Annotated in this window: 43 protein-coding genes and 1 riboswitch; of the genes, 16 read left to right on the top strand and 27 right to left on the bottom strand. The window is 71.7% G+C overall.

Annotation, left to right across the window (positions count from 1 at the left end; all coding sequences use genetic code 11):
• Positions 1-483: 483 nt before the first annotated feature.
• Positions 484-1,008 (bottom strand): hypothetical protein, encoded by a 525-nt coding sequence (locus tag AB0H83_RS43450; RefSeq protein ID WP_360106855.1) that lies wholly within the window; start codon positions 1,006-1,008, stop codon positions 484-486.
• 142 nt (positions 1,009-1,150) lie between these two features.
• Here AB0H83_RS43450 and AB0H83_RS43445 point away from each other — a divergent pair, with 142 nt between their 5' ends.
• From AB0H83_RS43445 to AB0H83_RS43435, 3 genes are read left to right on the top strand one after another with little or no spacing between them, the layout of a single operon-like run.
• Positions 1,151-2,533: a ferredoxin reductase family protein gene (locus tag AB0H83_RS43445; protein WP_360106852.1), complete on the top strand. Its 1,383-nt coding sequence runs from the start codon at positions 1,151-1,153 to the stop codon at positions 2,531-2,533.
• A gap of 57 nt (positions 2,534-2,590) precedes the next feature.
• A complete protein-coding gene (locus AB0H83_RS43440) occupies positions 2,591-3,160 on the top strand; it encodes an FMN-binding protein (protein WP_360106849.1) in 570 nt (189 codons plus the stop codon).
• Between the two features lie 27 nt (positions 3,161-3,187).
• Positions 3,188-3,916 (top strand): FAD:protein FMN transferase, encoded by a 729-nt coding sequence (locus AB0H83_RS43435; protein ID WP_360106864.1) that lies wholly within the window; start codon positions 3,188-3,190, stop codon positions 3,914-3,916.
• Positions 3,917-3,919: 3 nt separating this feature from the next.
• Here AB0H83_RS43435 and AB0H83_RS43430 read toward each other — a convergent pair whose 3' ends face one another.
• From AB0H83_RS43430 to AB0H83_RS43420, 3 genes are all read right to left on the bottom strand, one after another.
• The gene (locus AB0H83_RS43430) at positions 3,920-4,279 is read right to left on the bottom strand and encodes a DUF1801 domain-containing protein (protein ID WP_360106846.1); all 360 of its coding nucleotides are present in this window, start codon (positions 4,277-4,279) and stop codon (positions 3,920-3,922) included.
• Positions 4,280-4,323: 44 nt separating this feature from the next.
• Complete coding sequence (locus AB0H83_RS43425) at positions 4,324-5,904, bottom strand: serine/threonine-protein kinase (RefSeq protein WP_360106843.1); 1,581 nt, start codon at positions 5,902-5,904, stop codon at positions 4,324-4,326.
• Between the two features lie 90 nt (positions 5,905-5,994).
• Positions 5,995-6,507, bottom strand: a complete 513-nt coding sequence (locus tag AB0H83_RS43420) for a GNAT family N-acetyltransferase (RefSeq protein WP_360106840.1) — start codon at positions 6,505-6,507, stop codon at positions 5,995-5,997.
• 39 nt (positions 6,508-6,546) lie between these two features.
• On the opposite strand from AB0H83_RS43420, the gene AB0H83_RS43415 reads away from it, so the two are divergent.
• On the top strand, positions 6,547-7,266 hold the full coding sequence (locus AB0H83_RS43415; RefSeq protein WP_360106837.1) for a M50 family metallopeptidase: 720 nt from the start codon (positions 6,547-6,549) through the stop codon (positions 7,264-7,266).
• 210 nt (positions 7,267-7,476) lie between these two features.
• Here the strand turns inward: AB0H83_RS43415 and AB0H83_RS43410 are convergent, their stop codons facing one another.
• Entirely contained in the window at positions 7,477-8,550 is a 1,074-nt protein-coding gene (locus AB0H83_RS43410; RefSeq protein ID WP_360106834.1) for an LLM class flavin-dependent oxidoreductase, read from the bottom strand.
• Between the two features lie 150 nt (positions 8,551-8,700).
• Between AB0H83_RS43410 and AB0H83_RS43405 the strand changes: the two genes are divergently transcribed.
• On the top strand, positions 8,701-9,348 hold the full coding sequence (locus AB0H83_RS43405) for a hypothetical protein (RefSeq protein ID WP_360106831.1): 648 nt from the start codon (positions 8,701-8,703) through the stop codon (positions 9,346-9,348).
• Between the two features lie 1,105 nt (positions 9,349-10,453).
• Here the strand turns inward: AB0H83_RS43405 and AB0H83_RS43400 are convergent.
• Entirely contained in the window at positions 10,454-13,093 is a 2,640-nt protein-coding gene (locus AB0H83_RS43400) for an EAL domain-containing protein (protein ID WP_360106828.1), read from the bottom strand.
• 488 nt (positions 13,094-13,581) lie between these two features.
• On the opposite strand from AB0H83_RS43400, the gene AB0H83_RS43395 reads away from it, so the two are divergent.
• Both AB0H83_RS43395 and AB0H83_RS43390 read left to right on the top strand, forming a co-directional pair.
• Positions 13,582-14,007, top strand: coding sequence for a hypothetical protein (locus AB0H83_RS43395; protein ID WP_360106825.1), 426 nt, complete (start codon positions 13,582-13,584; stop codon positions 14,005-14,007).
• Positions 14,008-14,097: 90 nt separating this feature from the next.
• Positions 14,098-14,934, top strand: coding sequence for a DUF5753 domain-containing protein (locus AB0H83_RS43390; protein ID WP_360106822.1), 837 nt, complete (start codon positions 14,098-14,100; stop codon positions 14,932-14,934).
• On the opposite strand, the gene AB0H83_RS43385 is transcribed toward AB0H83_RS43390, so the two are convergent.
• From AB0H83_RS43385 to AB0H83_RS43355, 7 genes are all read right to left on the bottom strand, one after another.
• Positions 14,935-18,651 (bottom strand): PQQ-dependent sugar dehydrogenase, encoded by a 3,717-nt coding sequence (locus AB0H83_RS43385; RefSeq protein WP_360106819.1) that lies wholly within the window; start codon positions 18,649-18,651, stop codon positions 14,935-14,937.
• A 227-nt stretch (positions 18,652-18,878) separates the two neighbouring features.
• Complete coding sequence (locus AB0H83_RS43380) at positions 18,879-20,177, bottom strand: ABC transporter substrate-binding protein (RefSeq protein WP_360106816.1); 1,299 nt, start codon at positions 20,175-20,177, stop codon at positions 18,879-18,881.
• Positions 20,178-20,199: 22 nt separating this feature from the next.
• The gene (locus AB0H83_RS43375; protein ID WP_360106813.1) at positions 20,200-21,300 is read right to left on the bottom strand and encodes a branched-chain amino acid ABC transporter permease; all 1,101 of its coding nucleotides are present in this window, start codon (positions 21,298-21,300) and stop codon (positions 20,200-20,202) included.
• Positions 21,297-22,184: a branched-chain amino acid ABC transporter permease gene (locus tag AB0H83_RS43370; RefSeq protein WP_360106810.1), complete on the bottom strand. Its 888-nt coding sequence runs from the start codon at positions 22,182-22,184 to the stop codon at positions 21,297-21,299. Before AB0H83_RS43370 ends, AB0H83_RS43375 begins: the two co-directional genes overlap by 4 nt.
• Positions 22,181-23,980, bottom strand: coding sequence for a long-chain fatty acid--CoA ligase (locus tag AB0H83_RS43365; protein WP_360106807.1), 1,800 nt, complete (start codon positions 23,978-23,980; stop codon positions 22,181-22,183). Before AB0H83_RS43365 ends, AB0H83_RS43370 begins: the two co-directional genes overlap by 4 nt.
• Entirely contained in the window at positions 23,977-24,741 is a 765-nt protein-coding gene (locus AB0H83_RS43360) for an ABC transporter ATP-binding protein (protein WP_360106804.1), read from the bottom strand. The genes AB0H83_RS43365 and AB0H83_RS43360 overlap by 4 nt, the downstream gene beginning before the upstream one ends.
• 28 nt (positions 24,742-24,769) lie before the next feature.
• On the bottom strand, positions 24,770-25,501 hold the full coding sequence (locus AB0H83_RS43355) for an ABC transporter ATP-binding protein (RefSeq protein ID WP_360106861.1): 732 nt from the start codon (positions 25,499-25,501) through the stop codon (positions 24,770-24,772).
• 333 nt (positions 25,502-25,834) lie between these two features.
• Positions 25,835-25,979, top strand: a riboswitch (cyclic di-AMP (ydaO/yuaA leader).
• An 8-nt stretch (positions 25,980-25,987) separates the two neighbouring features.
• On the opposite strand from AB0H83_RS43355, the gene AB0H83_RS43350 reads away from it, so the two are divergent.
• Together AB0H83_RS43350 and AB0H83_RS43345 are read left to right on the top strand one after the other, a co-directional pair.
• On the top strand, positions 25,988-26,992 hold the full coding sequence (locus tag AB0H83_RS43350; protein WP_360106801.1) for an NlpC/P60 family protein: 1,005 nt from the start codon (positions 25,988-25,990) through the stop codon (positions 26,990-26,992).
• A 33-nt stretch (positions 26,993-27,025) separates the two neighbouring features.
• The gene (locus AB0H83_RS43345; RefSeq protein ID WP_360106798.1) at positions 27,026-27,787 is read left to right on the top strand and encodes a methyltransferase domain-containing protein; all 762 of its coding nucleotides are present in this window, start codon (positions 27,026-27,028) and stop codon (positions 27,785-27,787) included.
• 101 nt (positions 27,788-27,888) lie between these two features.
• On the opposite strand, the gene AB0H83_RS43340 is transcribed toward AB0H83_RS43345, so the two are convergent.
• From AB0H83_RS43340 to AB0H83_RS43330, 3 genes are all read right to left on the bottom strand, one after another.
• Entirely contained in the window at positions 27,889-28,812 is a 924-nt protein-coding gene (locus AB0H83_RS43340) for a sigma-70 family RNA polymerase sigma factor (RefSeq protein WP_360106858.1), read from the bottom strand.
• A 416-nt stretch (positions 28,813-29,228) separates the two neighbouring features.
• The gene (locus AB0H83_RS43335) at positions 29,229-30,200 is read right to left on the bottom strand and encodes an NAD-dependent epimerase/dehydratase family protein (RefSeq protein ID WP_360106795.1); all 972 of its coding nucleotides are present in this window, start codon (positions 30,198-30,200) and stop codon (positions 29,229-29,231) included.
• A gap of 199 nt (positions 30,201-30,399) precedes the next feature.
• Positions 30,400-31,326: a family 16 glycosylhydrolase gene (locus tag AB0H83_RS43330; protein WP_360106792.1), complete on the bottom strand. Its 927-nt coding sequence runs from the start codon at positions 31,324-31,326 to the stop codon at positions 30,400-30,402.
• Between the two features lie 234 nt (positions 31,327-31,560).
• Between AB0H83_RS43330 and AB0H83_RS43325 the strand changes: the two genes are divergently transcribed.
• The 3 genes from AB0H83_RS43325 to AB0H83_RS43315 all read left to right on the top strand — a co-directional run bounded on the left by AB0H83_RS43325 (position 31,561) and on the right by AB0H83_RS43315 (position 36,442).
• On the top strand, positions 31,561-33,408 hold the full coding sequence (locus AB0H83_RS43325; RefSeq protein ID WP_360106789.1) for a 5'-nucleotidase C-terminal domain-containing protein: 1,848 nt from the start codon (positions 31,561-31,563) through the stop codon (positions 33,406-33,408).
• A 113-nt stretch (positions 33,409-33,521) separates the two neighbouring features.
• Positions 33,522-34,316: an SAM-dependent methyltransferase gene (locus AB0H83_RS43320; RefSeq protein WP_360106786.1), complete on the top strand. Its 795-nt coding sequence runs from the start codon at positions 33,522-33,524 to the stop codon at positions 34,314-34,316.
• 14 nt (positions 34,317-34,330) lie between these two features.
• Positions 34,331-36,442, top strand: coding sequence for an EAL domain-containing protein (locus AB0H83_RS43315; RefSeq protein WP_360106783.1), 2,112 nt, complete (start codon positions 34,331-34,333; stop codon positions 36,440-36,442).
• On the opposite strand, the gene AB0H83_RS43310 is transcribed toward AB0H83_RS43315, so the two are convergent.
• The 4 genes from AB0H83_RS43310 to AB0H83_RS43295 form a co-directional block, all read right to left on the bottom strand.
• Positions 36,439-36,831: a hypothetical protein gene (locus tag AB0H83_RS43310; RefSeq protein ID WP_360106780.1), complete on the bottom strand. Its 393-nt coding sequence runs from the start codon at positions 36,829-36,831 to the stop codon at positions 36,439-36,441. The two genes, AB0H83_RS43315 and AB0H83_RS43310, sit on opposite strands and share 4 nt — an antisense overlap.
• Positions 36,832-36,937: 106 nt before the next feature.
• Positions 36,938-38,218: an Os1348 family NHLP clan protein gene (locus tag AB0H83_RS43305; protein ID WP_360106777.1), complete on the bottom strand. Its 1,281-nt coding sequence runs from the start codon at positions 38,216-38,218 to the stop codon at positions 36,938-36,940.
• Between the two features lie 29 nt (positions 38,219-38,247).
• The gene (locus AB0H83_RS43300; protein ID WP_033358663.1) at positions 38,248-38,463 is read right to left on the bottom strand and encodes a hypothetical protein; all 216 of its coding nucleotides are present in this window, start codon (positions 38,461-38,463) and stop codon (positions 38,248-38,250) included.
• 11 nt (positions 38,464-38,474) lie between these two features.
• On the bottom strand, positions 38,475-41,828 hold the full coding sequence (locus tag AB0H83_RS43295) for a cyclic nucleotide-binding protein (RefSeq protein ID WP_360106774.1): 3,354 nt from the start codon (positions 41,826-41,828) through the stop codon (positions 38,475-38,477).
• Between the two features lie 107 nt (positions 41,829-41,935).
• On the opposite strand from AB0H83_RS43295, the gene glpK reads away from it, so the two are divergent.
• The gene (glpK, locus tag AB0H83_RS43290; RefSeq protein WP_360106771.1) at positions 41,936-43,408 is read left to right on the top strand and encodes a glycerol kinase GlpK; all 1,473 of its coding nucleotides are present in this window, start codon (positions 41,936-41,938) and stop codon (positions 43,406-43,408) included.
• A gap of 82 nt (positions 43,409-43,490) precedes the next feature.
• Here glpK and AB0H83_RS43285 read toward each other — a convergent pair whose 3' ends face one another.
• The 7 genes from AB0H83_RS43285 to AB0H83_RS43255 form a co-directional block, all read right to left on the bottom strand.
• Positions 43,491-44,996, bottom strand: coding sequence for a trypsin-like peptidase domain-containing protein (locus AB0H83_RS43285; RefSeq protein ID WP_360106768.1), 1,506 nt, complete (start codon positions 44,994-44,996; stop codon positions 43,491-43,493).
• Positions 44,993-46,462, bottom strand: coding sequence for a HAMP domain-containing sensor histidine kinase (locus AB0H83_RS43280; protein ID WP_360106765.1), 1,470 nt, complete (start codon positions 46,460-46,462; stop codon positions 44,993-44,995). The genes AB0H83_RS43285 and AB0H83_RS43280 overlap by 4 nt, the downstream gene beginning before the upstream one ends.
• A gap of 9 nt (positions 46,463-46,471) precedes the next feature.
• On the bottom strand, positions 46,472-47,212 hold the full coding sequence (locus tag AB0H83_RS43275; protein ID WP_052386465.1) for a response regulator transcription factor: 741 nt from the start codon (positions 47,210-47,212) through the stop codon (positions 46,472-46,474).
• An 84-nt stretch (positions 47,213-47,296) separates the two neighbouring features.
• Complete coding sequence (locus AB0H83_RS43270; RefSeq protein WP_360106762.1) at positions 47,297-47,923, bottom strand: PadR family transcriptional regulator; 627 nt, start codon at positions 47,921-47,923, stop codon at positions 47,297-47,299.
• Entirely contained in the window at positions 47,920-48,738 is an 819-nt protein-coding gene (locus tag AB0H83_RS43265; protein WP_360106759.1) for a DUF4097 family beta strand repeat-containing protein, read from the bottom strand. The genes AB0H83_RS43270 and AB0H83_RS43265 overlap by 4 nt, the downstream gene beginning before the upstream one ends.
• Positions 48,739-48,794: 56 nt before the next feature.
• Positions 48,795-49,589, bottom strand: coding sequence for a lysophospholipid acyltransferase family protein (locus AB0H83_RS43260; RefSeq protein ID WP_360106756.1), 795 nt, complete (start codon positions 49,587-49,589; stop codon positions 48,795-48,797).
• A gap of 3 nt (positions 49,590-49,592) precedes the next feature.
• Complete coding sequence (locus AB0H83_RS43255) at positions 49,593-50,360, bottom strand: GNAT family N-acyltransferase (protein WP_360106753.1); 768 nt, start codon at positions 50,358-50,360, stop codon at positions 49,593-49,595.
• 92 nt (positions 50,361-50,452) lie between these two features.
• On the opposite strand from AB0H83_RS43255, the gene AB0H83_RS43250 reads away from it, so the two are divergent.
• The 3 genes from AB0H83_RS43250 (at position 50,453) to AB0H83_RS43240 (ending at position 52,950) form a co-directional block, all read left to right on the top strand.
• Positions 50,453-50,872: a DUF3052 domain-containing protein gene (locus tag AB0H83_RS43250; protein ID WP_360106750.1), complete on the top strand. Its 420-nt coding sequence runs from the start codon at positions 50,453-50,455 to the stop codon at positions 50,870-50,872.
• Between the two features lie 154 nt (positions 50,873-51,026).
• Positions 51,027-51,938 carry an ABC transporter ATP-binding protein gene (locus AB0H83_RS43245; protein ID WP_360106747.1) on the top strand — a complete coding sequence of 304 codons (912 nt, stop codon included), beginning with the start codon at positions 51,027-51,029 and terminating at the stop codon, positions 51,936-51,938.
• Positions 51,939-52,023: 85 nt separating this feature from the next.
• Positions 52,024-52,950 carry an ABC transporter permease gene (locus AB0H83_RS43240; protein ID WP_360106744.1) on the top strand — a complete coding sequence of 309 codons (927 nt, stop codon included), beginning with the start codon at positions 52,024-52,026 and terminating at the stop codon, positions 52,948-52,950.
• Positions 52,951-53,065 lie beyond the last annotated feature (115 nt).

The following is a 53,065-nucleotide window of genomic DNA, read 5'->3' as shown; positions in this document are numbered from 1 at the left end:
GTGGTGGCGATGACCGCCCTGCTCTCCTGCGCGCTGAACGTGCGCAGACAGATCCGGTACCAGGCCGCCAGGCCGCCAGGCCGCCAGGCCGCCAGGCCGCCGGGCCGCCGGGCCGCCGGGCCGCCACGCCGCCACGCCGCCACGCCGCCGGGCCATTGGACCACCGGGCCACCGGGCCACTGGCCCGCCGGGCCGCCACCGCGGATGCAAGGAGCCGCACGACTGCACCACACGGCACGCTCTCGCGGCGGCCGGTCACGGCACCCGCGTCGCCAAGCGCGCCCCGGGTCTGCAACACAGCCGGACCGTCCGGGAGACGGCGTCCTTCCGCCCGGCCGGGTTGCCGCCCGGCCGGGGTGCGAACGTCCCCGCGACCCGTCGACCCATGATCAAAGTCGCGCCCCGGTCATCCCCACGACCGCGGAGCGCCTTCGATCACGGCCTGGACTCGCGGAGCCTCCCGACCCTCAGGCCGGCGAGCCGTCAGGTGTTCAGCTTGGCCGCGAGCGACCTGGCGACCTCGACCAGCCCTGTGTCCGCCGACGCGGGCAGTTCGCCGCCGTCGAGGTTGGCCACCGACAGGACCACGATCAGGTTGCTGACCCGCATCGTGATGATCTGCGGCTGGCCGATCGCCTGGACCCGCTGCCGGATCGCCTGGTCGCCGACGCCGTCGAGGCGCTCGGAGCCGGAGCCGCCGACCACGTCGAGATAGCGGGACGCGAGCTCGGGGCCGCCGACCGTGCCCTGCTTCGACACGACGGTGAAGCCGACGTTGAGCTGTGTCTTGCCGTCGCCGGCGGTGCAGTTGTCGCCGTCGGCTTCGACGGTCGCTGCCGGTACCACCGCAGCCGTCAACGACGCGTCGAGCACTGCGCAGCCGGGGGCGGCCTGGAACCGCCCCGCTTCGGCGAAGACGCCGAGCGTGTACGCCACGCCGAGCCCGGTCGCTCCGGACGCGGCGAGCACCGCGAGGACGATCAGGGCAATTCGCCAGAGCCGCTGCATCGAGTCATTCTAGGCGGGCGCCCTCCAGGTGCACGTGCGAGCATCTTGTGCGCAGGTTGAAGTCCGGCTTAAGCCCATGGCCCTTGGCCAGCGGGTTCTGATACGACCAACAGCAGTGGAACCGCATGAGACAAGATCAACCATGACTGTCCCCCGGCAACAACGTCAGGCTGGCAGCCTCGCCGCCCCGGCGGCACGACCCGTCGAGCACAACGGCGCCGGACGGTTCCTGCTGCGCACCCTGTTCTGGGGTGGCCTCGCGCTCGCCCTGCTGCCGTGGTGGCTGGGCACGAAGCCCGGCTCGATCGACACGACCGCCGAGATCTTCCAGTCGGCCGGGCGGGTCACGGGCCTGATCGCCGGCTATCTGCTGCTGGTGCAGATCATCCTGATGAGCCGGCTGGCCGTCCTCGAGCGCTGGATCGGCGCCCGCCACCTCGGGCTGTGGCACCGCGAGCTCGGCGGCTCGGTGCTGATCACGATCCTCACCCACGCGGCGCTGATCACGGTCGGCTACGCGTACGCGGACCGGGTCGGCTTCGTCAGCGAGCTCGGCACGATCCTCACCGAGTACGAGGACATGGTCACCGCCTTCCTGGCGGCCGGCATGCTGGTGTGCATCGGCCTGTTGAGCATCCGCGGGCTGCGCCGGGCCCTGCCCTACGAGCTGTGGTACTTCCTGCACCTGACCGCCTACCTGGCGTTGCTGCTCGGCTTCGCGCACCAGTTCTCCAACGGGCAGGAGCTGTTCAAGCCGGGTCTCGGGCGGACGCTGTGGACGGTCTTCTACGCCGTCATGATCTGCGCCGTCGTGTGGGGCCGGATCGTGGCACCGCTGACGCTGAACCTGCGGCACCGCCTGCAGGTGGCGGACGTGGTGGCCGAGGGCCCCGACATGGTGTCGATCTACATCACCGGCAACCGCCTGCACGACCTGGACGCGCAGGCCGGGCAGTTCTTCCGGTGGCGTTTCCTGTCGCGGGGGCTGTGGTGGCAGGCGCACCCCTTCTCGCTGTCCGCCGCGCCGAACGGGCGCTGGCTGCGGCTCACCGTGAAGACGGTCGGCAGCCACACCAACGCGCTGCGTGACCTGCGGCCGGGCGTGCGGATCTTCGTCGAGGGCCCGTGGGGTGACTTCACCGCGAGCCGGCGGGTCAAGTCGCGCACCGTGCTCATCGCGGCCGGCAGCGGCATCGGGCCGATCCGCGCGCTGCTGGAGGAGCTGCCGCCCGGCGCCGTGGTGATCTACCGGGCGTCGGCGGTCCACGACCTGCACCTGCGGGACGAGCTGGAGCACCTCGCAGACCTGCGGCACGCCACGCTGTGGTTCGTCGTCGGCGACCGGCGCGACCCGGGTCCGCGGCGCCTGTTCACCCCGGCCGGCATGCGCGAGCTGGTGCCCGACATCACCGAACGTGACATCTACCTGTGCGGGCCCGACGGACTGGTCACGCAGTCGCTGCAGGTGCTGCGGCGGCTGCGGGTGCCGCGGCGGCAGATCCACCTCGATCCCTTCGAGTTTTAGAGCTGTGCTCCCGTTTCTGAGAGTTGGTCCTTCGTGAGACGCGCGATGATCGCCCTGATGGGCACCGCGGCGGGCACCGTCCTGCTGGTGAGTGCCAAGGCCGGCTTCAGCAGCCCCACCGACCGGCCCCTGAACCCGCAGGCCGCCGGCGCGACCGGTCCCGTCCCGAGCGGCTCGGTGCCGCCGCCGTCCAGCGGTCCCGCCCCCGCGGGGTCGATGCCGCCCGGCAACGGCGGAGCCACCACCATGACGACCACGGCCGCGCCCCCGGCGGGAGGCGGCACGAAGACGACGAGCGCGCCGAAGCCGACCACTGCCGCGCCCAAGCCGCCGCGCACCACCATGAAGGACGGCACCTTCGGCGGCACCAGCGTCTATGTCGAGTACGGCTCTGTCGAGCTGTCGATCGTCGTCTCCGGCGGCAAGATCACCGACATCAAGGTGCTGGACTCGCCGAGCGACCATTCGCGATCCGTACAGATCAACAACAGCGCACTGCCGAAGCTCAAGGCGCAGGCGCTTGCCGCACAGAGCGCCAACATCGACACGGTCTCGGGGGCGACCTACACGAGCTCGGGCTACAAGCTGTCGCTGCAGTCGGCGATCGATCGCGCGCTGCAGGCCTGACCAGTGCTGGTGCGCGTCGAACACGTGATGGGCATGGCGGTGAGCCTCGACCTCGCCGACCCACTGCCGGCCCCGGAGCTGGAACGCCTCGCCGACGAGGTCTTCGACTGGCTGCGAGTGGTCGACGTGACCTTCAGCACCTACAAGGCGGACAGCGAGATCAGCCGGCTGGGCCGCGGCGAGCTGCGGCGGGAGGACTGCTCGCCGATGGTCGGTGAGGTCCTCGACCGGTGCGCGGAGCTGTGGGACGAGACGCGGGGCTACTTCGACATCATGGCCGGTGGCTCGCTCGACCCGTCGGGCTACGTGAAGGGATGGGCGGTGCAGCGCGCCTGCGACCGTCTGCGGCTGCACGGCTCCTCGCACCACTGCCTGAACGCCGGCGGTGACGTCTTCGTCCGCGGCGCGGCGGCCGGACGCTCGGCATGGCGGGTTGGGGTGCGCCACCCCTGGGAGGCGATGTCGCTGGCGTGGGTCCTGGAGGTGACCGACATGGCGGTGGCGACGTCTGGCACGTATGAGCGTGGTCTGCATGTCTTCGATCCCTTCACCGGTGAGCCGGCTGCCGCCCTGCGCTCGGTGACCGTCGTCGGGCCGGAGCTCGGCACGGCGGACGCCTACGCCACGGCGGCCCTGGCGATGGGCGAGGCGGGCATCGACTGGCTGGCCCAGCTGCCCGGCCATGAGTGCGCGGTCGTCACCGAGGACGGCCGTGCGATGCGCTCCGACGGCCTGCCGGTGGCGGCCGACGCCTGACCGCTACGGGATGGCGAGGTCCAGATACTCGATCAGGTGCTCGTGCGTCGGCGCGGAGTCGCCGAGGGTGAAGTGCAGATAGCGCAGCCGCTTGCCGGTGCCGCGCAGCAGCCCGTGCGGGTCGGGCATGTCGGCGCCGCGCTCGAAGCCGACCGAGACCCCGTCGGCGCCAGGGAAGATGGCGGCCACATAGCCGCGCTCGGGATGGTGGAAACCCAGCCCGTGCCAGCCGCTGTAGACCCGCTCGGTCAGGTCGGGCCGCGCCTTGACGATGACGTCGCGCAGGTGGCGGGCGAGTGCGGCGATGTCCTTACAGTGCTCGGCGAGAAGTTGATCGAGGCCCGGGGGCTCGGTGGCTATCATGGCGACACCTCACCACATGGGTACGACAATTTCCGCGGGCTTTCCTACCAGTCGAACTCGGGTCCGCCGGCCTCTCCGCCGGGCAGGATCGCGCGGTTGGTGTAGACCCATTTCTGCAGCACGAGGTACCGGTGACCGCGCGGCGGGGTGACGTCGAACGGGCCGCAGTCGTGGCTCGGGGCGAAGTCGGTGAACATCTGCTGCGGGCACACGTGGGGCCCGTCCACGACGGCTCCCGTGTCCGCGTCGACGAGCGAGATCGAGATGTCGGCCTGGATGGCCGGCAGCGCCTGCGCATGCCCGATCATGCGGACGGCGACCGCGCTGAGCTGATGACACGGCTGGGCCAGCAGCGGGTGGCCCAGGTCCCAGGTGTACTGGTCCGCGCACTGCCAGCCGCCCCACACGATGGCCTCGACGGGCCCGGCGGAGCGCGTAGGGCCGCTCGCGTCCATTCGTGCGCTGCCTTGTGTACGACTGGCGCCCGCCGCCACGGTGGGTTGCGGCTTCGCCGCCTGGTCGTCGGAGCCGGCCCGGGGCGGGTCCGCCCGCTCGATCGCGGTCTGCGTGCTCGGCCGGTGCACGACCCGCCAGGCGGGCACGGAGACGACGGCGATCGCCGCCAGTACCACCGCCAGAATTGTCATACGTGAGCGCGATGATGTCGGCGGTCGGGGCTTCGGCACCGGCGGGTCGAAGGAGGGCAGCTCATGGATCACGGGTTGGGGCGGCAGCGGCGGGTCGGCGGCGGTGCGCTTCGCCACGACGCGCAAAGCATGCGCCAGTTCCTTTGCCGACGGGCGGCGGCCTGGGCGCTTGTCCATGCAGGCCTCCACGACCCGCCAGACCGCCTCAGGCATGCCCTCCACACGCTGCGGCGACTCGTCCACGTGCCGGCGCAGGATCGCCCAGGCCGGGCCGCCGGCGTAGGGCGGCCGCCCGGTGACCAGCTCGAAGAGCACCACGCCAAGGGCGTAGACGTCGGCGGACGGTGCGGGCCGCCCGCCGTAGACGGCCTCGGGGGCGATGTAGTTCGCGGTGCCGACGAGCGCGCCCGGCGTGGTCATGCTGGGCGTGTCGAGCACCCGCGCGATGCCGAAGTCGGTGAGCCGGGTGTGCGGCTCGTTGCCCTCGCGGTCGAGCAGGATGTTGTCGGGCTTCAGGTCGCGGTGCACGATGCCGCGCCGGTGCGCCTCCGACAACGCGTCGGCGACCTGGGCGAGCAGCGTCGCGGCCGAGGCGGGCGCCAGGGTGCCCTGCTCGTGCAGGTGGTCACGGAGGCTGCCGCCGTTGACGAGGTCCATGACGAGGCCGAGCGACGTGCCGACCGTCACCAGGTCACGGACCCGCACGATGTGCGGGTGGCGCAGCATGAGCAGGATCGCGCGCTCCTGCACGAAGCGGTTGACCGCCTTCGGCTCCGCCATGAGGTCCTCACGCAGCAGCTTGACGGCGACCTCGTCGTCGCCCTGCAGGGCGCGGGCCCGCCACACGGTGCCGGTGCCGCCGCCACCGATCGGCTCGACCAGCTGGTAGGCGTCGCCGATGCGGTAACCCGTGAGGTCCTCGCCGAGCGACCGGAGGTGGTCGTCGGTGTCGTCGCGCGCTTCGGGGGGAGTACGCATCGGGGTATTCGTACAGAACGCAAGATGAAGGTCACAACCGTTACCAGGCATTACTCCCCTCATGGGGGACCCGCCGAGCGTCGGGGACCTTTACAGCTGCCGATACATGATATGGAAGTCGACCAACCCGTGTTTCGTGCTGCGGAATCCGTCGGGAACCGTGCCGACGATGATGAAGCCGAGCGAGCGCCACAGCCGCACGGCCACGGTGTTGGTGGAGACGACCGCGTTGAACTGCATCGCGACGTAGCCGAGCTCGCGGGCCCGGGCGAGGCAGTGCTCACCGAGCGCACGGCCCAAGCCGCGGCCCCGCGCGCGGGTCGACACCATGAAGCTGGCGTTGGCCACGTGGTCGCCGAGGCGGCCCTTGTTGGGCCCGACCTTGTACGTGCCGAGCACCTCGCCATCCTCGACCGCCACCCAGACCTCGAAGGGCGGCGGGAGCAGCCAGTGCGTGCGGGCGTCCTGCTCGGTGGACTCGGGGTCGTTGTCATAGCTCTCACCGGCCGACACGACCTCGTGCCACACGTCCCAGACGCCGTGCCCGCCACCGTCGTGCTCGCTGCCGTGCCAGTCGGTGTCGACAAAGCGCCTGATCTCCACGCTGTTCATTCAACACGTCAGGTGGCAGGCTCTGCATTCGTGTTCGATGTGTTGAGCGACGCATTCAGCCGCCTGCCCGCACCTCCACGCGAGGTCGTCATCGCCACGGCCGTGGTCGCGCTGCTGGCGGTGCTGTTACGACCGGCGTGGCGGGTCATGCGCAACTTCATCACCATCGCGCACGAGGGCGGGCACGCCCTGGCCGCGGTGCTGAGCGGGCGGCGGCTCTCCGGGATCCGGCTGCACTCCGACACGTCGGGCCTGACCCTGTCGAAGGGCCGGCCCAACGGGCTGGGCATGGTGGTGACCGGGCTGGCGGGGTACATCACGCCGTCGCTGCTCGGGCTCGGCGCGGCCGCGATCCTCGGCGCAGGCCGCATCACGATCCTGCTCTGGCTGCTGCTGGCCCTGCTCGCCGCGATGCTCGTCATGATCCGCAACGTCTACGGCGTGGTCTCCGTCGTCGTCGCCGGTGCGATCATCTTCGGGGTCTCGTGGTTCGGCTCGCCGCAGGTGCAGGGCGCGTTCGCGTACGCCTTCTCGTGGTTCATGCTGCTCGGCGGGGTCAGGGCCGTGTTCGAGCTGCAGCAGTCCAGGTTCCGCCGCCAGGCGCCGAACTCCGACGCCGACCAGATCGGGCGGCTGACGCGCGTGCCGGCGATCATCTTCGTCGCGTTCTTCGTCGTCGTGTCGCTGGCATCACTGGCGTTCGGCACGCGGCTCATGCTCGGACCTGTGTCGGACCTGATCTCCGGCTGAGCACCATCTCCGGCTGAGCACCGGCGAGCTCGACGCCGACCGTCCGCCGGACCGACGGCTGGGCTGACCGGATGCTGGGCTCACCGGGAGGCTGGGCTCACTGGGAGGCTGGGACGACACGACACCGAGCCGACCGGATGCCAGCCGACCGGACGCTGGCCGACCGGCCCGGGTCAGCACCGCGTGCCGGCCCGGGCGGGGCTGCGTACTTCAGGCCGGGACAGGTGTCAGGCTCTGGTTGAGCACTGCCGCGCCGACGCGGTGGGCCTCCTCGAGGTGTGGCCAGCCGGAGAGGATGAATTCGTCGACGCCCTCGTACTCGGCCAGGCGGGCCCGGATCTCGGCGGGGCTGCCGACCAGTGCGGTCCCGGCGCCCTCGCGGACCAGGCCGACGCCGGCCCACAGGTTCGGGGCGATGACCAGGCCGTCGGCCGTGCCGGCGTTGAGGGCCGTCATCCTGGCCTGGCCGACGGAGTCCATCCGGGCGAACCTCGCCTGCGCCGCGGCGATCCGCGCCGGGTCCATGCCGCGCAGGAGCCGGTCGGCCTCGGCCCACGCCTGGTCGGCGTCGTCGCGGACGATGACGTGGATCCGCAGGCCGAAGCGCAGGGTCCGGCCGTGCTCGGCGGCCTTGGCGCGCATCCGGGCGACCCGCTCCGCGATCGCGGCCGGTGGCTCGCCCCACATCAGGTAGACGTCGGCGTGCCGGGCGGCCACGTCCTCCGCGGCCGGGGACGCGCCACCGAAGTAGATCGGCGGGACGTCGGCGAGTGGGGTACCGAGGCCGCCGCACTCGACGTGGTAGTAGTCGCCGTGGAAGTCGAACCGCTCACCCTTCCACGTCTTGCACAGGACCTGCAGATACTCGGCGGTGCGGGCATAGCGGGCGTCATGTTCGACGAAGTCGCCGTAGGCCCGCTGCTCCTGCTGGTCACCGCCCGTGACGACGTTGAGGGCGAGCCGGCCGCCGGAGATCCACTGGAACGCCTCCGCCTGCTGGGCCAGCAGCGTCGGCAGGGTGAACCCGGCCCGGAACGCGACCAGCATGCGCAGCGTGGTCGTGTGCTGGGCGATCGCAGTACACATGACGAGGGGATCCAGGCAGCCGGCGCCGACGGGGGTCAGCACCGAGGCGAACCCCGCCTCCTCCGCTGCCCGGGCGACCTCGGACAGGTACGCGACGGTGGGGGTCCGCACGTGCGCGGCGGCACCCGCGGCGACAGTCGCCGCACCGACCTGATCGCCGTCGCCGGTGGTCGGCAGGAACCAGTGGAACGTCGTCATGGCGACCACCTTACCTACTTAAGCGGTGTGTTTCACAGACTGTTGCCCGCGACTGGGAAATGTCGCCCCGATCGATTAGAATGTGTGTACGAAAGTCGCTCTTGAGCTGGGGTTCTTGAGCCGGTTTCGTTGGCTGGGAGGAGAGCGCAAGTGACCGTGTCCACCGTCACCCCGGGGTCCGTTCCGTACGCAACCCTGTTGAGTTTCACGCGCTATGTCGGCCGCACCGGTCCGCGCAAGGCGAGCTTCGTGGGCGGCCTGCGCCGTCAGCGTGAGTCGGGCTCCGGCTTCAACCCGCACGGTCAGCTCGTCAAGGCGCTGAAGGCGGACATCCGGTTCCGGACCGGCGGCACCTACCTCAACGCGGTCGTCGACCAGGTGAACCCGCGGTGGCGCCCGCTGTACGAGTCGGTCGTCCCGGGCGCGCTGCGCTACATCGAGTCGCTCGGTGACCTGTCCCAGGTGGAGATCACTCCGACCCGCGACGCCCTCGGCATGCTGGGCAGTCTCCCCGTGAAGATCAACCCGCACTTCGGCCTACGGTATGCGGACGGTCACGGCGAGGCGGTCCGCCTGCACTTCGACGAGGACCCGCCGCAGGACGAGGCCGCCGTCGCCACCCTGCACCTGATGAGCCGCCACATGGACCTCGTCCTGCCCAACGCCACCCCCGTCCTCGTGGACCTGCGCCGCGGCGACGTCCTGCGGCCGGACCCTGCGCTCAAGCAGGGTGAGATCGAGCGCTGGCTGGCCGGCGAGGCGGCCGCGTTCGCCGCGATGTGGGGCATGACCGCCTGACCTGACATCCTCCGACACAGCGCGGCCCACCGGACGCGGACGAGGCACGCCACCCCCCTCTGGAGTGCCTCGTCCGCTCGTGCCAGCCCGCCGGCGCCGGCCCGCCGGGCTCGTGGCGTCCCGGCCTGCGGTCGGCGGTTGGCGGTTGTCCGGATGGCAGGTCGCTGACCGGCGTGCCCGCGGGCCGGTGCGACCGCTGCCGGCGCGATCGCTGGCTGGGTGCGCTCGCCTGCCGGCGGGCCGTCCGACCAGCGGACCGTCCGGTTAGCAGGCTGTCGGCTTAGCGGGCCGTGCGGCAGGGCGCCCCATTGCGGGCTGTCCGGCCGGTGCGCTCGTCTGCCGGCGGCGGCCGACCAGCAGGCCGTCCGACCGGCCGTCCGATTGGCGGGCCGTCCGTCCGGTTCACAGGCCGTCTGGCCGTCCGGTTAGCGGGCCGTCCGTCCGGTTCACAGGCCGTCTGGCCGTCCGGTTAGCGGGCCGTCCGTCCGGTTCACAAGCCGTCGGGCCGTCCGGTTAGCGGGCCAGCCGTCCGGTTCACAAGCCGTCGGGCCGTCCGTTAGCGGTCCAGCCGTCCGATTGGCGGGCCGTCCATCCGGCTCACAGGCCGTCTGGCCGTCCGCCGTCCGGCGAGCGACTCCCCTCCGCGGTGGGGGCGCGGACCTCAGCCAGCCGACGGACCCTTGCTGCCGTCCCTGCCGTGTGCACGATCGCGCCGCCGCCTGATGCGATGGCGGCGCGACGGTGGTCGGGGTCGGGGTACGACCGAAACCCGGCCAGGGTCACTGGCCACACGCGGCCGGCGCCGCGGGCCGGCCCTGGGGTCCCGCCCCGGAGCCCTCGATGCTCGTTGCCGCTGGCACTGCGCGCAGCATCCGGTGGTCGCCGCCCCGCTGGCCGGCCACTGTGATGATCCAAGTCGCGTCCCGGCCATCCGGGCGACCACGACGCGACTTCGATCAACCGGACAAGATCAACAAGGCAAGATCAGCCAGGCAAGATCAGCCAGGCAAGATCAGCCAGGCAAGACCAGCCAGGCAAGACCAAGCGGGCACGATCGCAAGCGAGCCGGTCGCGACCGCGACGGGATCGGAGCGGCCCAGGGGGTTCAGGTCAGGGACGGTTCGGGGACGCACAGTGGGGCGATCTTCGCTGCCGGCAGTGGGCGGGCGAAGTGGAAGCCCTGCGCCAGGTGGTAGCCCAGCTCCAGCAGCCGCGTCGCCTGTTCCGCGGTCTCCACGCCCTCGGCGACCGCCTCCAGGCGCAGGGCCTGGGCGATCTCGCTGATGGAGGTCGCGATCGCCTCCTGTTCGACGGTACCGGTGACGCCGTCGACGAAGGACTTGTCGACCTTGAGCACGTCGACGGGGCAGGTGCGCAGCAGGCCGAGGGAGGAGTGGCCGGTGCCGAAGTCGTCCAGGGCGATCTTCACCCCGAGGGCGTGGAGGGCGCGGACGGTGTCCAGGGCGCGGCCGCCGCCGAAGACGGCGGTCTCGGTGATCTCGATGGTGAGGCGGGCGGGGTCGAGGCCGGTGTCGGAGAGGGTGGCGGCGACGGTGGCGACGAAGGAGGGTTCCAGCAGCTGGCGGGCGGAGGCGTTGACGCTGATCTTCCAGGGGGCCCGGTCGCCGAGGGTGCGGGCCCACTCGGCGCCCTGCAAGCAGGCCTGGTGCAGGACCCAGGCGCCGATGGGGACGATGAGACCGGTGCGTTCGGCGACGGGGATGAAGGCGACGGGTGAGACCAGGCCGCGGGTCGGGTGGCGCCAGCGGACGAGGGCCTCGACGCCGCGGACGTCGCCGGCGGGGAGGCCGACGATGGGCTGGTAGAGCACGAACAGCTCGTCACGGTCGAGGGCCTGGCTGAGCTCGGCGGCGATCTGGGCGTGCTCGACGGCGTGGGCGTCCAGCTCGGGGCCGTACTCGACCCAGCGGCTCTTGCCGAGCTCCTTCGCCGCGTACATGGCCATGTCGGCGCGGCGGAGCAGGTCGCTGGCGTCGCAGTCGACGGTGTGCCGGGCCAGGCCGATGCTCGCCTGGATGAGCAGCTCGTAGCCGGCGGCGCGGACCGGGGCGGCGAGGGCGTCGATGAAGGCCTCGGCGATGCGGGCGCTCTCGGCGGCGGTGGCGTTGGGCAGCAGGACGGCGAACTCGTCGCCGCCGAGGCGGGCCACGGTGTCGCCGGGGCGGACGCTGGCCCGCAGGCGCTCGCTGACCTCGACGAGGAGGGCGTCGCCGACGGCGTGGCCGAGGCGGTCATTGATGGCCTTGAAGTCGTCGAGGTCGACGAGGGCGAGGGCGAGCCCGCAGGAGGAGGTCTGCGCGGCGCGGACGGCCTCGGCGGTGGCGGCGTTGAAGAGGGTCCGGTTGGCCAGGCCCGTGAGGGCGTCGTGCGAGGCCTGGTAGCTCAGCTGGTCCTGGTACCGGCGCGCCTCGGTGATGTCGCGGGCGTTGCTGACGATGCCGCGGACGCTGGGGTCGTGCAGGAGGTTGCTGCGGACGACCTCGAACCAGCGCCAGTCGCCGTCCGCGTGGCGCAGCCGCAGCTGCACGGTGACGGTGCTGGCGGGCGCGGGGCGCCGGCGGCGGAAGTCGGTGAGGTCGTCGGGGTGGATACGGTCGCTGATGGTGTCGCCGAGGACCTGCTCGGCGGCGAGGCCGAGGAAGCGCAGGAGGCTGGGGCTGGCGTACGTGACCCGCCCAGGCGCGCCGGCGATGGAGAAGATGTCGGCGGAATTCTGCACGAGGGAGCGGAAGCGGCGCTCGTGCCGGCGCAGCTCGAGCATGCTGGCGTCGACGCGGGCCAGGAGACTGGTGTTCTCGTACAGGGATACCAGCTGGCGGGCCACGACGAGCAGGGTGAGCACGACGGAGCCGCCGACGAGGATGCGGGTGTCGCGCTGGTCGGGCCCGATCCCGGCCAGGACGAAGCCGTCGGCGACGATGACCGCGACGTACGGCAGCAGGCTGAAGGGCCGGGCGGGGGTGCGCGGGCCGGCCGGCGAGGACGGCGCGGCGTGCCGCTGCAGGAGGGCGGCGAGCACGACGCCGAAGCCGCAGACCGGGACCGACAGGTGGCAGTCGTTGAGGTATGGGCGCGACTCCAGCAGCGGCGTGACCGCGCCGAGGGCGGCGCCGGCGATGACGGTGCCGCCGAGGACCCACAGCGCGGCGGGGTCGATGCCGCCGGTGCCGGCCAGGGCGACCTTGGCCACGGCGAGCAAGCCGGCGAAGGCAAGGACCACCACGCCGAAGATGGCCCACGCGGTGCCGGTGACCCGGGCCAGCTCGACGGAGCCGCGGGCGGCGAAGAACCAGGTCATGAGGCTCACCGCGCAGACCACGACGGCGAGGTCGAGCCCGAAGGTGATCAGCCGCCGGCGGACCGGCAGCCGCACCAGCGCCCAGACGAGGACGAGCACGGCGCCCAGGTACAGCGTCATGGTGACGCCGCCGGAGCGCTGGGTCGGCGCGTCGGGCCCGGTGAGGGAGTCCACCGCGCAGCTGAGGATGCCGCCGAGCAGCATGAGCATGACGATGCTCAAGTGGCGCCAGAAGCGGCCGGCGGCACCGGTACCGGCGGCGCGGCTGGTGCGCAAGCACACGGCGGCGGCGAGGCCGGCGCTGAGCGGTGCCGGGATCCAGCCGATCGCGGGGTGCACGATCACGTGCGGCAACTGGGCGGCCAGCCAGCCGGCGCTGAGGACGGCGAGCGCCAGTGCGCCAACCAGCGCAGGATGCGACCGCACCGCACGCACATCGACCGACATCGACAGGGCCCTCCACCTGCTCGGACGTGCTGGACATTCGGCGGGCCGGCACCAGATCTGAGAGATTCCAGAGAAATGTCCTTTTTGCGCGATCCTCAGATACCGCGAACCGTCTTGATCAGGCGGTAGCCGGGCAGTCACATATCGACGGTTCCCGGTGCTAGGTTGACCGCAGCGTGCTTCCTCATCCTTGCGCTGCGTAGCGGCCTCGCCGACGAGAAGGGAACTCGATGACCGAGGGCCGGCACCACAGGCGTCGCGACGACGACCACATGGAGGACGGGATCTACTTCCCGCCTCCGCGTGAGGTGCCACGCTCCCGGACTGCGCCGCAGATCCGGCCGGTCGCCCCCTCCCCCTGGGCACCGACCGCGCCGGACCGACCGGCACCGCAGCTCCCACCGGCCCCTCCACCGGCAGCGTCGCCGGTCCCGCGTGAGCCGTCATCCCGGAAGCCGGGTGGCGACGTGCATCCTCCGGAGGCACCGGTCTACTACGCGCGCGCGGCCGACTGGACCGTCCGCCCCTCCCCCTGGGCGACCGTCGAGGACGACGATCTCGCGGATGAGGGCACGTATGCACCGGCGGAGGAACAGCCCCCACCTCCGCCGGTGCAGACCCAGCTGCTCGAGGACACCGCGGCGACCCCGGCGGCCGCCGTACCCCAGCGCCGCCGGGCCGCCCGGCAGCCACCGGCGGCCGTACCCAAACCCGCACCCAAACCCGCGGTGAGCAGCGCGACCGCCTGGTGGATCGCCGCCGGCGTGATCGTCGTGGCGCTGGCCGTCGCCGCCGGCATCCTCGTCGGGCTCAGTCTCGCCCAGCGCAGCGGCCCCGCCGGGGCCGCCGGCGCGATGGCCGAGATCTCCCTGGCGGCGCACCCGTCAAGCTGAAATCCCCGGGCGGAAATCATCAGGTGCATTCGCCGCGAATCGGGTAGAGACGCCGCGTTGCCATCTGGACGCGATTTGGGGGAAGAGTCCATGAGTGGACCGATCGTGGGCAAGCGCCGCCTTCGAGCCGAGTTGCGACGGCTCCGGCGGGAACGTGAACTGACCCAGGACCTGGTGGCCGCCGAAATGGAGTGGTCACTGTCAAAGCTGATCCGGATCGAGAACGGCACCGTCGCCATCTCGGTCAGCGACCTGCGCAGCCTCCTGGCCTACTACCGGCTGCATGACACCCAGCTGGTCGACGAGCTGCTGGAGCTGGCCCGGGCCGCGAAACGGCGGATGTGGTGGGACGAGTACCGCGCCGTCCTGCCGGGCCCGCTGCTCAGCTACGTGGGCTTCGAGGCGGAGGCGGTGTTCGTCGGCACCTTCGAGCCGATGCAGTTCCCCGAGCTGATGCAGACCCGGCGGTACGCGAGCGCGACGACCGCCGAGCTCAAGGCCGGCGACCACGAGCAGCGCGTCGAGTTCCGGCTGCGGCGGCAGAGCGAGCTGTTCGAGCGGGAGGCGCCGTCGCGCTTCCAGGCGCTGATCGACGAGTCGGTACTGCGGCGGCTGCCGCTGCACGACGACGAGGCGGTCCTGGTCGACCAGATCGAGCACGCGGTCGAGTTCGCCCAGCGCCCGTACGCCGACGTGCGCATCGTGCCGTTCAACGCCGGCTACCACCTCGGGTGGGAGGGCGCCTTCACGGTGCTCGAGTTCGGCGCCGACGACGGCATGCTGCACAAGGGCGGGCAGCTGCTGGAGGAGCCGGAGACGATCACCGCGCACACCGAGGGGCTGCGTGCGCTGGCCAGGATGGCCCTGCCGCATGAGTCCTCGATCGACCTCATGCGGCAGGTGGCCGCGGAGCTGAAACGGGGCTGATCAGGCCGGCGGGCGGAAGAGCACCCCGTTGCCGCTGACCAGCACCGGCTGGTTGTTGGCGTACTGGTAGGCGACGGTCCCGGCGGCGTTCTCGATCCCGACGGTGGCGTTGCTGCCCTGCTCGAAGGCGTTGTCGAGGTCCTTGTACGCGAACGCGATGTTGCCGTTCTCGTAGAAGACCGCCTCGAACGTGAGGCGCCGCGACGTGTTGCCGTACAGGTGCACGTTGCGCCACTCGATGACGTAGGCCCGGTTCGGCGCCGCACCGGTGGTCGCGGTGCGGACGCTGGACTGGCCGTCCACGACGAGGTCCGACCAGAACGGGTAGACCGCCGCGTTGGGTGCCTGCCTGGTCGGCAGCGTCGTGTGGTCGGCGTCGGTCGCGCCGGGGTTGACGAAGCTCGCCTTGCCGTTGGTGTCGACCCAGACCGAGGTGTACGACGTGCCGTACAGCTTGACCGGGAACGGCGTGGTCAGCTGCACGATCGCGTCGTCACCGGTGAGGGTGAGCGGCGTGTCGGCGTCGATGAACGTGCGCGGCCCGGCGGCGCACGTGTAGCCGAACGCGTCGGTGCCCTGCGTCAGCGCGAGGTTGACGGTGGAGGTGCCCGAGGAGACGGTCACCGGGGCCGAGGCCCCGCCACCGCCGCACCGCCCGCCCGAGCCGATCGCGGCGGTCACCGTGTACGAGCCGGCGGACACGCCGGTGAACGTGTAGGTGCCGTCGGCCGCGGTGGTCTTCGTCGCCCCTTCAGGGGTGAGCGTCACCGTCACCCCGGCGACCGGCGCGCCGCTGCCCTGGTTGGTCACCGTGCCGGTCACCGTGCCGGCCGCGGTGCCGGTCGCGATGCCGGTCGCGGTGCCGGTCACCGTTCTGGTCGTCGTGCCGGGCGCCTTGAACAGCACGCTCATGCCGTTCTGCAGCGCCGAGGTGTTGTTGGAGTACTGGATGCCGACGGTGCCGGCGGCGTTCTCGATGCCGACCGTCGACGAGGCGCCGGCCTCGGCGGCGTTGTCGATGCCGGAGTAGTTCGTGACGATGTCGCCGTTCTCGAACAGGATCGCCTCGGCGTTGATCCGCCGGTTGGTGAACCCGTACTGGTAGGCGTTGCGCCACTCGACCACGAACTGCCGGTTCGGCGCGGAGCCGGTGACCGCGGTGCGGACGCTGGCCGAGCCGTCGACGACGAGATCGGTCCAGTAGGCGTAGACCGACGCGTTCGGCGTCGCCGTGGACGGGGTCGCGGCGTGCGCCGTGACCGAGGCGCCCTGGTTGGCGAAGCTCAGCCGGCCGTTGGTGTCGACCCAGGCCGAGCTGTAGGTCGTGCCGTAGAACTTGAAGCCGAACGGCAGCGAGACCTGGCTCATGTTGTCGTCACCGGTGAGCGTCAGCACCGTGCCGTCCGCCGGCACGAACGACCGCGACGAGGCCGAGCAGACGTAGCCGAAGGAGTCCCCGCAGGATGAGGTGTAGCTGGCCGTGTACGTGCGGGCGGTCGCCGGCGCGGTGATCACGTGGGTCTGCGCCCCGCCGTCGGACCAGCTGCTGAAGGCCTGCGGCACGTTGTTGTACAGCTGCGGCGTCGGCGCGCTGACCGTGTTGGTCGAGCCCTGGATGACGGTGCGGGTGAACGGCGCCGCCTGGCTCGTCGCGCCGACCGTCAGGTTGAGCCCGGCCGGGTTGCTGACGAACGTCAGGTCGACCGTCTTCGGCTGCAGGTTGACGGTGGTGGTGCTGGTCAGCCCGCCGGCATCGGTCGCTGTCAGCCGGAGCTCCAGGTATGACGGGTACTCGTGGTCGGGCGCGGTGAGCGTCCCGCCGGCGACGCCGTTGAGCGTCCGCAGCGGGTGCTCGTGGCACACGCCCGGCGACGAGCAGTGGTGCAGCACGATCGTCCAGTTGAGCGCGGATGCGGGCAGGGTGCCCTGCTGCGGGTCGCTCGCGTGGCCGGTGAAGCTGACCGTGTCACCGACGGCCCAGGTGTACGAGGTGGCCGGCGTGTCGATGACCGCGGTCGGCGCGTTGTTGCCGGCCGTGATGGTGATCGTCTTCTCGCTGCTGGCGCCGAGAGTGTCGGTGACGCGCAGCCTCGCCGTGTATGTGCCCGGCCTGATGTACGCGAAGCTCGCGGTCGGACCGGTGGAGTCGATGGTGCCGTTGTTGGCGAAGTCCCACTCGTAGGTGAGCATCCCCTGGTCTGCGGGGTCGGCGTCCGAGGATGTCGTGCCGTCGAAGGCCAACGCCAGCGGTATCCCGCCGGAGGTGCGGTTGACGGTGATCGCCGCGACCGGCGGCTGGTTGCCGCTGTAGTAGCGGATCCGGCGCACGGTGCCGCCGAGGTCGACGTAGTACAGCTCGTTGCCGGGGCCGACGGCCAGGTCGACCGGGTTGGCGGCGCCGGCGGCGAACGTCATGATGTTCGACGTCGACGGCAGGCCCCCGGCGGTGGCGGGCATCATCGCCCAGATGCAGTCGCGGCTGTAGTCGGAGAAGAACATCGCGCCGCGGTAGGCGGCCGGGTAGGGGCCGCTGTCCGGGTAGAACGCCACGCCGGAGGACGAGGAGCTCCCGCTCGGGCAGCCCTCGCCGGCGACGACCTTCGCGCCGTGGCCCCAGGAGTAGTACGGCTGGACGTTCGGCACCGACGGGTTCGCGCCGTACATCGGCTCGCACAGGTTGAGGTTCGCGCCGTCGTAGCCGCTCTGCGGGCCGGGGCCCTCGAGGCACGGCCAGCCGTAGTTGCCGATCGTGCCCGCGAGCGGGTTGGCGACCCGGTTGATCTCCTCGTAGACGTTCCAGCCGACATCGCCGCTCCACACCTCGTTGGTGCCGGGCCTGACGGTGAACCGGAAGGGGTTGCGCATGCCGTAGGCGACGATCCGCCGGGCGTTGGCGTCGGCCGCGGCGAAGTTGGGGTTCGTCGGCAGCGCCGCGCCGGTGACGGGGTCGATCCGGATGACCGTGCCGTTGAGCCCGGTCGGGTCGGCGGTGGTGCGCAGGTCCTGCGAGCGCAGCGCGCCGCCCTCGGCGGTGGGCGGGGTCAGCGCCGTGCCGAACCCCGACGGCGGGTCGCCGCACTGGTTCGCGGGGCTTCCGAACTGGCCGTAGTCGGTGACGCTGAAGCCGGCGCCGTCGCCGGCGGAGGCGTAGAGCGCGCCGTCGGCGCCGAAGCGCAGGTCGCCGACGGAGTGGCTGGGGAACTGCTGGCACCAGTCGGTGATCAGCACCTGCTCGGCGCCGGTCATCTGGTTACCTCTGGCCTGCAGCTTCGACAGCCGGCCGGTGACGACGCAGCTGCCGTCGTTGATGTCCGGGCAGACGTCGTTCCACTTCGGCGCGGTGCCGCCGGGCAGCGCGTCGTAGGAGTACAGGACGTAGACCCACGGGTTGGTGGGGAAGCCGGGCGCGAGCGCGAGGCCCAGCAGGCCGCGGTCCCACTGGTCGTGGACGTTGGTGCGCAGGTCGGCGAAGACGTCGGGGGTCGGGTCCGACAGGCTGTCGTAGACCTTGATCAGGCCGCGCTTCTCGGCGACGAAGATGCGGCCGTCAGGAGAGAACTCGATGTTGGTCGGGTTGGTCAGGCCGCTGAAGACGACCTGCTCCTGGAAACCGGCCGGGAGGGTCGACGCGGCCGCCGGTGAGGATCCGGCGAGGGGCACGACCGTGCCGGCGGCGAGCAGGGCGGCGAGCAGTGCGCGCACGGTACGTCGACGCATCGACATAAACCGTCCTCTCCTGAAGGGGGTTGCAGAGAGACGGGAGTCCCGCGGAAATTGCGACAGCCTACCGACCGCCGCGAAATGAGGAAGTGTCGCGTTGCCCACGTCACCGGCGGCAAGCCGCCGCGAACCTGACCACTTCCGGACAAGTCATACGAGAAAACGACCCGTTCGGCCAATCGGCCGAACGGGTCGTCGTCACCGTTGAGTGGCTGAGGGGGCGGTCACAGATTCTCGTAGCAGGGCTTGTCGAGCTTGTAGTCCTTGGCGACGGGGCCGGTGAAGTAGTCCTTCATCAGCTTGATGTCGTTCGGGCCGCCGGAGCCGACGGTCGGGTTGTAGATGAGCGACTGGCGGAAGATGCCGTCCGCGCCGCCGGCGTAGTTGCCGGCGCCGTCGGGCAGCATGCCCTCGTAGTCGACCTTGGTGAGCGACTTGGCGGCCTTGAGCAGGCCGGCCCGCGTCAGGTCACCGTCGGCCTGGGCCTTCTTCAGCGCGGCGAGCATCGGGTACGACCACACCCAGCCCGACGTGTAGCCGTCGTTCGGCGTGACGGAGGAGCCCAGCGCCTCGCGCATCGCCTTGTGGCCCGGGGTGTCGGAGGCCCACGACTTCCACGGCGAGGACTGCAGGTAGAGCGCCTTCAGCGCGGGCGCGGCGGCGGTCGCGAGCAGGCCCTGGTTCCACGACGGGCTGGTGCCGATGAACTTGCCGGTGAAGCCGCGCTGGGCGGCGCCGCCGACGATGGCGGCCGCGTCCGCCGGCCCGGTGGTGAGGATGACCAGGTCCGGCTTCTGCGTGACGATCGCGGTGACCGCGCCGGCCTGCTTGTCGGTGCCGGAGTCGGTCTTGACGTTGATGAACGTCATCCCGAGCTTCTCCGCGGCGATCTTCGCACCGGCCGCGGCGTCGTCGCCGTAGTCGCCGGCGACGTGCACCGCCATGACGGTCTTGGGCTTGAACGTCTCGTTGGCGTAGTCGACGGCGTTCATCGACTCGATGCAGTAGTTGGCGCCGGACTCCAGGATGTTGTCCTCGAAGGCGTAGGCCGAGGTCCACGCGGCGGGGGCGGCGAGGACGTTGTTGGCCTTCATGTCGGGCAGGATCGCCGCCGTGGTCGGCGAGCCGAGGCTCTGCGCCAGGGCGAGGACCTTGCCCTTCATCTCCTGGTACGCCTCGTTGTGCGTCTGCGGGTTGTACTTGTTGTCCCGGACGTAGGTCTCCGCGTCGATGTCGTAGCCACCGATGCCGCCCTGGGCGTTGACCCGCTTCCAGAACGCCTTCTGCGCGTCGGTGATCGGCACGGCGAGGACGTGGAAGGGCCCGACCGTCAGGTCGGAGATGATGCCGAGGTAGATGCAGCCCCGGTCCTTGTGCTCGGACTTCGGGCAGGGCTCCTTGGTGATCCCGATGTCCGACTTCGGGCCACTCGAGCCCTGCTCCGTGCTGTCCCCGCCGCGACATCCGGCGAGTGAGCCGACGGTGAGCACCGCGGCGAGGGCAAACATGCCCAACCTCTTCATTGAGGAGCTCCTTACGACGAGGTCAGTACGAGAACGGCCAGGCTTTCCAGTAGTTGCGGAGCCGGATCCAGATGCCGAACAGCCCGCGCGGCTCGAAGATCAGGAACACGATGATCAACACGCCGTACAGGACGGTCTCGAGCTGGTAGGCGTTGGGTGACTCCGCGGGCGAGTTGCTGATGAAGGGCAGGAACGACGGGACCTCACGGATCAGCCGTGGCAGGAGCGTGATCAGGAAGGCGCCCAGGACGGCGCCGCTGATCGTGCCCGCACCGCCGATGAGGACCATCGCGATGTACTGCACCGACAGCAGCAGGTTGAAGCTGGTCGGGTCGAAGTAGCCGATCCCGACGTAGAGCAGCGCACCGGCACAGCCGGCGTAGAACGACGACACCCCGAAGGCGATCGTCTTGTATCTGGCCAGGTTCACCCCCATCACGCCGGCCGCGATGTCGCGGTCCCGGATGGCGGTGAAGGCCCGGCCCACTCGCGAGCGCGCCAGGTTGCGCGCCGCGAGAGCCGCGAGGACGAGCAGGACGAACATCAGCAGGTACAGCTTCTGATCCCTGGTGAGGAACGCGTCGCCGGTGTTGAGGTCGTAACCGAGCAGGGTCGGCGCCGGGGGCTGCCGGCCGATGCCGGGCCCGCCGGTGAGCGAGGACCACTCGTTGATGACGTGGCCGCCGATGAAGACCAGCCCGAGCGTGACGATCGCCAGGTACAGGCCACGCAGCCGGGTGGCGAGGGGCGCCACCAGCACCCCGGCGACCGCGGCGACGAGACCGGCGGCGGGCAGCCAGATCAGGATCTCGGTGATCCCGTACCCGGTGGTCCGCGCGTCGGGGTCGCCGGCGATGGCCGCCGCGGTGTAGGCGCCGATCGCGAGGAAGAACGCGTGACCGAGCGACACCTGCCCGGCGTACCCGGTGACGATGTTGAGCCCGATCGCACCGATGGCGGCGACGCAGGCCAGGCCGATCAGCTGCAGCAGCTGGTCCTCGACCAGCCAGGGCAGCGCGACGCCGGCGGCGAGCAGGATGCCGACCGCCACCTTCTTCGAGGTGGTGTCGAGCAGCGCCAGCTCCTGCTTGTAGGAGGTGCGCAGCAGTGGACGGTTTCTCATACCCTTTCGACCTCCCGGGTGCCGAACAGGCCGTAGGGGCGCACGAGCAGGACCAGGAACATCACCACGTACGGCGTGACGACCGAGATGTTGCCGCCGAGCCACGGCAGCGAGCCCTGGTAGGTGGCCGTGAGCTCCTGGACGGTGCCGACGGCCAGGCCGCCGATGACGGCGCCGGGCAGGGAGTCCAGGCCACCCAGGATGATCACCGGCAGGGCCGTCAGCGCGATCAGCCACAGCGACTCGCTGACGCTGCCGCCGACGGCGGCGAACGTGCCGGCGACCGCGGCGAGCGCGCCGGCGAGGGCCCACGACAGCGCGAACACCGCGCCGACGCTGACGCCCTGGGCGAGCGCCGCCTCCTGGTCGTAGGAGGCTGCCCGCATCGCCAGGCCGGTCCGGGTGTACCGGAAGAACAGGAACAGCGCGGCGATGAGCACGGCGGTGGTGACGACCATCGCCACGTGCCGCTGCTCGACCTGGACGCCGCCGGGCAGCTTCCACACCTTCAGGCCCCACGGGTCGCCGACCTGCCGCACGTCCAGGCCGATGGCGGCGTTGACGACGACCCTGACGGCGATGTCGATGCCGAGGGTGATGATCGCGACGGTGAACACCGGCCGGCCGATCATCGGGCGGACCGCGAGCCGTTCGACGCCGAGGGCGACGCCACCGGTGAGCACGGCGGCCGCGGCCAGGCCGAGGAAGAAGCCGAGCGGCCCGACCAGGTAGGTGGTCAGGACCGCACCGGCCAGCATGAACGCCGGCTGGGCGAACGAGATCACCCGGGTCGCCTTGTAGATGATCACGAAGCCGAGGCCCAGCAGCGCGTAGACGCTGCCGGTGCCGACGCCGCGCAGGACGCTCTCAAGGAAGTCCTTCACACCCTGCTCCCGTACATGTCGTCGACGAGCGACTCGAAGGCCGACGCCACGGCGCCGCGGCGGACCTTCTGCGTCGCGGTCAGCTCGCCGTCGGTGTGGTCGAGTTCCTTGGGCAGCATCCGGAACGTCTTGATCTGCTCGACCGGGTTGTGCCCGGCGTTGACCGCGTCGACGACGCCCTGGATCAGGGCCACGACCTCGGGCTTGCCGGACAGGTCGCGGTAGGTGGTGTAGGGGATGCCGCGCCGCTGCGCCCACTCCCCTACGGTGTCGAGCTCGATGCCGATGAGTGCGGTCAGGTACGCGCGCCGGTCGCCGATGACGATCGCCTCCTTGACGAACGGTGAGGCCTTCAACGCGTTCTCGATCTCGCTCGGGGCGACGTTCTTGCCACCGGCCGTGATGATGATGTCCTTCGATCGATCGGTGATCTTCAGGTGGGTACCGTCGAGCAGCACGCCGACGTCGCCGGTGCGCAGCCAGCCGTCCGGCGTCATCGCCTCGGCGGTCGCCGCCGGGTTGCGGAAGTAGCCGGCGAACGTGCCCGGGTGCCGGGTCTGGATCTCCCCGTCGTCGGCGATGCGGATCTCCACCCCGTCGTGCGCCTCGCCGACCGTGCCGAGCCGGACCCGGCCGGGCCGGTTGGCGGTGCTGATCGCGGTGTTCTCGGTCATGCCGTAGACCTCGTACATCGGCACCCCGATGCCCATGAAGAACCGCAGCACGTCGGGCGCGATCGGGGCGGCGCCGCTGGCGGCGTAGCGGACCCGGCGCACCCCGATGCGCTCCTTCAGCGCCCGGTAGCACAGCAGCCAGCCGGCGGCGTAGAGCAGGCGGCTGCCCGCGGTGTGCCGGCCGCCGTTGGCCTCCAGGGTGGCGCCGATTCGGTCGGCGACCCGCAGCCACAGCCGGGCGTTGGACCGCTTGAGCAGCGACGCCCCGGCGAGCCGGACGGTGACCCCGGCCATCATCTTCTCCCAGATGCGGGGCACCCCGAACAGGATCGTCGGCTGCACCTCGCGCAGGTCGGCCTGCACGGTCGCGATCGACTCGCCGAAGTGGACGGTGACGCCCGCCGCGGCGTTGAACCAGACGGTGAAGACCCGCTCCGCGACATGGCACAGCGGCAGGTACGACAGCGTCAGGTCCCGCGGGCCCGGCGCCGGGTCGGCGAAGCCGCCGCCCTCGACCAGCACCCGGATCGCGAAGTCCACGTTGGCCACGGTGAGCATCGCGCCCTTGGGCCGCCCGGTGGTGCCCGACGTGTAGATGAGCGTGGCCACGTCGTCGTCCTGCGACGCCAGCTCGACCGGGCCGTCGTCCTCGTGCGAGGCGAGCAGGTCGCTCCAGGCGACGAGCTTCGGGTGCTGGTACCGGCCGCGGATGCCCCGCGGCTCGAGGTAGACGATCCACTCCAGTTCGGGGCAGTCGTCCAGCACGGCGAGGGCCTTGTCGACCTGCTCCTGGTCCTCGGCGAAGAGGATCCGGGCGCCGGAGTCGGCCAGCACGTGCCGGACCTCGTCGGGCGGGTTCGTCGGGTACAGCCCGACGGTGGCCGCCCGGACCGCGACCGTCGCCACGTCGACGAACAGCCACTCGGACCGGTTCTCCGACTGGATCGCGACCCGGTCGCCGGGCCGGACGCCGAGCGACCTGAGCGCCCGGGCGACCGTCTCCGCGGTGCGCCAGTAGTCGCGCCAGGTGATCTCGCGCCAGATGCCGCGGTGCTTCTCCCGCATCGCGACGGCGTCGGGCGTCCGCTCGGCGTGCTGCCTGACCAGCTCTGCGATGGTCATGCCCGCTCCACCTCCCCCAGGTAGGCGCGCAGGACGTCGGGGTTGTGCTGCACCTCGGCGGGCGTGCCGGTGGCCACCGGCACGCCGAAGTCCACGACCATGACCCGGTCGGCGAGGTCCATCACGAGCCCCATGTCGTGCTCGACGAGGATCATCGGGATGCCCAGCTCCTCCCGGACGTCGAGGATGAAGCGGGCCATGTCCTCGGTCTCCTCCAGGTTCATCCCGGCGACCGGCTCGTCCAGCAGCAGCAGCTTGGGCTCCATCGCCAGGGCGCGGCCGAGCTCGACGCGTTTCTGCACGCCGTACGGCAGCAGCCCGACCGGCAGCCGGCGCCACTGCGCGAGCTCGAGGAAGTCGACGATGTCCTCGACCACGGCGCGGTTGGCGACCTCCTCCCGCCTGGCCCGGCCGAGCCACGCGATGGCGGCGAGGGTGCCGTACCGGATGTGGTGGTGCCGGCCGAGCATGAGGTTCTCCAGCACGGTCAGGTGCTGGAACAGCTCGACGTTCTGGAAGGTGCGGGCCACCCCCAGCTTGGCCACCTTGTCCGGGCGCAGACCGGTGAGGTCGGCGCCGTCAAGGGTCACCCGGCCCTGCTGTGGCCGGTACACACCGGAGATCACATTGAAGATCGACGTCTTCCCGGCCCCGTTGGGCCCGATGACGGCGAAGAGCTCGTCCTTGGCGACGGTGAACGAAACACCGTCGATGGCTTTGACGCCGGCGAAGCTGAGCCGGACGTCTTCGAAACGCAGCACGGCGACTCCCGAAGGGGTTGTTGCGGCTCTATGACAGCCAGCGTTTGCGACGCTTGTAGTGCTTCACGTCGCGGAAGGACCGCTCGGCCCGTCCCAGGTAGAACTCGCGGATGTCGTCGTCGGCGAGCAGTTCGGCGGCGGGTTTGTCGAGCACGACCTTGCCCGTCTCCAGCACGTATCCGTGCTCGGCGATGGACAGCGCCATGGTCGCGTTCTGCTCGACCAGCAGCACGCCGGTGCCGGCCCGGTTGATCTGCACGATCAGGTCGCGGACCTGCTCGACCAGGCGCGGCGCGAGGCCGAGGCTGGGCTCGTCGAGCAGCAGGTACGCCGGGTCGGACATGAGCGCCCGCCCCATCGCCAGCATCTGCTGCTCGCCGCCGGAGAGGTATCCGGCGATGCTGCCGCGGCGCTGGGCGAGGACGGGGAAGAGGGTGTACATGCGGTCCATGGCCTCCGCCCGGCCCTTCGGGCGGGTGTGGGCGCCGAGCCGCAGGTTCTCCTCGACGGTCAGCTCGGCGAACGTTCTTCGTCCCTCCATCACCTGCGACACACCGCGGCGGACCACGGCGGCCGGCCTGAGCCGGTGGATGGGGCGGTCGTCGAGCGTGACCGCACCCTTGGTGACGGCGCCGTCATGGACGCCGAGCAGGCCCGACAGGGCCCGCAGCAGGGTGGTCTTGCCCGCACCGTTCGCGCCGAGCAGCGCGACGATGCGACCGGGTGGCACCTGCAGGCTGACGCCGCGAAGTACCAGCATCACGTCGTCGTAGACGACCTCGAGGTTCTGGACACGCAACACGGGGTGACGCTCCTCCGGGGGTGTTCGGAGTGGGCGAACTATGTGCATCGACGGTGAATAAAGTTACGTGTATTTAACCGGGTCTCAGAGCAGAATCAAGCCCCAAATGTGTGTCCGTCAACACCATCTTCTGTGTTGCATCACCGTCCGATGTGGACCGACGACCCGCCGTGATTCGGACTTTTGGGGTAATAGATATAGAAGAACGCGGGCGGGTTTCGCTTCGCTGGTGATCACGTTAAGTTATGTCCTGGCCTGCACGGCAGTCCGTCGCCCACCCCGGGCGGCGCCGGGCAAGCGCCGCCGAATCGAGCGCCGCTCTGGCGCTGTCGAGCCGGGGACCCAGGGTCCTTGGGGTGAATCCGCGAAGCGCGGTAGGGCGCACTCTTCCCGCCCGAACCCGTCAGCTAACCCGGTAGGCGGTCAGTGAAGAAGGGTCATCCCTTGTCCGCTGGACACCGCGCCAAGCGGTCCTTGCTGCGCTCCCTGGTCATCGGGGCCGTCGCGCTGGCCGTCGTGGCGCCTGCGAGCGTCGCCAAGGCCGATCCCACCCTCGCCGAGATCGAGGCCCAGCTGGAGAAGATGGGCGACGAGTTCGAAGCTACGGTCGAGGCTTACAACAAGGTCAACGAAGATCTCGCCATCGCTCAGGCGGCCAACGTCGATCTGCAGAAGAAGCTGCAGCCGTTCGCCGACAGTGCCGCCGCCGCCGGCGCCAACGTGGACGTCCTGGCGGTGGCCGCGTTCAAGACCTCGGGCAAGCTCGGCACCCTCTCGGTCATCTTCGGCGCGCGGTCCTCCGATTCACTGATGGACCAGATCACCACCCTGCAGCAGATCAACAAGCATCAGCAGGCGGAGATCGGGGCCTTCCAGGAGGCGAAGGTCAAACTCGCCGAGGAGCAGCAGAAGATCAACGACACGCTCGCCGCCGAGAACGCGAAGAAGGCCGAGCTGGAGACCAAGAAGAAGAAGATCGAGGGCGACGTCAAGAAGCTCGAGGATCTCAAGCGCCGGGCCACCGCCGCCGGTAGCACCAAGACCTCGGGTTCGGCGAAGCCGGCTGGTCCGCCGCCAGCGGTGTCGGGCGTGGCCGGCAAGGCGGTCACCTTCGCCTGGAACCAGATCGGCAAGCCCTACAAGTGGGGAGCGTCAGGACCCGGCAGCTATGACTGCTCCGGCCTTACGTGGGCGTCGTGGAAGAACGCCAGCGGCAGAACCCTGCCCAGGACCGCCCAAGGTCAGTACAACGGGCTGCCACATGTTGCACGGGCCGACGCCGCCCCCGGTGACCTGGTCTTCTTCGGCTCCTCAACCAGCAACATCACCCACGTCGGTCTCTACATCGGCAACAACCAGATGATCCACGCTCCGACGACCGGCAGGACCGTGGAGATCCAGTCCCTCGCCTCGCGCACGAACATCCGGGGCTTCGGCCGGGTCAGCTGACCCTCCAGGAGGCCATGCCCGGCAAGATGGGGCATGGCCTCCTGGGATCCCGAGCAGTACGCCCGCTTCGCCGACGAGCGGTCCCGCCCCTTCCACGAGCTCGTCGCGCGCATCCCGACCACCACCCCGGTCGCCGTCGTCGACCTCGGCTGCGGGCCCGGCACGCTGACCGCGACCCTCGCCGCCCGGTACCCGGACGCGGCCGTGCTCGGCATCGACGCCTCGCCGCAGATGCTCGCCGCGGCGGCACCCCTGGCCACGCCGCAGCTGTCGTTCCAGCTCGGTGACATCGCCGGGTGGCGGCCGCAGCGCGGCTCGGTCGACGTCATCGTCGCCAACGCCTCGCTGCAGTGGGTGCCCGACCACGCCGCGCTGCTGCCGGTCCTCGCCGCGGCCCTCGACGACGGCGGCACCCTCGCCTTCCAGGTGCCGACCGGCGGCCCGGTCCTCGACGCCACGGTGCTCGACCGGGCGGGGCTCGACCCGGCCCTGCCCGGCCCGCGCGGCGCGTCGCCCGTGCGGGAGCCGGCCTGGTACGTGCGCACCCTCGCCGGGCTCGGCCTGGCCGTGGACGCGTGGGAGACGACGTACCTCCACGTCCTGCCGGGCGACGACCCGGTACTGGAGTGGTTCAGCGGCACCGGGCTGCGGCCGTACTTCGACGCGCTGTCCGGCGCCGAGCTCGACGACTTCCGCGCCCGGGTCGCGGCGCACCTGCGCGAGCACTACCCCCGCGAGCCGTTCGGCACGATCCTGCCGTTCCCGCGGCTGTTCGTGGTGGCGCACCGGCCCTGATCATGGGCGGTTCCTGATCATGGGCGGTCCGCACCGCCCCGACTGACACGACAGCCCCCGACCCGGGAGGGTCAGGGGCTGTGGGTCGTCGGTCGAGGTGGTTATGCGGCCTGCAGGCCCTCGGCGCGGGCCAGCTCGCGGAGCCGGCCGAGGGCCTGGATCTCCAGCTGGCGGATGCGCTCGCGGGACAGAGAGAACCGGCTCGCGACCTCGGTCAGCGAGTGCTCGCGACCGTCCTCCAGACCGTACCGGGCGCGCATGATGCCCGCCGACCGGTCGTCGAGGTGGTTGAGCAGGCCCTCGATGCGCTGGCGCTCCAGGGCGGCGAGGACCACGTCCTCCGGCGACGGCGCGTCGGAGTCGGAGACCAGGTCGCCGAGGCTGGTGTCACCGTCGTCGCCGACAGGGGTGTCGAGCGAGACCGTGTCCTGGGACCAGCGCTTGAGCTCGTGGACGCGCTCGACGGGGACGCCGAGGGCGGTGGCGAGCTGCTCGGGCTCGGGATCGTTGCCGAGCTCACGGGTGAGCTGACGCGCGACGTTGCGCATCCGGTTGACGTCTTCGACGAGGTGGACCGGCAGCCGGACGGTGCGCTCCTGCTGCGCGATCGCCCGGCTGATCGCCTGGCGGATCCACCATGTCGCATATGTCGAGAATTTGTAGCCGCGCACGTAGTCGAACTTCTCGACGGCACGGACCAGGCCGGTGTTGCCCTCCTGGATCAGGTCGAGCATCGGCATGCCGGACCGCACGTAGCGTCGCGCGATCGAGACGACGAGGCGCAGGTTGGCCCGGATGAACCGGTCCTTCGCGCGCTCACCATCGTCGACGAGGCGCTGCAGCTCGGCGGCGCTCACGCCGTCGGGCAGCTCGCCCTCGTCCAGCAGGTGCTCCGCATAGAGACCGGCCTCGACCGCCTTGGAAAGCTCGACCTCAGAAGCGGCGTCGAGCAGCGGCGTGCGGGAGATCTCATGCAGGTAGACACCAACCAGGTCGCGCTCTTCGGCACCTGTATCGGGTCGCATCTCCACTTTCACGTTCTCCACCTTCGGGCCCCTCCCCGTCCATCCTTCGCCTTCCCCGTTTCACCCTGCTAAAACGGGTGCCCCCCGGGTATGCCCCCTACACAACGGCCACGTGCCCTGCCGAATTCCACCCTCGCGGGCGATTCCGGTGACGACCCGTGAGAGTTGCACCACTTACCTAGACGACTCGGGAGCAGCTCCGGTTCGCTTCGGTTCCAACAAGTGATACGTGGTATTCCTGCCCGTCAGACGCCTAAACTCGCTGTGAGTTCCCTGGGAACGGCACTGACTGGGACCGGGGTCACGGATGTTCATCGGCAAGCGTCGGCCGGATGACAGGCAAATGCGCAGGTATCCGTAGAAATCGACGCGTGCCGCCGTCTGTCGAAATGCTGACGTGCTCGTCACACTCCCGCCTACCGTGCGTGCCATTCCCGCAACAGGGCGACTTCTTCCTCTTCGGTGAGACCAGTCATGTGGCGTATGTCACTGAATGCGGCGAGGGTGTCAGCCGCCGTTTCCGGCAGGGGCCGGGGGCGAAGTCCGGCGGACAGGGCCGCAGTGGTGTCCCGGGTGAGGAACCCGGCGTATTCGGGCAGCGGCAGCCACAACGGCAGTGACCGGGGACCGGACCAGGGCCGCACGTCGTGGGCGACGAGGAAGTCCTGCGGCACCCAGGTGAGGGTGCCGTCGCCGCCGAACCCGGCGTGGAACTCCCGGCGGGTCATCGGGGCGCAGATGCCGTCGAAGACCCCGGTCAGGCCCTCCTCGGCGGCGCGCACCGTCCAGTCGGCCAGGTCGCGGACGTCCACGTACTGCACCCGGTCACCGGGGTCACCCGGAGTGAGGATCTCGCCGCCGCGGGCGTGCCGGGCGACCCAGTAGTCGAACCGGCCGGTGGGGTCCTCGGGCCCGACGATGAGCCCGGCCCGGTTGACGAAGACGTCGGGGAACGCCTCCTGGACGAGCTGCTCGCACGTGACCTTGCAGCGGCCGTACTCCTCGGCGCCGGCGGCCGGGTCGTCGAATTCCGGCGGGGCGGGCGGGAGCAGCGGTGCGGTGGCGGCGGTCTGGCCGGGGGTCGCGGCGTCGGCGTACACGGAGCAGCTGGACACGAACGTGCAGTGCCCGACCCGGCCGGCGAGCTCGGCGACCATGTGCCGGACGTGGCTCGGCGTGCGGGCGACGTCCACGACCGCGTCGAACGTGCCCTCGACGTTGCCCAGGCCGCCGGGCTGCGACCGGTCGACGGTCACGAACCGGGCGCCGTCGACGGGGTCGCCGGACGTGCCGCGGGCCGCGCAGGTGACGTCGTGGCCGGCGGCGAGGGCCTGCCGGGCGATGGCCCGGCCGAGGAACACCGTGCCGCCGAGTACAAGGATTCTCATCCGGCGATCCTTCGCCCCCGGTGCGCCCGCCGGCTGCCCTGTTCGCTCTGAGCGCGACACCCGGGCCACCGGCCGGGGCGGCGGCGCCGGCGGGTCTGGCGCCCCGCGAAGGCGCGGACCCGGCGGGTCTGGTGCCCCGCGAAGGCGTGCACGCGGCGGGTCTTGTGCCCCGCCGAAGGCGCGGACGCGGCGCGGCGGGTCAGGCGCGGTGCGACGGCGGCGGGCGGTGCGGGCGGGTCTTGTGCATCACGAGGGCGAAGAGCGCGACCGCCGCCATCACCGTCGCCACGACGGCGAGCCACAGCGACCACCGGTGCCCGCTCGGCGAGCCCGGCACCGCGTTGTGCACCGTGGACGGCTGGGCGGCCACGGCCGGCATGGACGAGTCCGGGGCGTAGGCATACACGCGCAGGTAGTCGACCTGGAACTCGGCGGGCAGCGCCGTCGACGAGCCCGGGGTGCCCGACCCGCCGACGGTGACCGCGAAGCCGAACCAGCGCTGCTCGGTGGACACGCCCGGGTCGGCGGAGCGCTCCTTGCCGTCGACGAGGACGCGGAACCCCGTGGGCGCCCACTCGATGGTGTACGCGTGCCAGTCGCTGAACGGGCCCGGCAGCGTGCGCACGGAGGTCCCGGTGCCGGTGCCGTTGCGCATCAGCGCCTTCTCCTCGCCGGGCTGGGCCGTGATCTCCAGCTGCGAGGCGTTCTGCCCGGACGGCTCCTCCACCGGGCGCAGCATGGCGATCGAGGAGATCCCGGCGCCGACGGGCACCCGGGCGCGGAACTCGTAGCGCCCGAACTGCTGGGCGGCGCCGAGGCAGCGCAGCTCGCCGGTGACGAACGGCCTGCCCCCGTAGTTGCGGCGGTGCAGGGCCAGGTGCAGCCGGCCGCCGGAGACGGTGACCGCCTCGGGCCGGAAGTAGCTCGCCCCGGCGCCCGAGGCACCGGAGGCGCCGTCCGCCGCGCCGTCGTAGGCGGCGCAGCCCTGCGGCAGGGTGCCGGGGTCGTCGAAGGACTCGGAGAACACCGGCGTCCAGTCGCCCGGATCGACGGCCAGGACCTGCGCGGGCGACACCCAGACCGCGGATGCGGCAGTGACCAGGACGGTCGCGACTCGCCTCAGCATGGTGTCAGCCCCCCTTTTCGAAAAACCTACCGGATACCTTGCGTCCGCACAGCATCGCTCAGCGTCGACGATCGTGCGCAGCCGGCGACCCGGTCGGTCATCTGTCCGCCATCGATGCCCGCAGGACCCTCGCATTCACCCGCATGCCATCTGTCGGCCTCCGGCAGACGCTCGTGCCGGATCGACCGCTACGGAAAGATGACCGCCGACGCATGTCTTCCTGAAGGAGAGACCATGGCCCAGCCCCGCGCCCGCGCCCGGCGGATCGCCCAGCACCTCGCGGTGCCGGCGCTCGCCGTCGCGGTTGTCGCCTTGCTGCCCTTAGCCAAGTCCGGCGCTCCTGAGCAGTCCGACCGTTGGACACCGCTAACGCCGGCGAACGTGTCGTTCACCCAGAAGACCGGGCCGACGACCTCCGCGCAGCTGCTCGGGTTCAACGACTTCCACGGCAACATCGACCCGCCGCTGGGCAGCGGCGGCCTCATCAACGGCACCCCGGCAGGCGGCGCCGAGTACCTCAGCACCTGGCTGACCAAGCTGCGCCAGGCGGCGAAGGCCGACGGCGTGCGCAACAGCGACACGGTCGTGGCCGGCGACAACATCGGCGCGACGCCGCTGGTCAGCGCCGCGTTCCACGACGAGCCGGCGATCGAGGTCCTCAACGCGATGGGCGTCGACCTCGCGTCGGTCGGCAACCACGAGTTCGACGAGGGCGTCGACGAGCTCAAGCGCATCCAGTTCGGCGGCTGCCACCCGGTGGACGGCTGCCAGGACGGCGACGGCTTCGCCGGCGCGAAGTTCCCGTACCTCGCGGCCAACGTGACCAGCAAGTCCACCAAGCTGCCGGTCCTGCTGCCGTTCACGATCAAGTTGTACGACGGCGTCCCGGTGGCGTACGTCGGCATGACCCTCGAGGGCACGCCGGGCATCGTCAACCCGGCCGGCATCAAGAACGTCGACTTCCGCGACGAGGTGCAGACGGCGAACCAGTACGCGACCGTCCTGGGCTGGCTCGGCATCAAGTCGATGGTGCTCGTCATCCACGAGGGTGGCCTGCAGAGCAGCCCGCCCGCGCCGCTGGACCCGTCCGGCTGCGCCAACTTCGCCGGCCCGATCACCGACATCGTCAAGGGCCTCAACCCCGCCTATGGCGTCGTCGTCTCCGGCCACACGCACCGCTTCTACACCTGCGAGCTGCCGAACTCCTCCGGCGCCAACTCGCTCGTGACGAGCGCCGGCACCGCCGGCACCCTGGTCACCGACATCCGGGTGACGCTGGACCGCAAGTCGCGCAAGTTCGTCGACGCGTCCGCGACGAACATCATCGTGGAGAACGGCGTGAAGAACGCCGACGGCACCTGGCAGCGGGACGCGGCGGGCAACTTCGTGCGCAACGCCGCGCTCGTCGACCCGAAGATCAAGGTCATCGCCGACAAGTACCGCGTGGCCGGCGCGCCGCTGGCGAACAAGGTCATCGGCAGCATCAGCGCCGACATCACCAACATCGCGCAGCCCAACGGCGAGTCGGCGCTCGGTGACGTGATCGCCGACGCGCAGCTCAAGTACACCGCGTCGGCCGGCGCGCAGATCGCGCTCATGAACCCGGGCGGCATCCGGCAGTCGCTGATCTACGCGAACTCCCCCGGCGGCGAGGCGCCCGGCCTGGTCACCTACGGCGAGGCCTTCACGGTCCAGCCGTTCAACAACCTGGTCGTGACGCAGTCGTTCACCGGCGCGCAGATCAAGGACGTGCTGGAGCAGCAGTTCGTCGGCTTCGGCGGGCAGACCACCCAGCGGATCCTGCAGCCGTCGGCGAGCCTGACCTACACGTACAGCGCGTCGGCCCCGGCCGGCTCGAAGGTCAGCAACATCGCGGTCAACGGCACGCCGATCGACCCCGCGGCCAGCTACCTGGTCACCACGAACGACTTCCTGGCCAACGGTGGCGACGGGTTCACCAACCTGTCGCTGGGCACCGGCCGGGTGTACGCGCCGGGCTTCGACGTCGACGCCCTCACCGCGTACCTGACGCCCGGTCCGGTCGCCCCGGGCCCGGCGAACCGGATCACCAGAATCGCCTGATCAATGTCGATGTGGGCGGGCAGTGGGTTTTCCTCCTGCCCGCCCACACGTATGCTCGCAGGCGCCCGAACACGAGCACAGTCAGCACGACCGAGGTCGAAAGGTGTTGATCGGTGGAGCGACCGAGCTGGGCACCCGCGGACGTGGATCTCGACCAGCCGAGCGTGGCCCGCGTCTATGACTACTACCTGGGCGGCTCGCACAACTTCGCCGCCGACCGGGCGTTCGCGGAGCAGATCCTCAAGGTCATGCCCGTCGTGGCGGCGCTGGCCCGCAGCAACCGCGCGTTCCTGCGCCGGGCCGTGACGACGCTCGCCGATCAGGGCGTGCGCCAGTTCCTGGACCTCGGCTCAGGCATCCCGACGGTGGGCAACGTGCACGAGCTCGTGCCCGACGGCAAGGTCGTCTACGTCGACCACGACCCGGTGGCGGTCGCGCACAGCCGCGCGATCCTCGCCGACGTGCCCGGCACCGCCGTGGTCGCCGCCGACCTGCGCTCCCCGGCCGAGGTGCTCGCCGCGCCGCAGGTGCGCGGGCTGCTGGACTTCACCCAGCCGATCGCGTTCCTGCTCGTCGCGGTGCTGCACTTCGTGCCCGACGAGCAGGACCCGGCCGGCATCGTGCGCGGCTACGCCGACGCCGGCGTGCCCGGCAGCCACGTCGTGCTGTCCCACGCCGGGCTCGACCGGCCGCTCACCCCCGCCGAGGACGCCGCCTGGGAGATGTACCGCCGCTCGCCCACCCCGCTGATCCTGCGCACCCGCGCGGAGGTGGCGAAGCTCCTCGGCGACCTGACCGTGCTGGAGCCCGGCGTCGTCGCGACCCACGACTGGCGGCCGGTCCCCGGCGCCGAGACCGCACCCGAAGGCGACGCGTTCGGCTGTGCCGCCGTCGCCCGCAAGGACTAGTGCACCCACTGATCATGACCGCCCTCAGCCCCACGCCGACGTCGTGGGACCGCCCGCACCGAGCCGCCGAGCGGCTCGCCCGCAGCTGGTCGCTGGCCATCGCCGGCACCAGCTACGTGTCGATGAACGGGCTGGAGGTGCAGGACTTCCTCACCGCCCTCGCCTCGCGGCTCATCCACGCGCTCACGGCCGAGACCTTCGACCCCGCCGACGTGCGCGAGGTCGGCTCCACGCTCGTCGCCGCGCACTTCACCGAGCCGACCACGCTGGAGCGCACCGTCGCGGTGCTCAGCGAGCAGTTCGCGAAGGCACCGATCAAGCGGGTCGCGGAGATCCAGGGCGCGCTCGCCGCCGGGTACGCCCAGGCGTTGCGCGACCGGGTCCTCGACGAGCAGGAGGAGATCCGCACCGCGGCGCTGTGGGCCCGCGCCCGCGCCGAGGAGAGCCGCCGGGTCAGCGAGGCGCGCTTCCGGGCCATCTTCGCCGGCGCCGCCATCGGCATGAGCGTCAGCACCGTCGACGGCCAGGTCATCGAGGTCAACCAGGCGCTGTGCGACATGCTCGGCTACTCCGCCGACGAACTGCGGCTGATGGCGTTCGAGGACTTCGTGCACCCGCAGGACCCGCCGGTCGCCGCCGGCATGTACGACGAGCTGCTGTCCGGCGGGCGGGACCAGTTCCGCATCGAGAAGCCGTACGCGCACAAGGACGGCCACCAGGTCTGGACCGACCTGGTCGCCTCGGTCATCCGCGACGAGGACGGCGAGCCGAAGTGGCTGGTCGCCATGTTCGAGGACATCACCGAGCGGTACCTGCTGCAGCTGCGCCTGCGGCACCAGGCGCTGCACGACCCGCTGACCCAGCTGCCGAACCGGACGATGTTCTTCGACCGGCTCGCGGAGCTGCTCACCGGCGCCGACGACGAGCCCGGCTCGCGCGTCGGCGTGTGCTACCTCGACGTCGACGGGTTCAAAGTCATCAACGACACCCTCGGTCACGACGTCGGCGACCAGCTGCTGCAGACCGTCGCCCGGCGGCTGGCCCGCTCGATCTCCGGCGAGGGCCAGCTGGTCGCCCGGATGGGCGGCGACGAGTTCGTGGTGCTCATCGAGCGCTCCGAGGGCACCGGCGATGTGGTCGCGGTCGCCGAGCGGGCGCTGGACACCGTCCGGGCGCCGGTCCACGTCGGCGGGCACGAGATCAGCATCTCGGCGAGCATCGGCGTGGTCGAGCAGCCGCTGCACGGCACCAGCACCGGCGAGCTGATGAAGGCCGCCGACACCACCCTGTACTGGGCGAAGGCCGACGGGCGCAACCGGCTCGCGCTCTTCGACGCCGAGCGGCACGCCCGCGAGGTGACCCGCTACGAGCTGTCGGCCAGCATGCCGGCCGCGCTCGAGCGGCGCGAGTTCTTCGTGGAGTACCAGCCACTGGTCCGCCTCAGCGACGCGGTCACCATCGGCGTGGAGGCCCTGGTGCGGTGGCGCCATCCGCGCTTCGGGGTGCTCGGCCCGGACGCGTTCATCGGCATGGCCGAGGAGACCGGGCTGATCGTGCCGCTGGGCCGGTGGGTGCTGCACGAGGCGTGCAAGCAGGCCGCGCAGTGGCACCGCGACCACGGCGACAAGGCGCCGTTCATGAGCGTCAACCTGGCGGTGCGGCAGATGCGCGACCGCACCATCGTCCGCGACGTCCAGGCGATCCTGGAGCAGACCGGGCTGGCGCCGCGGCGGCTGCAGCTGGAGCTGACCGAGAGCGCCGTCATGGGCAGCGGCGGCGAGCCCACGGAGGCGCTCAACGCCCTGACCGCGCTCGGGCCGCGGATCGCGATCGACGACTTCGGCACCGGGTACAGCAACTTCGCCTACCTGCGGCACCTGCCCGTGCACAGCCTGAAGCTGGCGGGCTCGTTCGTCGCCGGGCTGCGCCCGCCGGAGGGCGCCGACCCGGTCGACCAGAAGATCATCGCGGCCGTGATCGGCCTGGCGCACGCGCTCAACCTGCGGGTCACGGCCGAAGGCGTCGAGACGGCCGAACAGGCCGACCGGCTGCTCGCCCTCGGCTGCGACACCGCGCAGGGCTGGTACTACGCGAGCTCCGGCCCCGCGTCCTCGATCCGGTTCTAGCTCGCCGCGTACGGGTTGACGTCCTCGTTCATGTCGACCATCAGCTGCGACCACAGGTCCGCCTCGTGCCGGTCGGCGCCGATCAGGTCGTAGGACCCGTCGGTGAAGCCCGGATCGAACTGGAACTCGGGCAGGTCGGTCTCGTCGATGTACTGCGACTCGTCGCTGACGTCGCCGAAGCTCGGCTGCTCGTCGTGGAAGTCGCCGTCGACGCCGCTGATGTCGCTGACGTCGCCGTCCAGGGTGGCGGGCCCGCCCTCCTGGCCGCCGGCGTCGAACGTGTCGTGGTGCTCGTCGAACTGCTGGTCGGAGGAGAGCAGGTCAGCGCCACCGTCGTGGTCGACCTGGAGACCGTCCTCCATCTCCCAGTCGATGTCATAGTCGCTCATGGCCCGCTCCCGGCTCGTTGGTTACCAGGAAAACGGTAGGCCGCCGGGCCGTCCGGCTGATCCCCGAAACGTGCCATGACCGATTTCCGGGGCGCTCAGGCCGCGGTCAGCGGGTGCGGCGGTCCAGCCAGCCGTCGCCGTTGAGGTCCTCGTACCGCTGATCCATCACCCCGTCGTGGTTCGTGTCGAGCTCGGAGGAGTTGATCAGGCCGTCACGGTCCGTGTCGTGCCCGATGAACTCGGCCCGGCCGTCACCGTCGGTGTCCACCACGATGTCGACGCCGCCGTCGGCCCGGTTCACGTACGTGTGCTGGTCCCACCGGCCGTCGCCGTCCCAGTCGACCCGGGTGTGGTACCCGTCGGTCGGCGCCTGCCCGGCACCGTTGGGCACGCCGTCGCGCAACGCGCCGGCGAGGCCGCCGGTGACGCCGTGGTGACCGCCCTCAGCGCCGGGCGGCGGCGGGACCGGGGCGCCCCCGCGGGCCGCCTGGAGACCGTCGAGGGCGCCACCGATGCCGTGCCGGCCGCTGCCCGCGCCGCCGCCGGCCGCCCCGGACCCGGCCTCGCCGATGCCGTCGCTGGAGCCGATGCCGGCGCTGCTGGAGCGGTACACGGTGCTCTGGCTGCTGGAGTGGACCTCCGTCACGTGGCCGGCGACACCGTGACCCGCGTGCGGGTCGGCCTCGGCGAGCCCGGAGCTGCCGCCTGCCTGCTGGTCGGGGGCCTCGGCGAGCCCCGCGCTGCCCTGAGGGCCGTACCCGGCGGAGGCGTACACCCGCGGCCCGTCCGATGCCTCGCTGAGCCCGGAGCCCGCCTGCTGGTCCGGAGCCTCGGCGAGCCCGGCGCCGCCGAACCCGCCGGCGGACGCGCCACCGGGCCCGGCGTGCGCCTCGACGCCACCGGCGGAGGCGTGCGCCTCGGCGCCACCGGCCGAGGCGTGCGCACCGTGCTGGACGGCGCTGTGGAGGTGCCCGGCGAGGCCGCCGTGCTGCTCGTCGGGGCCGGCGGCGTGCCGGCCGCCGGACTGCTCCAGCGCGCCCAGCCCCCGGGCCACGCTCTGCCCCGCGCCGCCGCCCTGGGAGCCGGCAGCGGCGTGCCCGCCCGTGCCGTGCCCGGCGCCGGCCAGGCCGCCCTGGCCGTGGCCGTGGACGACGTCGCCGATGCCCGATCCGATCGAGGAGAACAGGCCGAACATGCTGGCCTTGCTCGTGCGCTGCTCAACCCGGGACTGCCCGGTATCCCCGCCGCCGACCTGCGCCTGGAGCAACTCCAGCTCGTCGGCGCTGAGGTGGTACCCGGCGAGCGCGCCCGCCGGGTCGGCGGCCAGGCGGGCTTGGAAGCCGGGGTCGGTCAGCAGTCGCTCGAGTACGTCGTCGAAGTCGCTCATCGGAAACAGTCCCCCCAGGTTGGTGTCGATCAGTCGAGCTCGGGCATCGGCACGGGCTGTGGCCGGGGCCGGCAGGTGCCGCACTGCACCGCGTCCTCCACGACGAGGCCCTCGGCCCGCCCGCGGCTCTGCGAGCGGTGCACCTCCAGCAGGTACGGGCCGAACTTCGCGTGGTCCTCACACAGCCCACGCGCGCAGAACCGGCACGACCCCCGCGCCGCCTTGGCGCAGAACCAACAAAGCACGTTTTCTCCTACTAATTGATGATGTAGCAGCTGTCGACCTTGACGGACGCGGCGTTGACCGTCGCGGTCTTGCCGGTCGCGTCGGTGGCCGTCACCTTGACAGTCAGCGTCCCGCCGTTCGCCGAGCCGCTGCCGTAAGAGACCGGGCCGATAGAGCCAGACCACACGGTGCCATTGGTCTTCAGCGCGGAGGAGCCGCTGCCGAAGCCCGTCCACGAGACGGTGACGCCCTTGACCGGGCCGCTGTCGTCGGTCACGGTCACGGCGATGGTCGCCGTTCTCGCCGCGTCGGTGCAGATGTTGTTGTTGCTGAAGACCTGCGCGAGCGGGCCGGTGGATTGTCGGGTCACCGTGATCCGGGGTGGGTTGTTCGGCGGGGGCGGTGACGTGGTGGGCGGCGCGGTCGTCGTGGTGCCCCGCGTGGGCGTCGGGGTCCTGGTCCGCGTCGGGGTCGGCCCGGCGGTCGCCGACGGCGAGGCGCTGTCCGACGGGGACGGCGAGGCGGACGGGGACTCCGACGGCAGGTCCGAGGGCGACGGCGACATCGTCGGGGTGCCACCGGGCTTCGGCAGCGCGATGCCGTCGCCGCAGGTCAGGTCGGCCGACGGGTCGACCGTGACGGCCGAGCCGCCCTGGGTGACGATGCCCGAGCCGACCTCCGGCGCGGTGCTGCCGGCCGACAGGGCGTACCGGGCCCGGCCGTCGTTGCCGACGGGGTCGCCGGCGCCGGTGACGGTGAGCTTCAGCGGCTCGAACGCCGTGGTGGTGCTCGTCGTGTCGACCAGGGTGCGGCCGGAGCGCAGCGTGAACGCGCCGGTGGGCTGGATCGGCCGGCGGTCGACCGAGCTGACCAGCTCGCCGACATCCAGGCGGGCGCCGTCGCACAGGACCGTGACGCTGCCGCCGCGGAAGGTCATCGTGGCCGTCGAGCGGTTGCCGATGGTGACGGTGTCGCCCTGCTCGACGTACAGCTTGCCGTCGCGGCGCAGCGTGCGGTCCTGGCCGTCGATGGTGACGGTGGCCTGCCCCCGGGTCACGGTGACCAGGGCGCGGTCGGTCGGCATCTCGGCCCACACCGGCGCGGAGAACAGGTTGCTGCCGGTCAGGAACAGCGCGAAGAGCAGCAGCAGCACCAGCAGCCACCACAGTTTGCGTTCGAAGCGCTTGTCGACGGCGTCGTCGGACTTGCCGTACACGCCGGGCGGCGCCGCGAGCGGCGGGTACGCGGCCGGCGGGTGGGCGCCCGAGGACGGCGCGCGGCCGCCGGCGACCGCGCCGGACCGCGCGGGACCGCCGATGAGCAGCGGCAGGCCGGCGACGGCGGGTAGCACCCAGACCCGGGCGGCGGAGCGGGCGGTGGCGACCTGGCCGGGCGCGCCGTCGCCGTACGGGCCGATCATCGCGCCGCGGCCCAGCTGCACGCGCTCGGGCAGCGCCAGCGTGCCGGAGGCGACCACGATCGCGTCGGTGCCGCTGCTCAGGTGCACCGCCTGGCCCGGCATCAGCTGCGCCGGCTGGGCGCGGGTCATGAGCCCGAGCCGGTCCTCCGGGCCGAGCCCGGCCAGCGCCGGCGCCTCCGCCAGCAGCTCCTCCAGCTCGGCCCACTCCACCGGCGGCGGGCCGGGCAGCGGGCCGACGGCGGCGGCGACCGTCGAGGGCGGGATCGCGAGCAGGGTCGTGCCGGCGGTCAGCCAGCCGAGCGCGGCCGGCGCGCCGGTGAGCGCGTTGGCGAGGCCGACGACGCCGCCCTTGCCGACCCGCTCCCGCACGGTGCCGGTCGGGTCGCCGGGGCGGCGCGCCTCCAGGGCGCCGTCGACGACGACGTACACCGACGGCTGCGCGGCGCCGGCGAAGACCAGCTGCTCGCCCGTGCGCGGGTGCACCCAGCGGGCCTGCTCGGCGAGCTTGGCGAGGGCGGCCGGCGGCAGGTCGGCGAGGCTGGAGCCGCGCAGGGCGGCGAGGCGGCGCGGCTCGTCACGGGACAGCTTGCGCTCCCCGAGCCGGTCGCGCAGCCGGCGGCCGCGCCGGCGCAGCCACGAGAACAGCAGGTAGACCAGCGGGGCAAGCAGCCCGGCGACGATGACCGCCAGCAGCGCCCGGGCCAGCCAGCCGGCGTTCCACAGGCCGGTGACGACGCCCGCGACCCGGTCGGTGTAGATGCGGTAGATCAGGTTGACGGCGATGGCGAGCCAGACGACGGCGAGCATCCCGTACAGGGCGACGAGGCGGCCCTCCCGGTCCAGCTCGCCGAAGCGCGGCGGGCGCCGGCGCAGACGGGCGAGCACCCAGGCCAGGCCGCGGGCCCGCAGGTTGGGCACCTCCAGCCAGTCCATGAGCAGGTAGTAGCCGTCCAGCGCCATGAACGGGTTCAGGTTGAACAGCGCGTTGAGGTACCACGCGAACGCCAGCTTGAACGTCCACGGCTGCAGCTCCGGGTAGAACAGCCCGACGAGCTGGCAGGCGCCGGCGAGCACCAGGCCGGTGGCGGGGCCCGCCACGGTGGTGACGATCCGGGCGCGCCGGCCGGCCATCCACACGTCGGTGGTGTCCACGAAGACCGACGGGATCCCGAAGTACACCAGGAAACCGGCGACCGGAACCTTACGGCCGGCGTGTTTGGCGCCCAGCGCGTGGCCGAGCTCATGGCAGGCGAGCGCGACGACGTTGAGGCCGAGCAGCACCAGGGCGCCGGTGAAGTAGGAGTCCTGCGTCAGGAACACCGACTGGTCGGCGCGGAACCAGTTGAAGACGAACACGCCGAGCCCGGCCAGGGCCACCAGCCCCGCGAGCACGGCGACGACCCGGGTGAAGAACAGCCGCCCGCCGGCCTTGTACAGGAACGTGACGACGGGGTCGATGCGGGCGATGACGACCCGGCGGCCCTGCGCGGTGGCGAGCAGCGCCTTACCCAGCCGGATCGGCCACGGCCTCCGGTGCACGCGGTGCAGCCGGTGGAACGCGTCGACGGGCAGCTCGTCGAGCATGCGGTTGCCGGCGAGGTCGGCCACGACCCGGGTGACCTGGTCGGGCGCGAGCCGGCCGGAGATGCGGGCGAAGTCGGCGACGAGCCGGGCGACGGTGCGGCTGCCGTCCATCAGCTGCGCCAGGCTCCACTCGTCGGGCGTGAGCCGCAGATAGCAGGCCTCGCCGCGGTCGGGCGAGCGAACCATGACGTAGTCGATGCCCCGGGCGGAGGTCAGCGTGACGGCCTCGACCTCGGCGCGCAGCACCGGACGGGCCCGGGCGGGGTTGAGCCGGTCGGTGACGGCCTGCCACAGACCTTGGTCAGCGGGGCCCAGCGGGACTCCCGGGGCGCGCCCGGCGAGGGCCTCCCAGACACTGATGTGCGTCTCGATGACGGCCACGATCGCTCCTGATAGGGGCCACTGTTCCGGCAGGCAGCGTACGGCCCAGCCGCTACCGCGGAAAGGTTCCGTCCCGAACGTGACAGCTCTTCGGCGAAGATGGCACCGTGTACATCCTCGCCATCGACCAGGGCACGACCTCCTCCCGTGCGATCGTGTTCGACGCCGACGGCGCCATCGTGGCGCTTGACCAGCGCGAACACCACCAGAGTTTCCCCCGCCCCGGCTGGGTCGAGCACGACCCCGTCGAGATCTGGCACCAGGTCCAGGCCGTGTCGACCCGCGCGCTGGACCAGGCGGGCCTCTCCCGCGCCGACGTCGCCGCGATCGGCATCACCAATCAGCGCGAGACCACGATCCTGTGGGACGCCCAGACCGGCGAGCCGGTGCACCCGGCCATCGTCTGGCAGGACACCCGCACCGACACCCTCATCCGCTCCCTCGCCGGCGACGCCGGCCCCGACCGGTTCCGCGAACGCTGCGGGCTGCCGCTGGCGACCTACTTCGCCGCCCCGAAGGTCGTCTGGCTGCTGGACAACGTGCCGGGCCTGCGCGCCCGCGCCGAGGCCGGCGAGATCCACTTCGGCACCGTCGACACCTGGCTCATCGAGAAGCTCACCGGCCGGCACGTCACCGACGTCACCAACGCCAGCCGCACCATGCTCATGAACCTCGCCACCCTCGACTGGGACGACGAGCTGCTGTCCGCGTTCGGCATCCCCCGGGCCATGCTCCCCGAGATCGGGCCCTCTTCGCACGTGTACGGCGAAGCCACCACCATGCTGCACGGGGTACCGGTGGCCAGCGCCCTCGGCGACCAGCAGGCCGCGCTGTTCGGCCAGGCGTGCTTCGCCCCGGGCGAGGCGAAGTGCACCTACGGCACCGGCTCGTTCCTGCTGCTCAACACCGGGCACCAGCCGGTGCCGAGCACCCGCGGCCTGCTGACGACCGTCGGCTACCGCATCGGTGACGCGCCGCCGGTGTACGCGCTGGAGGGCTCCATCGCGATCACCGGCTCGCTCGTGCAGTGGCTGCGCGACAACCTGGGGCTGATCCGCTCAGCGCCGGAGATCAACGAGCTGGCCGCCACCGTCACCGACAACGGCGGCTGTTACATCGTGCCGGCCTTCTCCGGCCTGTTCGCCCCGCACTGGCGCCCCGACGCGCGCGGCGTCGTGACCGGGCTCACCGGGTACGTCACCAAGGGCCACATCGCCAGGGCCGCCCTGGAGGCCACCGCCTGGCAGGTCAAGGACGTCGTGGACGCCATGATGGCCGAGTCCGCCGTCCCGCTGGAGACCCTGAAGGTCGACGGCGGGATGACGGCGAGTGACCTGCTCATGGCGTTTCAGGCCGATGTACTGGACGTGCCGGTGGTCCGTCCGACCGTGGCGGAGACGACGGCGCTGGGCGCGGCGTACGCGGCCGGGCTCGCCGTCGGCTTCTGGCCGGACACCGAGACGCTGCGGGAGAAGTGGCGCGCCGACCGGCAGTGGTCGCCGTCCATGTCGGCGGAGGCCCGCGACCGCGGGCACGCCTTGTGGCTGAAGGCGGTCGAGCGGTCCTTCGGCTGGGCCTGAACGCCAGAGATCCGGTGGGCGCCCCGCCAGGCGCACCACCGGATCTCTGTTTTCTGGAGGGGAAACCAGTCTCTTCCGGCGGTCAGCTCAGCAGGCGCTGGGCGACGGTCTTGGCGGTGTTGCTGCTGATGGCGAACCCGACGCCGATGTTACCGGCGGTCTGGCCCGAGGTGGCGATGGCGGTGTTGATGCCGACCAGCTGACCGGCGGTGTTGACCAGGGCGCCGCCGGAGTTGCCGGGGTTGATCGCGGCGTCGGTCTGGATCGCGCCGGTGATCTTCGCGGCGGCGGACTGGCCGTCCTCGCCCTCGTCGATCGTGCGGTCGACGGCGCTGACGATGCCGGCGGTGACCGACCCGTCGAGGCCGAGCGGGCTGCCGACGGCGAGCACCGTGTCGCCGACCTTGACCGTGGAGCTGTCGCCGAAGACGAGCGGCGTGTACGTGCCACCGCCCACGATCTTGATCACCGCGAGGTCGCTGGACGGCTCGGTGCCGACGATCTTCGCCTGGACGCGCTGCCCGGTGGAGAACGTGACCTGCACCGAGGTGCCGCGGGCCGTCGCGACCACGTGGTTGTTGGTGAGGATCGCCCCGTCGTCGGTGATGACGACCCCGGAGCCGACGGCGTTGCCGGTGCTGATCGACACGACGCTGGGCAGGACCTGCGCGGCCACGTCGGACAGGGTGGTGCTGGCTCCGGGCCCGGCCGAGTTCGTCGCGCCGACCACCGTGTCGGACGAGCCGGGCCGCAGCTCGAGCGCCGCGAGGCCGCCGCCGAACGCCGACACCGCCGACAGCCCGACCGCCGCGACGATGCCCGCCACGGCGAGCCCGAGCCGGTTGCGCCGGCGGGCCTCGGGCGCCACGAACACCGGACCGGGCTGCGGCTGCTGCGCCCACTGTGCCGGCCGCTGCATGTGCGGTACGTGCGGCGGCGGCTGCGCGGTCGGCAGGTGCGGCTGATACTGCCCGGCGGCGCCCCACGCCTGCGGGGTGCCGTGGGCGGAGGCGTACGGGCCCGGGGACGCCGGGTGCGGACCGGCCGGCGCGGCGTGGGGGGCTGCCTGCGCGGCGGTGGAGGCACCGGCGGCCTGCGCAGCGGCGGGCTGCGATGCGGGCCAGGTCTGGATGGGGCCGCGGGCGGGGTGGCCGGCGGGCGGCGCGGCGGGCCCGGGCGGCGCGGCGGGCCCGGTCGGCGCGACGGGCCCGGCTCCGGTGTTCGGGGAGGCCGGGGTCATCGGGTAAGTCGCGTTGGTCGGCCACGCGTGCGGCGCCTCGGCCCACACGGGCCGGACCGGCGCGGCTGCCGGCGGCATGCCCGGCGGCGTCACCGGCGTCGCGGTGGTGCCCGGCGTGGTGCCCGGCGTGGTGCCCGGCGTGGTGGTGGCCGGCGGAGTCGCGGCGTCGGCGTGCGAGAGGGCCGGTGTGGTGTCAGCCGGCGTCGTGGCCGGCGCGGCCGGGTCGGCGGCCTGCGAGATGGCCGGCGTGGTGGGGTCCGCCGGTGGGGCGGCCGGCTGTCCGGCCGGGCTCGCCGCCCGACCCTGCTGGTCGGCCGGGTCCGGCGCCCATCCCTGCTGTTCGCTCATGACTTGAGCTTGGCGACGGCACCTTGCAAACCACTGGCCACGGCCTGGGAACCGCCTGTGAGCGGAAGTCGCACCTGGAAGGTGGCGCCACCGCCGGGGGTGGTGAAGACGGACACGGTGCCGTTATGCACGGCGACCAGGGCGGCGACGATCGCCAGGCCCAGGCCGCTGCCGCTGTGCGAGCCGCCGGCCTGGCGGCGGGTGCGGGCCTTGTCGACGCGGTAGAAGCGTTCGAAGACGCGGGCGGCCTGCTCGTCGGTGAGGCCGGGGCCGTGGTCGGCGACCTCGATGAGGGCGTCGGTGCCGTCGCGGCGCAGGCGCAGGGAGACGGGGGTGCCGGCGGGTGTGTGGGTGAGCGCGTTGGTCATGAGGTTGCCGACGACCTGGCGCAGGCGGGACTCGTCGCCGTGGACCTCGATCGGCTCGTCGCGCTCGATCTCCAGCTCCACCGTGCGGTCGGGCGCGACGGCCCGGGCGGCGGCGACGGCGTCGCTGGCGATGACGCGCAGGTCCATGTCGGCCAGTGCCAGGGGGCGTTCCTGGTCGAGGCGGGCGAGCATGAGGAGGTCCTCGACGAGCAGGCCCATGCGGGCGGCCTCGTCCTCGATGCGCCGCAGCAGCGCCTCGGTCTCGCCGGGCTGGCGGGCGGCGCCCTGGCGGTACAGCTCGGCGAACCCCCGGATCGTGGTCAGCGGGGTGCGCAGTTCGTGGGAGGCGTCGGCGATGAACTGGCGCATGCGGTCCTCGGACGCCTCGCGCAGCCGGAACGCGCCCTCGATCTGGGCGAGCATGGCATTCAGCGCGGCGGCGAGGTGCCCCATCTCCGTCTCCGGCGGGCTCTCGGGCACGCGCCTGGTGAGGTCGCCGGCGGCGATCGCGGCGGCAGTGCGCTCGATCTCGCGCAGCGGCTGCAGGCTGGCCCGGACGATGGCGACGCCGACCGCGGCGAGCACGACGAGGACGCCGGCGCCGACGAACAGTTCCGCGGCGACGAGCTCGTCGACGGCGCTGTCGACCATCGACAGGCTCTCCGCGACGAGCAGCAGGGTCGCGTCGCGCTTGATGATGAGGATCCGCCAGCGCTCGTGCGTCTTCGCGGTCGTCGCCGTGTACGGCGTGCCGAGCCGCGACGTGAGCACCTCGACGTTGTCGGGGATGGGCGGCGCGTCCTCGGGCTTGCGGGTGCCGACGACGCCCTGCTCGTAGGTGCCGGGACGCAGCTGCGTGACCCAGGCGATGTAGTAGTTGCTCTGCAGCAGCGAGTCGGTGTTGGAGGTGGTGGCCAGCCGGCTGAGGTCGACGGTCTCGGCCATGGTGCGCAGCTGCTGGTCGACCTTGTCGAACATGCTGCTCTTCATGACCAGTGCGCTGGCGACACCGATCACCAGCAGCGCCATGGTGACGAGGGTGAGGACGGCCGCGATCAGCTTGACCCGCAGCGGCACGTCGGCGATGAACCGCACCATCGGTGTGCCTCAGACGGGCAGGCGCAGGACGTAACCCACGCCACGCAGGGTGTGGATCAGGCGCGGCTCGGTGATGTCCACCTTGCGCCGCAGGTAGGAGATGTACGACTCGACGATGCTGTCGTCGCCGCGGAAGTCGTAGTTCCACACGAAGTCGAGGATCTGGGCCTTGGACAGCACGCGGCCGGCGTTGAGCATCAGGTACCGCAGGAGCTTGAACTCGGTCGGCGACAGGGCGATCGTCTGCCCGGCCCGGGACACCTCGTGGGTCTCCTCGTCGAGCTCCAGGTCCTGGAAGACCAGCCGGTTGGGGCCCGGGTCGCCGGCGGTGCGGCGCAGCACGGCGCGGATCCGCGCGGTGAGCTCCTCCAGGCTGAAGGGCTTGGTCACGTAGTCGTCGCCGCCGAGGGTGAGCCCGCGGACCTTGTCCTCGGTGCCGTCCCGGGCGGTGAGGAACACGACAGGAAGCCGGACGCCACCCTCGCGGAGCCGCCGGATGACCTCGAAACCGTCGAGGTCGGGCAGCATCACGTCGAGGACGACCAGGTCGGGCTTGCTGTCGCGGGCCGCGGTGACCGCCTCGGCACCGGTGGTCACCGCGTCTACCGCAAAACCGGCGAAACGCAGGCTGGCCGAGAGCAACTCGCGGATGTTCGGATCGTCCTCGACCACGAGCAGTCTCGCCTCAGCCTGCGCAACGCCTGGCGACGGGGCACCCCCGGATTGTGCGACGCCGCCTCGTACCCCCATGCGCATATCTTTCCGCCTCCTGCTGGAGTGGGGCTGATGGTTGCCTGGGAAGTTCCTGAGCAACGCAGCCCTGACCCCCCAAAGCTAGCGCAGGAGGCGCCGCACCTGGTCGATCGCGCCGTCGAGGACGACCAGGGTGGCGCGCATCGTCTCCTGGCTGGCGCGGCCGGCGCGGGCCAGCCGGCGCACCTCGGCGAGCAGCTGGGCGGCCTTCTCCTCGAGCTCGGCGACCGCGTCGCCGGGCGGCGGCGCGGGCCGGGCCGTGCTCGCGGCGCCGGGCCGCGGCGGGTAGCCCCAGCCCCAGCCCGGCGCGCTGCGCGCCTGCCTGCCGGCCTCCTTCAGCTCCTTCTTCAGGTCGCGCACCGAGCCGTGCACGCCCTGCTCGACCTCGTCGGCGAGGGTGGACAGGTCGGCGAGGGAGGCGTTGATGTCGGTCTCGAGTGCCTCCAGCTCGGCGGCGCGCTGCTGGATCTCGGCGCGGCCGGCGTCGGTGATGTCGTAGACCTTCCGGCCGCCGGAGGCGGTGTGCGAGACCAGCCCGTCGGCCTCCATCCGCTGCAGGCGCGGGTAGATGGTGCCGGCCGAGGGGGCGTAGAGGCCGTGGAAGCGGTTCTCCAGCAGGCGGATCAGCTCGTAGCCGTGGCGGGGTCCCTCGGCGAGCAGCTTCAGCAGGTACAACCGCAGCCGCCCGTGACTGAAGACGGCACTCATGCTGTTTCCTCTGCATCAAGGTCGACCGGGCGGCGCAACAGTGTGATCGTGCCAGATGTCGCGTTGGCGGCCACGCGGCCGGTGCCGGCGCCGAGCTGCCCGACGACGGTGCTGCGGCCGACCCGGTCCAGGCCCGGGAACGCGCTGATCACCCGGCCGGAGGTGGCGTTGAGGTGCACGCGCAGGTCGCTGTCCTCGCGCAGCCGGGCGGTGATCTCGCCGGAGACGGTGTCCAGCCGCACATCGGTGTCGGCCGGCGGGTTGTCCAGGTCGCAGGTGATCGAGCCGGAGATCGCGCGGGCGTGCACCTTGCGGGCGGTCGAGTCGGCGACCACGATCTCGCCGGAGACGGTCTCGAGCTCGACCTCACCCTCGAGCGTGAGCGCCTCGACGGAGCCGGAGATCACCTTCGCCGTGACGCGGCCGTCGAGGCCGAGCAGGGTCACCCGGGCGCTGGTCGCGTCGACGTGGACGCCGGCGCGCAGCGAGGACACGACGACGGAGCCGGAGACGACGTTGAGGGTGGCCGGCGTCCGGACCGGGACCATGACGGAGACGTCGACCTTGAACTGCTTGTGGAAGAGCCACCAGAGCAGCCCCGGCCACTTCGGCACGGCGCCGTGCACGATGCGCAGCGTGCCGTCGTCGTCGTGGGTGACCGTGACCGGCCGCTCGCCGATCGCGGAGACCTCGACGCGGGCCGGCCCGTCGGCGCCGACGACGTTGATCCGCCCGCCGACCAGCCGCACCGAGAGGTCCTTGACCTCCCCTTTCAGCTCGAGCCGCGTGGGCTCGGCAACGTTCCACGTCGTCATGCCACCGACGGTAGCAGACAAACGCGATACATCGCGACTGTCGTCGCGCGGTGCGGTCAGCCGGTGACCGCCGAGGTCGCGGCCCGGGCCAGGACGCGGCGGGAGGACGACGGCTGCGGGTACAGGGTGGCGTGCGCCTTGAGCTCGATCGACAGCCCGCGGGCGGCCACCACCCGGCGCAGCGAGGTGAGCAGCGTCTCGTCACCGATGAACGCGGCGACCGTCGACGGCGTCCCGCCCTGGGCGAACGTCAGCCGGACCGGCACGACCGGCGCGCCCGCGTCGACCGCCGCCTGGAACATGGCCGGCCGGAACGTGCCGCCCATCCGGCCGCACCAGGTGGTGCCCTCCGGGAACACCGCGACCACGCCACCGGCGGCGAGCTCGGCGCCGATCCGGCCGACGGTCGCCGGCAGCGTCTTGGGCCGGGACCGGTCGACGAAGACCGTGCCGAGGGTCGCGGCGAGCCGGCCGATGAGCGGCCAGCCGCGCACCTCGCGCTTGGCGAGCAGCCGGGCCGGCGCGTGCGCCAGGATCACGAGCACGTCGAGCCACGAGACGTGGTTGGCGACCAGCAGCGCGCCGTGCTGCGGGATCCGGCCGGCCGCCCGGTGCGACACGCCGAGGCCGGCGAGCACCGCGCGGGCCAGCCGGCGCTGCGCGGCGATCAGACCGCGCTGCGGCAGCAGCGCCAGCAGCGGCACGGCGAGCCCCGCGAGCAGCAGCACCGCCCCGGTCACCACGACCCGCTTGAGCATCGTCAGCGCCGGCACGTGCCCGTCGGAGCAGGCCGGCAGGCAGCTCACGTCGCAGGTGGAGCGGGGCAGCCAGAGGGAGTCGACGACCGTCACGGCTCACCCCTGGCCGAGGAAGTGCCGCAGGTACCGCGGGTTGACCCGGTCCAGCGACAGCAGCACGTAGAAGTCGGCACAGTCGAAGTCCGGGTCGTGCGCGGGTTCGCCGCCGATCCAGGCGCCGAGCCGCAGGTACCCCTTGAGCAGCGGCGGCACGTCGACCTTCGCCGGCACGGCCGCGGCCAGCTCCAGCGGGTTGTGCGGGCGGACCCGCCAGGCGGGCGGCACGAGGTGCTTGCGCCGGGCCAGGTCCCACACCCCGGCGGCGGTGGCGCCGCCGTCGGCGAGCGGCACCGACGCGCAGCCGCCGAGCCAGCGGTGCCCGTGCAGGTGCATGTACCGGGCGATCCCGGCCCACATCAGGTTGATCACGGCGCCGCTGCGGTGGTCGGGGTGCACACATGAGCGGCCGGTCTCGACCAGTCCCCCGCGCAGCTGGTGCAGCCCGGTGAGGTCGAACTCGGTGTCGGCGTAGAGCCCGCCGGCGGCGGTCGCGCGGCCGGGCGGCAGCATCCGGTACGTCCCGACGACCGCGCTGGTGCGCTCCTCGCGGATGATGAGGTGGTCGCAGTGCTCGTCGAAGGCGTCGACGTCCAGGCCGGGCGGGCCGGTGCGCAGGCGCGCGCCCAGCTCGCCGGCGAAGACGTCGTGGCGCAGCCGCTGCGCGGCCCGGACCTGGTCACCGTCCGTGGCCACCAGCAGGGTGTAGCGATCGGTTTCGTCGACCCCGACCGGGTCGGCGGCGGCGGCGGCGGCGAGAATCGTCATGCTTTCGGTGTAAGGCTCGACCCCTGCGGCTGGCTGACGATGACTGGTTACCCGCATGGCGGGCGGGTGAACGATGACTACCGTGGTCAGGCATGGCGGGATATTCAGGGACTCCACTGCCCAAGAAGCTCGGCGTCAACGCCGGGCACCGGGTGCTGCTCGACGGTGCCCCGGCCGGGTTCGAGCTGCGCGAACTGCCCTCCGACGTGGTGCTGCACCGGCGCAGCGCGCCCGGCCTCTACGACGTGATCGTCTGCTTCTGTCCCGACCTGGCGCGGTTACGGCAGCGCTGGCCGGTGCTGCACCGTTCGACGCCGCCCGGCGGCGCGCTGTGGATCGCCTGGCCGAAGCGGTCCTCGGGCTTCGCCAGGGACCTCGACGAGAACGGGGTGCGGGAGTTCGCCCTGGCGCACGGCCGGGTCGACGTCAAGGTCTGCGCGATCGACGACGTCTGGTCGGGCCTGAAGCACGTGATCCGGGTCGGTGACCGCCCGCGCCACACCCCGGCGTGACCCCGCCGCCGCGGGCCGACCCACGTTTCGTGCATACCCGGACACGGTGCGCTGTGCAGGAGTTTCCTCGCCTTGATCCCGGGCGGGGCGGGGCGCCGCACGTTGCCGGCACGTGCCATATTGACGGCTTCACTCTCTTGGAGGGAGCGGCACGTTGTCCAACGGACAGATCGTGGTCTCCGACCTGACGAAGCGCTACAAGAATGTCACGGCCGTGGACCACCTGTCGTTCGTGGTCGAGCCGGGTCGGGTCACCGGCTTCCTCGGCCCGAACGGCGCCGGCAAGACCACGACGCTGCGCATGATCCTCAACCTGGTGACCCCGACCTCCGGCTCGGCGACCATCAGCGGCATGCGGTATTCAGACGCGCCGGAGCCGCTGCAGCTGGCCGGCGCGATCCTGGAGGCGTCCGCCGCCCACAAGGGCCGCACCGCCCGCAACCACCTGCGCATCGTCGCCGCGGCGGCGGGCATCCCCGACGCCCAGGTCGACAAGATGCTGGAGCTGGTCGGGCTGACGCCGGCCGCGAAGCGCAAGTTCCGCGGTTACTCGCTGGGCATGAAGCAGCGGCTCGGCATCGCGCAGGCGATGCTCGGCAACCCGCAGGTGCTGATCCTCGACGAGCCCGCCAACGGCCTGGACCCCGAGGGCATCCGCTGGATGCGCGGGCTGCTGAAGGGCCTGGCCCAGGAGGGCCGCACGGTGCTGGTCTCCAGCCACCTGCTGTCGGAGATGGAGGTGCTCGCCGACGACGTGGTCATCATCGCCGCCGGCCGCCTCGTCACTCAGGGGCCGGTCGAGCAGATCGTCGGCGGCGACTCCAGCGCGCCGCGCACGCGGGTGCGGACGCCCAACCTGACGGAGCTGGTCACCGCGGTGCGCACGGCCGGCGCGACGATCCAGCCCAACGGCAACGACAGCCACCTGATCACCGGCCTGGACGCGCCGGCGGTCGGCCGGCTGGCCCTGCAGGGCGGGATCGAGCTGCACGAGCTGGTCAACGAACGGCCCGACCTGGAGCACGTGTTCCTCGAGCTGACCCAGGGAAAGGCGGCGATCCGATGAACAGCCCGCAGCGGAGCGAGGAGCTGGTCACCATCAGCACAGGTTGCAGGTCAGGCCGACGCCGGAGCGCAGCGGAGGTGGCGGCATGATCCGGCTCATCCGCAGTGAGCTGCTGAAGCTGCGCACCACGAACATGTGGTGGATCTTCCTGCTGACTTCGCTGGTCTTCACCGGCCTCGCGCTCTGGATCAACATCGAGCAGACCGACTCGGAGCTGACCAACAACTTCACCGCATATCCCCAGGGCGACCCGCCACCCGGCCTGACCGAGGAGCAGCGGGCCGAGTTCGAGGCGAGCCAGCGGCAGTACCAGCTGGACGAGGAGGAGCGGGTCGCCAAGGCGCGCGCCGCGGGCCAGCTCGCCAAGTACGCCGCGAACATCTACACCTCGGGGCAGTTCTTCGGGCTGCTGCTGGTGATGCTCCTGGCGATCCTGGTGATCACCAACGAGTTCTACCACCAGACCGCGACCGCGACGTTCCTCGCGACCCCGAAGCGGACCAGGGTCATCACCGCGAAGCTGATCACGGCGTCGCTGGCGGGCGTGCTCTTCTGGCTGATCACCACGGCGATCTCGATCGTCGGCGGGGTGCTGTACTTCGGTGCCGAGAGCCTCACCAACAGCCTCGGGCACTGGACGGCACAACAGGCGGTCCTGCTCAACCTGCTGGTCTACGTCCTGTGGGCGGTCTTCGGCATCGGCGTGGGCGTGCTGATCCGCAGCCAGATCGGCGCGACGATCACCGCCGCCGTCCTGTACACCGTCGGCACCTGGGCCGCGGTCATCTTCCTCACCCTGATCCACGAGCTGGTGATCAAGAAGGACTGGGTGCTGGAGAGCGCGGTCTACATCCCGCCCCTGGCGTCCTCGCACGTCGTGGGCGGTCTGGCCACCCAGCTCGGTGACACCGACCTGCCGCCGCGATGGGCCGGCGCGCTGGTGCTGATCATCTGGGCGGTCGGGCTCGGCACCATCGGCACCTTGATCACCCGGAAGCGGGACATCGCGTAACGCTCTGGCAGATCTCCGACAGTTGTGGCCGCCAAATGGCGGCCGCGGGTGGAGCGGGTGCTGTTCGCGCTGGTCGCCAACCGGGCTCTGGACGCCTCAAGCAAGCTGGCCGCCG

This window comes from Dactylosporangium sp. NPDC050688 (genome assembly GCF_040654515.1).
Classification (GTDB): Bacteria; Actinomycetota; Actinomycetes; order Mycobacteriales; family Micromonosporaceae; genus Dactylosporangium.
This window is presented reverse-complemented; position numbering and strand designations above follow the sequence as displayed.

Excerpts from the sequence above, each read along its gene's own strand:
- AB0H83_RS43450 (WP_360106855.1), bottom strand. The coding sequence starts at position 1,008 with ATGCAGCGGCTCTGGCGAATTGCCCTGATCGTCCTCGCGGTGCTCGCC.
- AB0H83_RS43445 (WP_360106852.1), top strand. The coding sequence starts at position 1,151 with ATGACTGTCCCCCGGCAACAACGTCAGGCTGGCAGCCTCGCCGCCCCG.
- AB0H83_RS43440 (WP_360106849.1), top strand. The coding sequence starts at position 2,591 with ATGGGCACCGCGGCGGGCACCGTCCTGCTGGTGAGTGCCAAGGCCGGC.
- AB0H83_RS43435 (WP_360106864.1), top strand. The coding sequence starts at position 3,188 with ATGGGCATGGCGGTGAGCCTCGACCTCGCCGACCCACTGCCGGCCCCG.
- AB0H83_RS43430 (WP_360106846.1), bottom strand. The coding sequence starts at position 4,279 with ATGATAGCCACCGAGCCCCCGGGCCTCGATCAACTTCTCGCCGAGCAC.
- AB0H83_RS43425 (WP_360106843.1), bottom strand. The coding sequence starts at position 5,904 with ATGCGTACTCCCCCCGAAGCGCGCGACGACACCGACGACCACCTCCGG.
- AB0H83_RS43410 (WP_360106834.1), bottom strand. The coding sequence starts at position 8,550 with ATGACGACGTTCCACTGGTTCCTGCCGACCACCGGCGACGGCGATCAG.
- AB0H83_RS43390 (WP_360106822.1), top strand. The coding sequence starts at position 14,098 with ATGAGTGGACCGATCGTGGGCAAGCGCCGCCTTCGAGCCGAGTTGCGA.
- AB0H83_RS43385 (WP_360106819.1), bottom strand. The coding sequence starts at position 18,651 with ATGCGTCGACGTACCGTGCGCGCACTGCTCGCCGCCCTGCTCGCCGCC.
- AB0H83_RS43380 (WP_360106816.1), bottom strand. The coding sequence starts at position 20,177 with ATGAAGAGGTTGGGCATGTTTGCCCTCGCCGCGGTGCTCACCGTCGGC.
- AB0H83_RS43375 (WP_360106813.1), bottom strand. The coding sequence starts at position 21,300 with ATGAGAAACCGTCCACTGCTGCGCACCTCCTACAAGCAGGAGCTGGCG.
- AB0H83_RS43365 (WP_360106807.1), bottom strand. The coding sequence starts at position 23,980 with ATGACCATCGCAGAGCTGGTCAGGCAGCACGCCGAGCGGACGCCCGAC.
- AB0H83_RS43355 (WP_360106861.1), bottom strand. The coding sequence starts at position 25,501 with ATGCTGGTACTTCGCGGCGTCAGCCTGCAGGTGCCACCCGGTCGCATC.
- AB0H83_RS43345 (WP_360106798.1), top strand. The coding sequence starts at position 27,026 with ATGGCCTCCTGGGATCCCGAGCAGTACGCCCGCTTCGCCGACGAGCGG.
- AB0H83_RS43340 (WP_360106858.1), bottom strand. The coding sequence starts at position 28,812 with ATGCGACCCGATACAGGTGCCGAAGAGCGCGACCTGGTTGGTGTCTAC.
- AB0H83_RS43335 (WP_360106795.1), bottom strand. The coding sequence starts at position 30,200 with ATGAGAATCCTTGTACTCGGCGGCACGGTGTTCCTCGGCCGGGCCATC.
- AB0H83_RS43330 (WP_360106792.1), bottom strand. The coding sequence starts at position 31,326 with ATGCTGAGGCGAGTCGCGACCGTCCTGGTCACTGCCGCATCCGCGGTC.
- AB0H83_RS43325 (WP_360106789.1), top strand. The coding sequence starts at position 31,561 with ATGGCCCAGCCCCGCGCCCGCGCCCGGCGGATCGCCCAGCACCTCGCG.
- AB0H83_RS43315 (WP_360106783.1), top strand. The coding sequence starts at position 34,331 with ATGACCGCCCTCAGCCCCACGCCGACGTCGTGGGACCGCCCGCACCGA.
- AB0H83_RS43310 (WP_360106780.1), bottom strand. The coding sequence starts at position 36,831 with ATGAGCGACTATGACATCGACTGGGAGATGGAGGACGGTCTCCAGGTC.
- AB0H83_RS43305 (WP_360106777.1), bottom strand. The coding sequence starts at position 38,218 with ATGAGCGACTTCGACGACGTACTCGAGCGACTGCTGACCGACCCCGGC.
- AB0H83_RS43285 (WP_360106768.1), bottom strand. The coding sequence starts at position 44,996 with ATGAGCGAACAGCAGGGATGGGCGCCGGACCCGGCCGACCAGCAGGGT.
- AB0H83_RS43280 (WP_360106765.1), bottom strand. The coding sequence starts at position 46,462 with ATGGTGCGGTTCATCGCCGACGTGCCGCTGCGGGTCAAGCTGATCGCG.
- AB0H83_RS43275 (WP_052386465.1), bottom strand. The coding sequence starts at position 47,212 with ATGGGGGTACGAGGCGGCGTCGCACAATCCGGGGGTGCCCCGTCGCCA.
- AB0H83_RS43270 (WP_360106762.1), bottom strand. The coding sequence starts at position 47,923 with ATGAGTGCCGTCTTCAGTCACGGGCGGCTGCGGTTGTACCTGCTGAAG.
- AB0H83_RS43265 (WP_360106759.1), bottom strand. The coding sequence starts at position 48,738 with ATGACGACGTGGAACGTTGCCGAGCCCACGCGGCTCGAGCTGAAAGGG.
- AB0H83_RS43255 (WP_360106753.1), bottom strand. The coding sequence starts at position 50,360 with ATGACGATTCTCGCCGCCGCCGCCGCCGCCGACCCGGTCGGGGTCGAC.
- AB0H83_RS43250 (WP_360106750.1), top strand. The coding sequence starts at position 50,453 with ATGGCGGGATATTCAGGGACTCCACTGCCCAAGAAGCTCGGCGTCAAC.
- AB0H83_RS43240 (WP_360106744.1), top strand. The coding sequence starts at position 52,024 with ATGATCCGGCTCATCCGCAGTGAGCTGCTGAAGCTGCGCACCACGAAC.